This window comes from Enterococcus olivae, from assembly GCF_053760925.1.
Genome location: NZ_JBSMVT010000014.1, coordinates 1 through 57,671, shown reverse-complemented (window position 1 = coordinate 57,671; position 57,671 = coordinate 1). Strand labels below are relative to the sequence as shown.

Here is a 57,671-nt window from a genome sequence, read left to right as displayed (position 1 = left end):
TCTGCTTCATCCTTGCCCTTATACAGACCAGAATGCGTTCGTTTTTACTGAACGACACAAATTATACATGACTAAAGACTATCTTGAGGTTGTCTTAAAACCAGACCAACTGCCACCTTACTCCTCTTTTGAAATATTGGCATAAAAAAACTCTTGGAACCGTAGCTCCAAGAGTTTTAAAAATTTTTAATTAAGCTTTGTCAGCTGAACCGAACCATTCGATATGTTCGATTGCATCTTTGATGATCGCAGCTTTACCAGGTGCCAATAATTTACGAGGGTCAAAACCTTTTCCTTCCAAATCTTTGCCAGCTTCGATGTATTCACGAGTTGCTTTAGCAAATGATACTTGGAATTCAGTGTTTACGTTGATTTTAGAAACACCCATTGAGATTGCTTTTTCGATTTGTTCTTGAGGAATACCTGAACCACCATGTAATACTAATGGCACATCTTCACCAACTGCGTCAGCAATTGCTTGTAAGTGGTCAAATGCTAAGCCAGTCCAGTTTTCTGGGTATGCACCGTGGATGTTACCAATACCACATGCTAAGAAATCAATTCCTGTATTAACGATTTGTACACATTCATCGATGTCTGCTAGTTCACCAGTACCGATGATTCCATCTTCTTCTCCACCGATTGAACCAACTTCACACTCTACAGAAACACCTTTAGCGTGAGCTTTTTCAACAACGTCTTTAGCTAAACGCAAGTTTTCTTCAAATGGTAGATGAGAACCGTCAAACATAACTGAAGTGTAGCCAGCTTCGATACATTCTAAAGCATCTTCGTATTCACCGTGGTCTAAGTGTAAAACAACTGGTACAGTGATGTTCATAGATTCGATCAAATCTTTCACCATGTTAACAACTAGTTTGTAGCCGCCCATGTATTTTGCAGCACCCATAGAAGTTTGGATCAATACTGGCGCATTTTTAGTTTGAGCAGCCTCAAGGATTGCTTGCGTCCATTCTAAATTGTTTGTGTTGTATGCACCTACAGCGTATCCACCTTTGCGCGCTGCTTTAAAGATCTCAGTTCCTGATACTAATGGCATAATAATTTCCTCCTAAGTTTGTTTAAAACTTTATTTGTTAAGTCAAGCTTAACCAACGCCTTCATTTTATCAAATATTTTCAGATTTTTCTACTAAAACTAGAGAATTCTGAGTATTTTTCATTTTTTCCTTTGTTTCAACAACTATAGTCATCGAAAATTTTCTGAAAGGATACGTCCTTTGCTTCAAGTAAAAGAAACACTCTGTTTCTTCCTAGAGCAAGAAGACAGAGTGTTTTTCGAAAATGACTATTTTTGATTGTCTAACGATGCATCAATAAAGGCTTGGAACAAGGATTGTGGACGGTTCGGTCTAGAAACTAATTCCGGATGGAACTGGCAACCCACAAAGAATTTATTCTCAGGGATCTCTACAATCTCTACCAAGCGGTCATCTGGTGATACACCGGAAAAGACGAATCCATTGGCCTCAAACTGTTCACGGTAAGCATTGTTGAACTCATAGCGATGACGATGACGTTCTTCCACCATTTCGGCATTTTGATACGCCGCAGCTGTTTTACTACCTGCTTTTAATTTGCAAGGATACAAACCTAAACGAAGGGTTCCACCCAAGTTCTCAATATTTTCCTGATCTTCCATCAGATCAATAATATTATGAGGTGTTTTTGGTTCTGTCTCAGCCGAATGAGCATCTTTCAGTCCCACGACATTGCGAGCAAATTCTACACAGGCCATTTGCATACCCAAACAGATCCCTAGGAAAGGAACATCCTTCTCGCGAGCATAACGGATCGCTTCGATTTTTCCTTCGATCCCACGGTCTCCGAAGCCACCAGGTACTAAAATACCATCCGCATCCTTCAATCGTTCTGCCACGTTGTCTTCTGTAATATCTGATGCTCTGACCCAATCGATGTCAATATCTGTATCGTCTGTAAAGCCAGCATGTTTCAACGCTTCAACTACTGAAAGGTAGGCATCTGGTAACTCGACGTATTTTCCGACCAATGCGATACGAACCGTTTTCTTCAAGTTCAATACTTTTTCTTCCAGTGCTTTCCATGTTGTCATGTCTGCTTCTGGTGCATCGATTTTTAACTGATCACAAACGATCTGATCCATTTTCTGTTTTTGTAGGTTCAATGGAATAGAGTACAGTGTGTCGACGTCCAAAGATTCGACCACGGCTTCTGGCGCCACATCACAAAATTGAGCCAGTTTGTTTTTGGTGCCCTGAGAAACTGGCTGTTCTGCCCGAACAACTAAAATATTTGGTTGGATCCCTAAACTGCGCAACTCTTTGACACTGTGCTGAGTTGGTTTGGTCTTCATTTCTCCGGCAGCCTTCAAGTAAGGAATCAACGTCGTATGAATATACAGCACATTTTCAGCCCCTACGTCGGCTTTCATTTGACGCAAAGCCTCCAAGAATGGTAGAGACTCAATATCTCCAACAGTTCCGCCAACTTCTGTGATGATGATGTCTGCATCCGTCGTTGTGGCAGCTCGCATAATCTTGTCTTTGATCTCATTGGTGATATGAGGAATCACCTGAACTGTTGCCCCCAAGTATTCACCTTTACGTTCTTTGCGTAAGACTTCTGAATAAACCTTCCCTGTCGTCACGTTGGAATACTGATTTAAGCTGATGTCAATAAAACGTTCATAGTGTCCCAAATCCAAATCTGTTTCTGCGCCATCATCTGTTACAAAAACTTCGCCATGCTGATACGGACTCATGGTTCCTGGATCGACATTGATGTATGGATCAAATTTTTGGATCGTTACTTTCAATCCACGATTTTTTAGTAAACGGCCTAGCGATGCTGCGACAATCCCTTTTCCAATAGAAGAAACAACGCCACCTGTTACGAAAATGTATTTTGTCATTAATAAAAACCCCTTCTCTGTTTTTGGGAAGGAACGACAGCTGTTCAAATACAAAAGCTCCCTATCCAAATCGATCATTGAATAGGGAGCGTATTTTCTGCTTATCGACTCTTTTTAAGAGTGCCCAAAAAAAATAATATACTCTTTCCCTATGCTTGTCAACACATTTGGAAACTTTCTGAAAAACACAAGAGAAGCCTTTGAATTAGGCTTCTCTCACTGTCATGTTATTAATAAAGTTCCAAATATTGTTCTCTTTCCCACTCAGAAACCGACTGGCGATAAGCTGCCCATTCCATTCGTTTTGCTTCAACAAAGTTTCCATAGATATGTTCACCTAAGGCATCAATTACTGTCGGACTTTTGCGTAATTGCTTGATCGCATTGTGGAGAGTTGACGGCAGATCATAAATTTCAGCTAGCTCACGTTCTTCTTCCGTCATGACATAAATATTGCGGTCAACTGCTTCCGGTGGTGTCAGCTTGCGACGGATACCGTCCAAGCCAGCCTCAAGTAAAACAGCCATAGCCAAATAAGGGTTGGCTGTCGGATCAACTGAACGTAATTCCAGACGTGTCGACAAACCGCGAGACTCTGGCACACGAATCAACGGTGAACGATTGTGACCTGACCACGCCACGTAAACCGGCGCTTCAAATCCTGGAATCAAACGTTTGTAAGAATTGATTGTTGGATTGCAGACTGCTGTATAAGCCCGGGCATGTTCGATCAATCCCGCTAAAAATTGATAGGCTGTTTTGCTTAACTGCATATCACCCTTCGGATCAAAGAACACGTTCTCTTCCCCTTGGAATAAAGACATGTTGCAGTGCATCCCTGAACCCGCGATACCAAATAAAGGTTTTGGCATGAAGGTTGCGTGTAGACCATGCTTGCGTGCGATCGTTTTGACCACTAATTTGAAGGTCTGGATGTTGTCACAGGCTTCAATCACTTCTGCATATTTAAAATCGATTTCATGCTGTCCTGGTGCAGTCTCATGGTGAGAAGCTTCGACTTCAAAGCCCATTCTTTCCAATTCAAGCACGATGTCTCGACGGCAGTTTTCTCCCATGTCTGTTGGTGCGAAGTCAAAATAACCGCCTTTATCATTTAAATCGGTGGTGATTTCGCCATCTTCATCTAATTTGAATAAGAAGAATTCCGGTTCTGGTCCTAAGTTAAAGGAAGTAAAGCCTAGATCATGCATTCCTTTTAAGACACGTTTCAAGTTTCCGCGAGGATCTCCTTGAAAAGGAGTGCCATTCGGATTGTATACATCGCAAATCAAACGAGCCACTTTTCCATGATCAGTCTCCCAAGGAAAAATCATCCATGTAGACAAATCTGGGTAGAGGTTCATATCGCTTTCCTCAATACGAACAAATCCTTCAATAGAAGAACCGTCAAACATCATTTTATTTTCTAATACTTTATCTAGTTGGCTGACCGGAACTTCCACGTTTTTGATCGTTCCCATAATGTCGGTGAACATCAATCGTAAAAATCGAACGTTCTCCTCTTCGGCAATTTGTTTAATTTGTTCTGCAGTGTAGTCCACTCTTGGCATATTATCCCGTCCTTTTATTTTTTCATTTACTCTTTACTACAGGCGCGGCCGCCCGTTGTTTGGATGTGGGTTTGGATGACTCAACCCACCTTGAGACAAGATTTCATCATAAAAAATTCGACGAACATCTTTGTCGGTCAATGGTTTCTTTTCTCTAGCTGCCTGTTCCTCGGCTTTTTTCATTTCATACACTCGTTTGATCCCTGCCATATTCAGTCCATCAGAGAGGTAATCTTTGATTTCTAACAAGGTATCAATATCATTCAGTGAATACATTCGACGATTGCCTTCACTTCTTTCTGGGTGAATCAAATTTTGTTCCTCGTAATAACGAATTTGACGAGCAGTCAAATCCGTCAGCTTCATAACTGTACCAATTGGAAATACTGACATCGAACGTCTCAGTTCTTTTTCTCGCATGACTTCATCCCTCTCTTTCATATGGATCAACGAATAAATATAGAGTAAATATAGCAATAATTTTTTTATTCGTCAACCAATTATGTAAGGAAATATAACATCGAAAGTCATTTTACGTTACAATTCACAGTCACTTTTACAAAGAATGCTTCACGGCAATCCTTCGCGAATTTTACTTGATCCGGTCGTTTCAAGACTGCCAAGCTTCACACTAGCTTTAATCGTAAAAAAACCTGCTCTAATTTGACACTTGAAAGTCTTTTCACGTCTATTCTACGGCTAACATTAAAAGCTTCTCGCACTGAAAGTTTGTTAGCCTCATTCAACAACTGCCATTTGTCGCTTCTTTACACGAGATTTTCTGCTTTCTTTTTGGATCCACCTATACCAAAGTAATTCTTTTCTTAGACTATTCTTCCTCCATCCGACGCAGAGCGTACGAATTAGGCTGAGCAAAGCCTTTCAATTGATAGACTTGTCTTTCTTCCTCATAGTCAGCCGACAGTAAAAGCGTTTCCCTTTTCAACCGATTCAACACGGTTCCTTCATCCTGTCCTAACGACAAATGATACGGTTCCAAAACTTCCATTAAAAGTAATTTGATCGCATCACTCAGAGCTTCCTTACCTTTTGAGCTTTTCGCAGAAATCAACACATTTGGAAATAGCGTTGGTACAAACTGTTCCGCATCTATTTTGTCTGCTTTGTTGTAGATGGTCAACATCTGCAAACCTGCTAGGTCTAACTGATTCATTAAATTCAATACCGTTTCTTCCTGCTGGATTCGATTTTCAGCACTAGCATCTACTACATGTAAGAGCAGATCCATGTTTTGGCTTTCCTCCAGGGTCGAATGAAAGGCATCGATCAACTGTGTCGGTAAATCTTGGATAAAGCCTACCGTATCGGTGACAGTCACTTCAAAACCTTCTGGCAGGCGCCATTTTTTCGTTAAGGGATCCAAGGTTGCAAACAACTGGTCCTGCTCGTAGGTCTGTGCACTGGTCAGAATATTCAGAATCGTTGATTTTCCTGCATTCGTATAGCCGATCAGTCCAATCTGGAAGGTTTGATTGTCTTTGCGTTTTTGTCTGGTGCGTTCTCGGTGCTTTTCTACTTCTTTTAATTCCTTTTTGATGACCGTGATCTTGTTACGGATATGACGGCGGTCGGTTTCCAGTTTGGTTTCACCAGGACCTCGTGTACCGATCCCTCCGCCTAAACGAGACATGTTTTTTCCTTGTCCGATCAATCGAGGCAGCAAGTATTCCAGCTGTGCCAGTTCCACTTGTAGCTTGCCTTCTTTCGAACGTGCCCGCATCGCAAAAATATCTAAGATCAGCTGGACTCGATCGATCACTGGTAGACCCACAGCATCGCCAATCAATTGGCTTTGACGAGGGGTTAGTTCATGGTTGAAGATAATTAGATCTGCTTCATGGGCATCTGCCAGCTGCTGCAGCTCCTCCAACTTGCCCTTGCCGATCACCGTTTGTCGATCGACTTGAGGCCTGCGCTGGATCAAAGAGAAAACGACTTCTCCTTCTGCTGTTTTGGTCAAGCTCTTCAATTCCGTCATCGATTCTTCGAAATGCCGGTAGTTTGCTTCTGTTTCAACGCCCACTAAAATAATACGTTCTTGTGCTTCCATTTTTATTCCTCCAGCCATTTTTGGATGTCTGACTCTAATTGAGGCAACGTCTCTGGTTTATCAACGAGATCCACCCAATACGGTGACAGGCGATTACGAAACCATGTCAATTGTCGTTTGGCATAGCGACGTGAGTGTAGCTTGATCTCCTCTGCAGTCTCTGCCAATGTTGCCTGTCCCGCAAAATAAGGGAAAAACTCTTTGTAGCCGATGCCCAACGCAGCCTGTGCCTCTGGAAAGTCTTTGATCTGTGCTGCTTCTTCAAGTAAGCCCGCTGTCATCATCAAGTCAACACGCAAATTGATTCGTTCGTACAAGCGCTCCCGATCAGTGGTCAAACCGATCAAAAAGTAATCATAGAGTCGTTGGGGCTCTTTTTTAGGCGCTGCAATACTTTCACCGGTGGTCTCGATCACTTCCAACGCACGAATTACTTTGCGCTGATTGTTCCAATGGATTTTTTCAGCCGCCAGTGAATCTTTGGCTTTCAACAGTTCCCACAAAGCCTGATTGCCTTTTTGCTGGGCAAACTGCTGGTACTTTTCACGGATACTCGTATCTACTACTTGCTGTTCGCCACCCAACTGGAAATCATAGAGTAGCGCCTGAATGTACAGACCCGTTCCGCCAACGACGATCGGCAGATGTCCCCGCTGCTGAATCTCGCTGATCTGACGACGCGCTTCTTTTTGAAATTCAGATACAGAGTAGGATTCGGTGATTTCCCGAATGTCGATCAAATGATGGGGAATTCCAGCGGCTTCTTCCGCTGTAACTTTCGCTGTTCCGATATCCAAACCACGATAAATTTGCATCGAATCCCCACTGATGATCTCACCCTGGTACTTTTGGGCCAATTGTATACTTAAAGCAGTCTTGCCAACAGCCGTTGGTCCGACGATCACTAACACTTTTTCCATTTTATCCCTCTATCGATCATTTCTTTTTACTTCTAATGCTTTTTCAGGAAAGTCAGTGAAGATTCCAGCGACACCGCAATCGATGCAGCATTTGATTTCCGCTTTTTTATTGACCGTCCAAGGTCTGACAGCCAAAGGAAATTCTCTGATTTCATCTTGGTGCTTCCAAACCCAACGTATATCTGGATGCAAGCCCTGAATAAAGGATCGCTCCAAAGCCATTGGCGGCTTCTTCTCTGATTTGCCCATAATAAAATCAATCTGCGTTTCTGGTTCCAAAAGATGGATTCTTTCCAAAGTGGACATATTAAAACTACTATATCCATAAGTGAAGGGCCACTCTTGACTAGTCAGTAATTGTGACACTTTCTCTTCGATTCCCGGATAAGGTTCTTTGTCTGTTTTCAGTTCGATCGCCAGCATGCCGCGATAATTTCGAGTCACCAACAGGTCTAATACTTCTTTTAAAGTCGGTACTTTTGTAGAAGCATATTTTTCATCAAACCAGCTGCCGGCATTCAATTCCTTGATCTCTGACAATGTTTTTGACAGAATCGCACCTCTGCCATCAGTGGTGCGATTCACCTCTTCATCATGCATCACGATGAGTTCTCCGTCTTTTGTTAATTGAACGTCCAACTCAATACCGTCTGCACCTAAACGAACGGCTTCTGCAAAAGCCGGCAAAGTATTTTCTGGACGTGTCCCACTGCTTCCGCGATGAGCAAAAATCTTCATTCCTGTTCACTCCAATCAGAGTTATTCTAACATGTCTTAACCTGTAAATTCAAAAAAAGAGAAATTGAATAGCCATCTTCAATTTCTCTTTGTCTCATTTGATTCCTATAAAGCCTTTGAAAAGTAAGTCATTGGTTTTTCTGACATTTGTTGCATTTGGACTTTGCGCTCATAGACCATCTCTGTCAGCTGATCTGAGAACTGCTCCATCAACACACGTCCACCTTTGAAGGTATAACCACCGATCGCCACAACCTCTTCTGGCGAAAGAACAACTTTGCGGGTGGCGATTTTTTTAAAGAATTCTTCCAAAAAGTAATTTGGCAGATAAAAGCTGTTTTGAGCAGCAAAGGACTGTAGATAGATATAATCATCTACCGTAATATAGCAATCATCAAAGGCATCGAAGCTCACATACTTGTCCATCATCACGATCCGTTTTTCCAGGACCTCAATGATTTTTTTATTTAAAAGTACCAAAGTCTCGATTTCCTTGACTTTATGCTCCAACAGTCGTCGTTGTGCTTCCTTGCGTTCATCGTAGCGGATGCGTAGATTGAAGGCCACCACAGTAAGTAACGCTCCGATAACGACACCAATCATCCCAATAAAAAATTCAGTCACTTGCTTTCTCCTTTCGTTTTTCTTTCTATCCATCTTATCATATTTTTCTTTTATTTACCCAAGATTTTCTATTTGACCTTTATTGACCTTGTGTGTATACTTACATTTAGATAAAGGTTGCTCTTAGCAACAGTCATTTATCAATCTAGTCAGAATTGAAGGAGGATCCCTTAGATGAATTTAATTCCTACAGTTATTGAACAATCATCTCGTGGAGAAAGAGCGTATGACATTTACTCTCGCCTATTAAAAGATCGTATTATCATGTTGAGTGGTCAAGTAACCGATGATTTAGCCAACTCGATCATCTCACAATTATTATTCTTGGATGCACAAGATTCAGAAAAAGATATCTACTTGTATATCAATTCTCCAGGCGGTAGCGTGACTGCTGGTCTGGCGATCTATGACACGATGAACTTCGTGAAAGCCGATGTTCAAACGATCGTCATGGGTATGGCTGCTTCAATGGGAAGTTTCTTGTTGACAGCGGGTACGAAAGGCAAACGCTTTGCCTTGCCGAATGCCGAGATCATGATTCACCAACCACTTGGCGGTGCCCAAGGACAAGCAACAGAGATCGAGATCGCTGCACGTCATATCTTGAAAACACGCGAACGCTTAAACAAAATCTTAGCCGAGCGTACCGGTCAGCCGATCGAAGTCATCGAAAAAGATACCGACCGCGACAATTTTATGTCTGCGGAAGAAGCAAAAAAATACGGCTTGATCGACGAAGTAATGGTCAACAGATAAGAAAAAAGACTGAAACGTCAACGTTTCAGTCTTTTTTTTTAATCATATTGTGCCAGATTCCAATTTTCGATCAGCTTGTTCAATTTCGTGTGATAGTCTGGATCTGTCGCGTATTTTCCTGTCAATGCACGAGTGGCCTCTTGATAGGTCGCTGCATTGGATCGCCAAGCACCCTGATAGAATTTGGCATTGTAGCTTAAACCGTTGGCCAGTAGTTTGGCATTGTCCTGCAACGAATCAGCCACAGTCTCATACTTTCTAAAGGAAGCGGGCAAGGTCACACGAACACCGTTGATCACTTCGTCCGATGGAATATCATAGGAAGCAAAACGTCCGGCATCTGATTTGCTGTACTTGATTCCGAATAAGTTATTGGCTTCTTTTGACAGCTTACTAGCACCAAAGCCAGATTCCAAGATTGCTTGAGCGATCATGACCGAAGGATACAAGCCATATTCGTCTGCTAATTTTTGCGCTTCTGGAGCAATCGCCTCGACAAAAGAAGCATTGTTGGTCCAAGTGATCTCACCTGTTGTTGATGTAGCTACTGTTTGACGAACAGTCGAAGGTCTAGAAGGGCTATTAGAAACTCTGGAAAGATTCGTTGAGCTAGTGATAAAATGTTTATCGACATTCGCAACGACTTCTTCATGATCCGCCATCGTTCCTCGACTGGTGTCAGCAGGCTCTCTTCGGATCGATTCTTCGGTCTCTTCAGATAGATCAGATGCGGTGGTTTCTGTGGTTTTTGTCTGCCCAGAAGCAAAAGATTGGCGATCACTACTGATCGTCGCATCTTGATCGACATAACCAACCCACTGATTGTCTATATCGTACAAGGACAAATAGACATCTCCATTGAAATGAGAAAATAAACTTTTTACCCGATACGTCTCGCCGATCCGATCCTTCGTGTCTCCAATGACCTTCCATTCAAAATCTTCATAGATTTCTGTTGGATCAACGATTTCTACATAGTCTCTCAGAATTTTTTCGATGCCTTCCGGGCCTTCTGCCTTGGTGACCTGCGACGCATCAATATAACCAATCAATCGTTTGGCATCATGGATCGCCAAATAATTGATAATCCCTTTTGATTGAGTTTCTTTGACTAGAAACGTTTGATTGGGTTCGATTTCTACTTTAGAAGCGATCGTCTTCCCGGCATCTTGATAAACGACAAGGTTCTTCCCTGTCACACTGACATATTCATAGTCATTCTCTTCTGCCATCACCCATAGCGTATTTGCTGGAACCAGTGATCCCCATTGACCGAAACAAATCCCTACTCCTAGTACAGCTAACATACCCGTCTTTAAAAAAAATGCTTTCAACGTCTTGTTCCTTCCTCGTTTCATTCTCTTGTTCACTTTACACGAAACCTGCTTAAAAGGAAACCTTATTTTGAAAAAAACTTGGCCAGCTATTCTTTGCATCCACACTTCACTGCAAAGTGAGTCTCACCCTGCCCCTAAGCAGATGATGTCAGGCAGTGGCACAATTTTATTAACAAGCGATCATCCATTATAACTCTTTGAATTCTCCTTGTTGATGAGCTTGTCCCATTTCACAATAATGTATAATATTTTGCCGATTCGCTTCAATTTCTTCTGGTGTCAGTGGTCGAATAACTCTTGCTGGACGGCCAAATACTAGTACATTCGGTGGAATGACTGTTCCTTCAGTCACCAGAGATCCTGCACCGATCAGGCTGTTCTCACCGATCACCGCATGATTCAAGACAATACTGCTCATCCCAATCAGTGCACCATCTTCAATTTTACAGCCGTGTAGCATACACTGATGCCCGACAGTGATATCTTTGCCAATCTCTGTTGGGGCATCATGATCCACGTGAATGATCGTTCCATCCTGGATATTTGTGCGATCACCGATCTTGATGAAATTTGCATCGCCACGAATCACACTGTTGTACCATACAGTAACGTCTTTCCCTAAAATCACATCTCCGATAACAACTGCATTCTTTGCAATAAAATTTGACATGGTTTGCGCTCCTTTTCTTTTCCGCTTAACGTTGTGAATATTCTCCTATTTTTTCAAGTATATCATGGTCTGGTCCTCGAAAAAAAAGAGTTTGAAATCCTATGACTTCAAACTCCTCTTTCTTATTCTGCTTCTTCAGAAAACTGACTGTTGTACAAATTGGCATAGAAGCCATCTTTTGCCAGTAAAGTTTCGTGATTGCCTTGTTCAATGATCGATCCTTGATCCATGACCAGGATCAAATCAGCATCACGGATCGTCGACAGACGGTGAGCGATCACAAAGCTGGTCCGGCCCTCCATGACTTTATCCATTGCTTTTTGGATCAGTGCTTCTAAACGAGTGTCGACCGAGCTAGTTGCCTCATCTAAAATCAGAATTTTTGGATCAGAGATCACTGCACGAGCAATCGTCATTAATTGTTTTTGTCCTAATGAGACATTGTCACCTTCTGAATTGATGACCATTTCGTATCCCTCAGGCATCGTCCGAATAAAGTGATCGACATTGGCTGTTGTGGCAGCATCGACGACTTCATAATCTGTCGCGCCAAGTTTCCCAAAACGAATGTTGTCTGCGATCGTTCCTTCATATAACCAAGCATCCTGTAAGACCATTCCAAACAATGAACGCACATCGCTTCTTGACATGTGTTTCGTATTCACACCATCGATTTTGATTGCTCCTTCATCGACCTCATAAAAGCGCATCAAGAGATTGATCAAGGTCGTTTTCCCAGCACCAGTTGGACCAACGACTGCCACTGTTTGTCCAGCTTTAACAGAAAAATTCAAGTTCTCGATCAATTTTTTCTCAGGACTGTAGGAGAAGCTGACATTCTCAAAAATCACATCTCCCTCTACTTTGTCTGGCAATGGAACATCGACTTTATTGACGGATTCTTCGGGTTCGTCCAGGATTTCAAAGACACGTCTGGACGCAGCAGAAGCACTTTGAAGTACTGCTGACAACTGTGTGATATTCCCCATCGGCTGACTGACTTGCCAGATATATTGAATAAAGGCTTGCAACTGACCGACAACGATCACACCGCCTATTACATAAAAACTTCCTAAAACAGCAATGACGATATAGGCAAGATACGCTGTCATTTGAACGAGCGGCATCATTAACCCAGAGACAAAAGCTGCTCTAAAGCCATAATATTTCAATTTATGGTTGGCGTTTTTAAAGCCTTCCAATGTCTGTTTTTCACGTCCGTATACTTTCAACACATTGAAACCAGTCATGTTTTCCTGAACATAACCGTTCATATCTCCCAATGCATCTTGCATACTGTTAAAATAATTTTGCGACTTAGACACAATAAAGCGTGAGATCAACAAAGCAGCCGGAATCATGATCACTGCCAACAGTGCCATGAAGGTATTGATGTAAAACATCATGCCAACCGCCATCACAATACTCAAGATGGCATTTACGATACCGATCAAGGCCTGTTGCATCGCCCCACTGACCACGTCTACATCGTTGGTTACTCTAGAAAGTACGTCTCCTTGCTGATTGGTATCAAAATAAGAGACCGGCAGTCGATTGATTTTTTTATCAATGTCCTGACGTAGATCCTTCATCGCAGATTGCACGACATTCGTGATCAAGACCCCTGAAAGCAATTGAGACATCGCATAACCGATCCCAACAATAAAGAGCCACACGAGTGTTTTTCTGATATATGGAAAGTTGATCGCTTCTCCTTGAGAGATGTTGTGAGCGATCTCTGTCATTGGTAGACCCGTAACATAAGGCATTGCCGCATTAAATGCAACTGTTGCAAGGGTAAAGAACATCACTAGGAAGAAGACAATTTTGTAAGGCTTGATATATTGACTCAAACGTTTTAATGAATTCAAAGATTTCATTTAGCTAATTCCTCCTCCGATAGCTGTGATGCAGCAATATCATAATAAATAGAACAGTTTTCCAACAATTCTCTGTGGGTTCCCATGCCCACGACATCACCTTCGTTTAAAACGATGATCTTGTCGGCGTGCATGATCGTTCCCACACGTTGAGCCACGATCAGCGTCGTTGATTCAGTGGTCTCTTCTTTCAAACGCTCACGCAAGCGAGCATCTGTCGCGTAGTCTAATGCAGAGAAGCTGTCGTCAAAAATATAGATTTCCGGTTCGCGAATGACCGCACGAGCGATTGCCAGACGCTGTCTTTGTCCACCTGAGAAGTTTGTCCCTCCCTCAGATACTGGTGTATCGTAGCCCTCTGATAAACGAGAAATAAATTCCTTTGCCTGCGCAATGTCGATCGCACGATCCATATCCTGCAGATTCGCTTCTTCTTTTCCATAGCGCAGGTTATCTGCAATCGTTCCCGTAAACAGCAAGGCTTTCTGAGGAATAAATCCGATTTTGTTCCGCAAAGCGTCCAGTTGATAGTCACGAACATCGACACCGTCAATCAGTACTTGACCTTCACTCACATCAAAGAAACGCGGGATCAGCTGGATCAGCGTAGACTTCCCACTACCGGTACTTCCGATAAAGGCAACCGTTTCTCCTGGTTTGGCAGTAAAGCTGATGTCACGAATGACTGGTGTTTGAGACGGTCCTGGATAAGCGAAGGTCACATTTTTGAATTCGATATAGCCTTTGGTTTGCGTTTCAGTCACGCCATCTTTTTTGTCCTTGATGATTGGGTCGATATCGAAGGCCTCTTGGATACGATTGGCTGAAACGGCCGCTCTTGGGTACATCATAAACACTGTTGAGAACAGCAAAAATGAGAACAAAGCATGGAAGATGTATTCAATAAAAGCAATCAAGTCACCCACACGCAATTCTCCTGCATCGATTTGAACACTACCACTCCAAATGATCATAATCATTACAATATTGAACAAAAAGAAAAAGGCCGGTTGGGCCACAGCCATCAGACGGAACAGACTTTTCGAACTTGCAGTATACGCATCATTCACATTTTCAAAACGTTTTTCTTCAAATTTTTCATTGACGAATGCGCGAATAACCCGCAATCCAGATAAGTTTTCACGTAAAATCCCATTGATCTTGTCTAGATTTTTTTGCTGTTTTTGTGACAGTGGTTCAGAGATACGGGCAATCGCAAGGATACCGATCAGCAAAAACGGCAGTGCTCCTAATACATACCAGCCTAAGCTACGACTCGTGCGAATAACCATGTACAAGCTGACACCAAACATCATCGGTGTCATAAAACCGATTCGCAAAATGTTCTGCATGAACAGCATGATTTGGTAAGCATCATTGGTCACTCGTGTAATCAATGATGAGACGCCGATTTGCTCGTATTCATTATGGGAATACCCTTGGATCTTTTCGAACAAATCGTCACGAATATCCGCGGTCATATTGGTTGTGATCCGTGTGGTAAAATACCCGAGCATAATATTCATAATGATACCGACAACTACGATTCCGACCATCGCTAACCCTATTTTTTTTACGTAGTCTCCGTCGTTATTCGCGATCCCTACATCGATCATGCGAGCTAATAATGTTGGCAGTCCTAGTTCAATTAAAATAAATCCAAATACACAAATGAAATTAAACAAGAGCCATTTCTTGTTTTTCATCGTGTAACGAAACATTAACTTCAACGTAATTCCTCCTTTAAATATGCAATTACTTTTAATATAGCACAGGAAAATTTTTAAGAAAACCTTGACGAATCATCTTTCTGAAATTTACAACGCCTCCTTCATTTAGTTTTAATCTTTCTGTTTCCTTCATAAAAAAGGACTCTCTTTTATCTGTATTTACAGTCTATATTAGCGAAACATCCAGATCATTTATCAGAAAAGAAAGGACTCATTTTGCCTTTAAGTATTTGAATGACTCAAAATTTGAGCACCTATCGTTGAGAAGATTTTCAAACAGACTTGTCTAACAAAAAGTCACTTTCCCACTCAGAAAACTGTTTTCATTTTTTCTAGTTTCTATACTTATTTTACGTTGTATGATAAACTAGGAAGAAAGATTATCGACTCGGTTGAATTTTTTACGTTGAACAATCGGAAAGCACAGACTAGGCTTTCTCTTTTTTTCTCACATAACGTCTGAAAAAAAGCATCTTAGCAAAGTTCCACTTCCCTCAGGTCACTTTTCAAGTTGACCGTGAGTTTGTTGCGCGTAGGAATTCAAGCGCCAAACGATCAACAAACTGCAATTTGCAGATAAAGGAGATAAACACACATGATTTTTAAAGTTTTTTATCAAGAAACAAAAGAACGCAACCCAAAAAGAGAGCATACACATGTTTTGTACATCGAAGCGGAGAACGAAGTCGCTGCTCGAAAATTAGTAGAAGACAATACCCCATATAATATCGAGCTTGTCTATCCATTAGAAGGAAATCATCTTGAGTATGAAAAAGAACATACTGATTTCCAATTGACGGAGTTTTAAGATGAAAGTATCTCTTAAAAACAACGAGACCGGTGTATTCGGGATTGGCGGCTTAGGAGAAATCGGAAAAAACTGTTATGGGGTTCAATTCCAAGACGAGATCATCTTGATTGATGCAGGGATCAAATTTCCTGAAGATGAACTGCTTGGTATTGACTATGTCATTTCCGACTACAGCTATATCGTCCAAAACCTTCAAAAAGTCAAAGCTCTAGTCGTTACCCACGGTCATGAAGACCATATCGGTGGGATTCCTTATTTGTTGCGACAAGTAAATATCCCGATTTATGCAGGACCACTAGCATTGGCTTTGATCACAAACAAGTTAGATGAACATGGACTGTTGCGCGATGCAGAATTACATGAGATCCATGAAGACACAGTGATTCGTTTCCGTAAAATATCCGTCAGCTTCTTCCGTACAACCCACAGTATTCCAGATGCACTGGGAGTCGTTGTGAAGACCCCTTGTGGAAATATCGTAGCAACAGGAGATTTCAAATTTGATTTCACACCTGTTGGAGAACCAGCCAATCTGCACAAAATGGCTAAGATTGGTGAAGAAGGTGTCTTGTGCTTGCTTTCGGACAGTACCAACGCTGAAATTCCTACATTTACCAAATCAGAAAAGACGATCGGTTCGTCGATCATTAAAATTTTCGAGAAAGTCGAAGGTCGAATTATTTTTGCCAGCTTCGCTTCCAATATTTTCCGTTTGCAGCAAGCAGCAGATGCGGCAGTAGAAACGGGTCGGAAAATCGCTGTCTTTGGACGAAGCATGGAAAATGCCATCGTGAACGGTCAAAAACTTGGCTATATCAAAGTGCCTCCTGGTACCTTTGTCGATGCCAGCGAAATCAATCGTTTACCAGCGAATGAGACAATGATCTTATGTACAGGTTCACAAGGAGAACCGATGGCTGCCTTGAGTCGAATTGCCAATGGCACGCATCGGCAGATTCATGTCCATCCTGATGATACCGTGATCTTCTCTAGCTCTCCGATTCCTGGAAACACAACAAGTGTCAATCATTTGATCAACTTGCTACTGGAATCCGGTGCCAAAGTGATCCACGGAAAACTAAACAACATCCATACTTCTGGACACGGTGGTCAGGAAGAACAAAAACTGATGCTCCGTTTGATGAAACCGAAATACTTTATGCCCGTCCACGGCGAGTTTCGTATGCTAAAAATCCATACGCAGCTAGCACAGGACACAGGCGTTCCAAAAGAAAACTGTTTTATCATGGAAAACGGCGATATGCTGGCACTAACACCAGATACTGCACGTGTTGCTGGTCATTTCAATGCTAGCGATGTTTATGTAGATGGTAGTGGTATTGGTGATATCGGCAATGTCGTCCTGCGTGACCGTCGCATTCTTTCCGAAGAAGGCTTGGTTCTGGCTGTAGCGACTGTTGACATTGAGAAAAAAGAAATTCTGGCAGGTCCAGATATTCTTTCTCGCGGTTTTGTCTATATGCGGGAATCTGGAGAAATGATCAGTGAGGGCCAAAGCATTCTTTTCCACGCTTTGCGCGATGCTTTATATCAATCAGGCTGCAGTGAATACAAGCTGCGGGAGGCAATGTCTGCCGCACTTCAACCTTTCTTATATGAAAAGACCGAACGTCATCCCATGATCTTATCCATGATCATGACACCAGATGAAGAATAACAAAAAGATTGGAAACTCCTTTGCGTATTTATTTATGAATATACGTAAAGGAGTTTTTTTATGCAAAAAGAAACCGTTGTTCCTCAAAGCTCTCTTCCTAGAGAACGTTTGCTTCATTTTGGAGAAAAAGCCTTATCCAATCAGGAATTACTGGCGATCCTGTTGCGAACAGGTTCCAAACCCTACAATGTAGTGGAGCTTTCTGGATTGATCCTCGAAGAATTTCCAACGCTTTATGAATTGAAAAGTGCCAGTCTGAACGAATTGCAGAAAATCCGAGGGGTCGGACAGATCCGTGCAATCGAGTTGAAAGCCATGATGGAGCTTGGTAGTCGTCTGCATCAGTCTGTCCAAGAAAAATATGGCAAAGTCCAATCCAGCTTTGGCTTGGCACAACAGCTGATCGAAGAATTGAAAGATTTTCATCAAGAACATTTGATTTGTCTGTACTTGAACACAAAGAATGAGATCATTTATCGCAAGACCTTATTTATCGGCTCGTTGAACCAATCGATCGCGCATCCACGCGAGATTTATCGAGAAGCGGTACGGTGTAGCGCTGCCCGTATCATCTGCTGTCACAACCATCCAAGCGGTGCCCCTGGCCCTTCGGAAAACGACCGCTTGTTCACACAACGATTGAAACAGTGCGGGGAGATGATGGGGATTGAGCTTTTGGATCATTTGATCATCGGAAATGACAGCTATGTTAGTTTGCGAGAAGAAGGTTTTTGGGAATAATAATTCATAAGAATCCTTGCAAAACAATAACTGCAAGTGTAAAATAATTCTGTATGCTAGTTTGTGAATAGATAGTGAAACAATTGATTCCTTCTCTATACATAATCAGTCTACAATCATTTACGTGCATGGTGCACGAGGAGGTTACGAAAAATGGAACAAGGAACAGTAAAATGGTTTAACGCAGAAAAAGGGTTTGGTTTTATCTCTCGTGAAGACGGAAGTGACGTATTTGTACACTTCTCAGCAATCCAAAGTGACGGCTTTAAGACTTTAGAAGAAGGTCAAGCTGTAACATTTGATGTTGAAGAATCAGATCGTGGTCCACAAGCGACTAACGTTGTTAAAGCATAAAAACAAACAAAGAGTCGAGCGTTTTTACGCTCGACTTTTTATTTGTGATAAAATTTCCAGTCAGTTTGACCTAAGTATTCAGTAAACAGAAAAAAACGATTGCTGGCTAAGTGCGTAGCAATCGTTTCGATCATTCTTTTATTTTTCTAAAAATGCTGGTACATCATGCAAAGAATCCAACACTGCCAATGCTTTGGCCTTCAACTCAGCGGTTGCTTCCAATAAATCTGGGATCATGATTACCTCGATCCCCGCACGATGCGCTGCAATCACGCCATGCTCAGAATCCTCTAGGACGAGTAGCTGTTCTTTAGGTGCTTCAAAAAAGCGAGAGGCTTTGACAAAAATCTCTGGGTCTGGCTTGGCCAATTTCACGTCTTCACGAGAAACGATTTCTTTGAACTCATGCTTCAGATCATTTTTTTCTAACAACGAATCAATGATTTGACGATTGTTGCTGGATGCTAGTACGCGAGAAATATTCTTACTGTCTAAATAAGCCAATAATTCTCTGATCCCTGGTTTTAAATCAACCACTCCTGCTTCAAATAACTCCACCGCGTAGGCATAGGATCGTTTAATAAACTCATCGACTACCTCCACTCCATGAAGGGCATCATACATTTCGTGATAGGTCGCCCAGGTCACTTCATCACCGACACCGATGAAGTCTCTATATACATCCATGTCGTAAGCGATCGAGAGCTCGTCGGCAATTTCTTTTGTTGACCGATAATACAAAGGCTCGGTGTCAAAGATCAAGCCGTCCATATCAAATATCACACCTTGTAAATTATTCATTGTGTCCTCCTTTTTTCTACTTACATTTTTTTGATCAGTTTCCGTACTTCAGAAACAAAATACAAAGAACCTGTAACTAAAATCAGATCGTCGCTGTCAGCTTGCTCCAACAGCTCAACCAAACCAAAAGGCCAAAGCGACACGACTGTGATCCTCTGCTCATTCAATTGCTGGTAATTGTTTTCCAGCTGAAGTGCTTTTGGATAATCAAAGCTCGTCAAATAGATCTCCGCATTTGGAAGTGCCAAAAGCTGTGACAGCATACTTGAGATATCTTTCGTCTCCAGCGCCGAAAACAAAATACGGATCCGATAGTCACTAAATTCTTTTTTCAAATTTTCAGTTAGTCGTTGAATGGCATGTTCATTGTGGGCCCCATCCAATACCACCAAAGGCTCTTGACTGACCCTTTCCATCCGAGCAGGCCAAAGCGTTTTTTTCAAGCCTTCACGTACACTTTTTTCTTTAAAAGGAAGTTTGACTAACTGACAGTACTCATAGAAAAGCTGAATCGCTACACCGGCATTCTCTATTTGATGCTTGCCTAAAAGTGGTGTCACTAACTCTGGAATTTTTCCTACTTCATTATAGAAATCAAAAACTTCTCCCCACTGACTGTCTGGATGCCGATAATGTACTTCATATTCCTGATCGAAATGCGCAGCTTTGACCTGCTGCTGGTTGGCAATCTGATCGATCACTGCTAAGGCATCGTCTGAGATATTACCAAGGACGGCAGGAATCCCTTTTTTCAAGATCCCGGCTTTTTGAGCAGCGATCTCTTCGATCGTTTCGCCTAAAATATCCGTATGATCCATGCCAATCGTCGTGATCGCTGTCAGCCTGGGCGATACCACATTGGTACTATCCAGCAAACCACCCAAACCAACTTCGACCACAGCAACATCCACAGATACTTCTAAAAAGTAAAGCAAGCCCAAGGCTGTCAGCAGTTCAAACTCAGTAATTCCTGCAATGGCTTCCTCCTGATCCATTTGAGCAACGAGGGGTTGGACTCTTTCAACTAAATTGATCAAAGCCTCGTCAGCGATTGGTCGTCCGTTGACAGCGATCCGCTCATTAAAGCTTTCAATGTAAGGGGAAGTGAAGGTCCCTACTGTCACTCCAGCTTCCTGGAGCATTGCCTGCAAATAACTGACCGTGGAGCCTTTCCCGTTTGTTCCAGCAATATGAATGACAGGAACCTTGTTTTCCGGATGATCTAGACGTGCTAAAAGAGCCTCTACTCGGTCCAGACCAGGTCTTGAACCAAAATGCAAACGACTGTGTATCCAATCGATTGCTTCTTCAATCGTTAATGCCACAATTTTCCACCTCAATTATTAGTATACCAAATTTTGGTAACGCTCTCTCTATTTTTATTCAGCAAGTTTGGTCAATGCTTCCTCTGTTAAGCGGTAAACCATCCACTCATCCATCGGCTGTGCTTCTAAAGACAAATAAAAATCAATGCTTGGTTGATTCCAGTTCAAACAGCTCCACTCCATACGTCCACAATTGCGTGTAACAGCCAGCTGGGCCAGCTTTTTGAACATTGCTTTTCCAATACCTTGACCACGAAATTTCGGTTGGATGTAAAGATCTTCTAAATACAAGCCAGGTTTTCCTAAAAAAGTTGAAAAATTATGGAAAAACAGCGCAAAACCGACTTCTTGCCCATCTACAAGTGCAAAAAAGACTTCTGCATGTTTCTCATCAAACAAGGTCCGTTCCAACAAAGCTTCTGTTGCTGTGACATCCTTCGTCATTTTTTCATATGCCGCCAATTCTTTGATAAAAGCTAAAATCAAAGGGACATCTTCTCTCACTGCATTTCTAAATTCCATAGGCTCTCCTTTGAAAAAAGAGTGGAATATCAAGCATCCCACTCTTTATTTTTTATATTAAATCGTACGCAGTTGAGCAATTCGCTCTTCCACTGCTTTGTGTTTCTCAAGGTAATCGGCTTCTTTTTCACGTTCTTGTGCCACGACTTCTTCCGGAGCATTTGACACAAAACGTTCGTTAGACAATTTGCCTTGAACACGTTTGACTTCTTTGTTCCATTTATCCAACTCTTTTTCTAAACGAGCGATCTCTTCTTCGATATTGATCAGACCAGCTAATGGCAGATAGATCGTTGCACCTGTTAAAACGGCTGACATCGCCAATTCAGGCGCTTCCAAGCTACTATCAATCACTAATTCCTCTGGATTACAGAAGCGGTCAATATAGTTTTTGTTGGCTTTCAAGAAGGTATCAATCGCTTCATCACTTGTTTGGATCAACAGAGTGATCGGTTTGGACAACGGTGTATTCACCTCTGAACGGATATTACGAACCGAACGAATCAATTCTTTCAGTACTTCCATTCCTTTAGCCGCCGTTTCATCGGTCAATTCTGGTTGGACCGTTGGATAAGCCGCGGTCACCAATGAGTCTCCTTCATGCGGTATCTTGTTCCAGATTTCTTCTGTCACAAATGGCATGATTGGATGTAACAAACGTAAAATTTGATCCAGCGTATAAACCAGCACACTCTTATTGACTTGTTTGGCTGCTTCATTTTCACCATAAAGCGTTTCTTTACTCATTTCAATATACCAGTCACAGAAATCATCCCAGATGAAATTGTACAATTGACGGCCAGCTTCACCAAATTCAAAGCGATCAAATAAATCAGTCACTTTTTCAATCGTTTCGTTCAAACGAGTCAAGATCCAACGGTCGGCAACTGATTTTTCACCAGAAAAATCAATGTCTGCTACGGTCATGCCTTCTACGTTCATCAATACAAAACGTGAGGCATTCCAAATTTTATTGATAAAGTTCCAAGCTGCATCCATTTTTTCATAGCTGAAACGCATGTCTTGTCCTGGTGCAGAACCATTGGACAAGAACCAACGTAAGGCATCAGCACCGTACTGATCGATCACTTCCATTGGATCAATTCCGTTACCCAAAGATTTACTCATCTTACGGCCGTCTTCCGCACGTATCAAACCGTGAATCAACACATTGTTAAATGGACGTTGATCAGTAAATTCCAAACTTTGGAAAATCATCCGACTTACCCAGAAAAAGATAATGTCGTAACCAGTCACTAAGGTATTGGTTGGGAAATAACGTTGGAAGTCAGCAGCCTCTTCATCTGGCCAACCCATAGTTGAAAACGGCCATAAAGCTGAACTGAACCAAGTGTCCAAAACATCTTCATCTTGTTGCCAGTTTTCACTATCTGCAGGTGCATCCATTCCGACATACATTTCACCTGTTTCTTTGTGGTACCAAGCAGGGATTTGATGTCCCCACCATAATTGACGAGAAATCACCCAATCATGAACGTTTTCCATCCAACGTAGGAAGGTTTGATTGAAACGTGGCGGATAAAATTCCACTGCGTCATCCGTTTCTTGATTTTGAATCGCTTCTTCTGCCAAAGGTTGCATTTTTACAAACCATTGAGTCGACAAACGTGGTTCAACAACCACACCGGTTCTTTCTGAATGTCCGACACTGTGGACCATTTTTTCGATCTTAACTAAACGGCCTAATTCTTCTAAATCTTTGACGATTTGTTTGCGAGCTGCAAACCGATCCATTCCAGCATATTTACCAGCAAGATCATTCATTGTTCCATCCTCGTTCATCACGTTGACGCGAGGGAGCTCATGACGGTTACCGACTTCAAAGTCATTCGGATCATGCGCCGGCGTAATTTTTACAACCCCTGTTCCAAAATCCATTTCAACATAGTCATCCGCGATTACAGGAATCTCTTTGTCCATTAACGGCAGAATCACTGTTTTGCCAATCAAGTGTTGATAACGTTCATCATCAGGATGCACTGCTACCGCCGTATCTCCCAGCATCGTTTCAGGACGAGTCGTTGCGATTTCAACTGCACCTGATCCATCAGCTAGCGGATAGGTCATATGATAAAAAGCACCTTCTACGTCCTTGTGGATTACTTCGATATCGGATAAAGCTGTCCGTGCTTGTGGATCCCAGTTGATGATATATTCACCTCGATAAATCAAGCCTTTTTCATACAAAGTCACAAAGACTTTGCGTACGGCATCTGACAAACCATCATCTAAGGTGAAGCGTTCTCGACTATAATCCAGAGACAAGCCTAGCTTGGCCCATTGCTCGCGGATATGTCCAGCATATTCTTCTTTCCAATCCCACACTTGATCAATAAATTTTTCGCGTCCTAAATCATAGCGGGAAATTCCTTGCTCACGCAATTTTTCTTCTACCTTTGCCTGGGTCGCGATCCCAGCATGGTCCATTCCTGGCAACCACAAGGTATCAAAGCCCTGCATACGTTTTTGACGAATGATCATGTCTTGTAGTGTCGTGTCCCAAGCATGTCCTAAGTGCAGTTTGCCTGTTACATTAGGTGGTGGAATCACGATCGAATAAGGTTTTGCCTCTTTGTCACCACTTGGTTTGAAAAGGTCTTGATCTAGCCAGCTTTGATAGCGACCGGCTTCCACTTCCTGCGGCTGATATTTTGTCGATAAATTGTTGTCTGACATTTCTTTGCCTCCTAGTTTTGTATATGTTTCACTAATACTTGTCCTAATTTCTCAATACCGGTCTCGATTCTATCTTCCGGCATACTAGAGAAATTCAATCGGAAGGTATTGCGTTTTTTACTCGTTGCATAAAAGGTCTCGCCACTAACAAAAGCTACTTTTTCTTGTAAACATTCTTGTAAAATCTGCGTTGCATCGATTGCTTCCGGCAAAGTGACCCAAATGAACAGACCACCCTCTGGATGTGTGTAGCTGACTTCTTTCGGAAAGGTTTCCTTCATTTTTTGTAGCATAGTATCTCGGCGTTTCCGGTAAAGAGCTAGAATTTTTGTGATATGAGCATCGATGTCGTACTGCTGTAAATACACGGCGATCTCTCTTTGCGCTTTGGTATTGCTGTGCAGATCCGTTCCCTGCTTCATGATCGTGTATTTTTGAAGCAGCTCCTTTTCACCCGCCAACCAACCAATGCGGTAGCCAGGACAAAAAATCTTCGAGAAGGTTCCTGTACAAAGAATCGTTCCTGCTTGATCAAAATGGCGGATTGAAGGTAAAGCTTCTCCTTCAAAACGCAACTCTCCATAAGGATTGTCCTCCAAGACTGGAATCTGATACTTACCTGAAAGCTCTGCTAATTTCTGACGTCGTGAAAGATTCCAACTCAAGCCTGTTGGATTTTGAAACTCAGGGATCACATAGATCAGCTTGACTTGTGGATACTCCTGGATTTTAGCCTCCAAGTCCTCCATGATCATCCCGTCTTCATCAGTAGCGATCTCTACGAATTGACAGCCATATGCTTTGAAAGCATTCAAGGCTGCTAAATAGGTCGGACTCTCACAAAAGACAATGTCTCCTTCATCAAGAAAAATCTTTCCTGTCAGATCGATCGCCTGCTGTGAACCACTAGTGATTAGAATATTATCTTTGTCAAAATTCGTTTGTAATCGCTGATTCATCCGCTCTGCGATCCATTCCCGTAATGGTTCATGACCTTCTGTCGTACTATATTGTAGCGCCGCTTCACCGTCTTCTTTTAAAAGAAGCTCATTGACCTTCAAAATCTCATCCACGGGGAAAAGCTCCGGTGCAGGAAGTCCACCTGCAAATGAAATAAAATCTGGTTGTTCAGTTAGTTTTAGTAATTCTCGCACTTCAGATGACTGAATATCTGAGACGCGTTTCGCAAATTTCATTGACATATTTTTCACCCTCCTGTGGACAAAGGTACCCAATAACAAAAAAAAGTCCTAAGATGCAGGATGCATCTTAGGACGTAATCTACGCGGTACCACCTAAATTGTAGAGATTTGTCTCTACCTCTCAAAAGTGAATTAACGGTCACCACTCGTTTGATTCTACTGTGCTTTCAAATCAAAAACTCCCAAGCTACCTTCACTAATGACTGCTGAAAATCTTTCACCAAATGATTTTCTCTCTAGATAAGCAGACGATCAGCTACTCTTCTTGTTCTTCGTCTGGAATCATTCTACAATGAAGCTTTTTGAAAGTCAACTTACACTAACGCTTTTGCTGCTTCGATTGCTTTTTCGTAGTTTGGTTCATGAGCCATCTCTGGAACGATCTCTTCGTAACGGATCACGCCTGCCTCATCTAAAACATAAATCGAACGCGCATAACGGTTCACTTCAGGAATTACCAGGCTATAGCTTTCGCCAAATGTATTTTCTGGATCATGTAACATGATCATATCTACACCTTCCTGGCCACACCAAGCTGCTTGTTCTGCTTTGGTGTTGTTTGAGATTGTTGCAAAATTAACTTCTTCGATTTTACTTGCTTCAATGTTGAAACGCTTCGTCTGAATCGCACATACACGTGTATCAATGTCTGGAACAATACTTAAAATCGTTGGTTTTCCAGCAAAATCTGCCAAAGTATGTGTGTGATCGTTTAAATCTTTTAAGGCAAACGCGGCTGCTTTGTCGCCAACCTTTAATTGTGTTCCAGGTACTTCCATTTCCTCACCTTTACGTGTAATGTTCATATTTTCCACTCCACTCTACTAATATTGATTACCCTTTTAGTATAAAGGAGTCTGAATCTTTTACAAAAATATCTGCTTAGGAGGAAATTACTAGTGGACGTTTTTGGTAATGATGATCAAAGAAAATTAGGGTCAGCAATTCTGTCGTTAAGTCGATATAGCGCATGTTCACATGTCTTGGAACGATCACTCGATCAGGGGCAAAGTTCAAAATCGCTGTGATTCCTGCCTCGACGATATTATTGATTGCCTCCTGTGCATTTTGGCTAGGTACCGTAGAAATCGCTACAGTCACACCATTTTTTCCAATGATTTCTTTGAATTGGTCCATCCCATAAATATGATAGCCGTCAATTTTTTTCCCGATTAATTCCGGATTGTTATCAAATACACATGTAATGATAAGATTCTCGTTACGACGGAAGTTATTGTTCGCCAAAGCTTTTCCTAAATTACCGAATCCAACGAGTGCGATCCGCTTTTCATCATCCGTAGCCAAAATTTCACTAAACACATCGATCAAAAAAGGTACATCATAGCCGTATCCGCTTCGTCCCAGTTCACCAAGATAGGAGAAATCACGGCGAATCGTTGCAGCCGGTACTTGCGTGATCACAGAAAAATCTTTGGACTTGATACGCGTCGTGCCAGTAGATTCTAATATTCTTAAATTTCTTAAGTATAGAGGAAGTCTTTTGGCGGTAGCGCGAGGCAATTTTTTCTCTTTATATTCTTTCACGTTCTCAGCTCCTTTTTGTTAAGATATTCACATAAAATTTTACCACGCATCTTAGAGTTTAGCAAGCGTTTGTGAAAAAAATACAAAAAAGCAAGAGTCATTGTACGTAAAAGGACTCTTACTCTCTTATTTTTATAAGAAATCAGCAAATTCGTCTGTCTGCTGTTCTGTTTCTGAAACGATTTCTTCCATTTTTAACTCGGCCATTGCTCGCTCAATCATGCCTTCGATGTCCAAACGTTCTTCATAATGATGAACCTTATCCAATCGCGGACGAGTCTTAGGCTGTGGCGGTGCAAAAATCGTACAGCAGTCTTCGAATGGCTGGATCGCTAATTCAAAGGTGTCGATTTTTTGTGCTACATCGATGATTTCCAATTTATCCATCGTGGCCACTGGACGAATGATTGGCGTATTCGTGACCTCATTGATTGCCACCATGCTTTGCAATGTTTGTGAAGCAACCTGACCTAACGATTCACCATTCAAAATGATCAATCCTTTGCGTTGTTCACGGATCGCATCAGTCAAGCGTAACATCATGCGACGAGTGATCGTCATCCAATATCCTTGAGGAATGTTCTTTTTGATCTCTTCTTGTACTTCTGTAAAAGGTACTTCAATAAATTGAATGCTACCTACATAAGGAGCTAACTTTGCAGTTAGGTCTTTCGCTTTTTGCAACGCTTGCTCACTTGTATAAGGTGGGCTTGCAAAATGGACAGCTTCGATTTCCACCCCACGTTTCATCGCAAAATAACCGGCTACTGGTGAATCGATCCCACCAGAAAGCATCAGCATTCCTTTGCCTCCGGTTCCTACCGGCAATCCACCTGCTCCTTGAATTGTTGTATGAGACAGAAAAGCACCATCTTTACGAATCTCCACACGCAGATTGATATCGGGATTTTTCATTTTGGCTTTGATATCAGGGAAAAGGTCAATAACGGCATTGCCTAAGGTCAGATTCAGTTCCCCACTGGTTTGGATAAAGTCATGGTCACTGCGTTTGGCAGTGATCTTGAAGGTTTCCTTGCCTGTATACACTTCACGCATCATTTCCTGTGCGGTTTTCTTAATGACATCTATCTCTTTTTCTACGCGAATACTGGGAGAAAAATTTTGAATACCAAAAACTTTTTGTAATTTAGGAATGATCACATCGCTGTCTTCCCCATTCAGTAGTAAATGCATACGATCTCGGTCTGCATGAACCCGGACATGAGGGAAATCAGTCAAAGTCTTCTTCACATTGGATGCTAAACGTGTAATAAAAGTATTGCGGTTTTTTCCCTTTGTTGAAAGCTCGCCGTAACGAACCATAATTTCTGTATATTTCACAGTAGTTACTGCCTCCTATTTCTTTTGATCACTTATTTAAATAGTAATGATTGCTTTTTTGACACAGTGGGTATTATAGCATAAAAATAAGCTTGTGAAAATTGCCGAGAGTCCTCAAAAATAAACTCCCTAACTCACCGATTTTTCCAAGCGAGCTAGGGAGTAATTATTGTCTCAATTGATTTTTTCAAATTTTTGATACAACTGGTGGAACACAATTAAAAACTGTTCGATCTCTGCCATTGTATTGCTTTCATCTAAACTGATGCGAATCGCAGAGGTAGCCAGTTGACTCGGCACATTCATTGCATGAAGTGTCCCTGACTCCACCTGTTTTTTACTGGAACAAGCACTGGTAGTTGACGTATAGATTTGTTTTTCTTCTAAAGCATGAACCAAGACCTCTCCACGAATACCTTTCAATGAAAAACAAAGAATATGAGGAGCAAACTCTTCCATTTTCGAAAACAGGGTTACTTTATCATAGGATTCTAAAGCGTCTAGTAAATAGTTTTTTAAAAGACGGACATGCTCAGGCTTTTCTGCCTTGCGTTCAAAAGACAAGCGCAGTGCTCGGGCCATTGAAACGATTGCTGGTACATTCTCGGTTCCGCTGCGATGATTTTTTTCCTGTCCTCCACCATTCATTAACGGTGCCAATTTACGCCCGTCTCGCCAAAAGACAAAACCTGCACCTCTAGGACCATGAAATTTATGGGCAGAAAAACTAGCAAAATCTACTCGGGAGGTCAGCCACTGATTCGTCTCTACTTTGGTGATCGCTTGGACAGCATCGACATGAAAGTGGATCTTTGGATAGTTTTCCAATAGGTCACTGATCTCCTTGATTGGCTGAATCGAACCGATCTCATTGTTGACAGCCATGACTGACACAAGGATCGTTTCTTTACGAATCAAGCCAGCAAGCGCCTCAACATCGACAAATCCCTCTGCGGTGACTGGAGCAACGCTAACATCAAAACCTAATGACCGTAATTGTTCAGCAGTTTCAGTCACTGCAGGATGTTCAATACTAGAAATAATGAGATGGTTGCCAAACTCTTTCTTTTCCAATGCGGTTCCCTTTAAGATCCAGTTATCACCTTCCGTTCCACCACTGGTAAAATAAATCTCTTTGGACTGAACCCCTAGCTGATCCGCGATTTGTTTTCTTGCTTGCTCCAGCAAACGGTTTGCCTGATTTCCCAAATCGTGCAAACTGGATGGATTACCAATGATCCGCTGACTGGTCTTTACATATGTATCAAGTGCTTGTGGAAAAATAGGTGTCGTCGCACTGTTGTCAAAATAAATCATTCTAAATCTGCCTCACTTTTTAAAATTCTTATCAAGATTCGCAATTTTTCTTAGAAACGCTGCACTACGAGAAGATCTTGCTTCAGGTCAGCCGTGGAACCGTCGTGAGCCTGTAGTCTCACGACTTTCAAGCTTCAAAGTCTCAGTAACCAATCAAATCGGTAACTGAGACTAATTCACATTGAATTCTAGACACGGCGACAGCGCAAGTCCTTCTCTCCGTTACGCTAAAAGATACCTTTTCATCATGAATCATGAATAATTTTTTTTGATGAAGACAGTAGGTGTTCATGCGTAGCGAAGCGAAACAACAAGGCTGCGGCGTCACCGTGTCCAAGAGTCAATGTGAATTACTGGGGCTGGTCGCTTCAGCGATTAGTCCCAGTTTGAAGCTTGGCAGGCTTGAGACTTTAGGCTCAAGCTGGTCTCACGGTCGACAAAAGCAGACTTTGTTGTGTAGTGCAGCGGTTCTACTCAAAAGTATCTATCAATCGTAACAAATTCTTTCCTATTATAACGATTCGTTTTTCTACTTTCAAGTAACAGTTGCTGAAAGGAAAAAACAGTATTTGCCTTTTGAGCAAATACTGTTTCAAAATCAAACTAAATCACGGTTATTGAAATAAAAATCTTCAATTCGTTTGAAAGCACCTGGTTCTACTCGTTCCAGAGCGGTTCCGATCTCATCCAAAGCATCTTGGTAACGATATTCCTTCGTAAATAACTCCAGAGCGCGGTCGATTGATGCTCTCACATCTGGATGTGAATGACGATAGCGATTCGCATATTGCATCATTTGTTCAGTCAATGCTGCAGCATCTACCAAGTCTGTTGTGCGTTCATCCAGCATTTCCAGATCTTCTTCACAGATGGCTACCAGTTTGTTGACTTCTTCCATATTAATACGAATCTTATTCAAGGCTTTAGCCAGTTCTTCAATACGGTCAGTTGCCATGAAGAAGAATTCTAAATACTCACCTGACAAACCAGGTAAGCGTTGTTTCTCAACGTAACGTTTCAAATTGCGTAATTTGAATTCAAAACTCTCAATTTTTTCCTGTGCGACCTTCTCACCTTTACGCAACTCGCGTAAAGAATTGTCAATCTCAATTTGTTGGTTTTCAACATCATCAAGAATCTTGTAAGCATCTTTATAAAAACCTTGTACTTCTGAATACGCAATCTCATGTTTTTCCATTTGTGGCACGAAATTATCGTGACGACGAGAAATTTCCTCGATCTCTGTTTGGAAGCCACGTACACGTCCCAATTCATTGTGATTCAATGTGTAACTCTGAGAAGTATGATCCAGTTCGATCAACAACTGACGATTATTTCTTGTTGCATGCTCGATATAGTCTGCGATCGTTTGACGGTTTTTATTTACATATCTTCTAGCATCGATCTCACGTTCCATGACACTGTAAAGCGCATCAATGTCGCTGGCTGTATCACGATTGGCTACTTCTACAGTTGCCACTTCCGCTTTTGCAAGATCCTCCAATGAATTTTCCACGCGTCTAGAAACACGTTTGATTTCTCCTTGGAAATTCTCTTCCGGGAAGACATACTCTTCTTTGACTAATTTTTTATAGCCTTCTTCGATTTCTTTCAACTGTGCAGGGAAGGTTTTGTTCAACTCTTCAAACACAGTTGGTACTCGTTTCATTAAATCATCTACTTCATAGGTATGCTTTTCAGCAGTTTCCAGAACTTCTCTAGCTTCCACCGGATCTCCTGAAGTATTTAATGTAACGAATTGCGTAAACTCAATCTCGATATTTCTGATTTGTTTTTGAATCTCAGGATAGGCCGGTCCGAATTCATCGCCACTGTCTCGAAGATTTTGTTTTAGTTCTTCATAGACATCCAAAGCTTGTTGAACTTCAAGTGAATTTCTTTCTTCACTTTCACGTAGTTCTTTTAGTCCATCTCGAATCTCCTGAACCTGCTGTTCCATTTCATCCATCGTTGCTTCTGCTTCTGCAACAGCCGCTTTGGCTTTAAAGAATCGGAAGGTTTCATTCAAATTTTCTACTTCAAAAATCTGACTTTCTAATTCTGCGAACGAACTGGTTGAAATGTCGGTCCATTTTTGATTCCATTCTCTGAAAGTATTTTGGCTTTGACCTACAAGATGCATTTTTTTGACTTCATCTACTTCTTCAATGACAGGAAGATCGAACAAGTCTTCTTTCCTCTTCTCTACCAAAGTAAGTCTTTCTTGATTCTTTCTTCGCATCAAAAAGCCAACTCCATAGATAACTGCCGCAACAATGATAATGGCAATAACTATTCCAATGTATACATTACTTCCCATTTAAGGTTCCTCCAATTTTCCAAGTTCCACTTTTGCCAATTCGTCGATCGTTCGTTAAATCAGCGTATATATATAATGATAAGAAACACCTGTTTCCTTTTTGTCAAAAGACATCTACGTTAAATTATAGCATAAAGACGAAAATCAATCACTAAGAACCCTTAAAAATTTTATACTTTTTTTCTTCCTTGGATGAATCCTTTGAAATCACCGTCTACAAAGATATATTATTTGCCCAAACACTTGTGTTTTGACGGAAAAAACTTGATTTCTTTTCATTGAAAATGTATTCTATAAAAAACATGAACTTAGGAGTAATTAGAATGAAAGTAGCTAAATTTGGAGGGAGTTCACTTGCATCATCAGGTCAAGTGAGGAAAGTACTGAACATCGTCAAAGCAGATCCTGCTCGTCGATTTGTAGTTGTTTCAGCCCCTGGTAAAAGAAATCCTGAAGATATCAAAGTCACAGATCTACTGATTGAACTGTACCATGCGTGCTTGGAAAACAAAGAAACGGACAGTATCATCCAAACCATTTACAACCGTTATCAAGCGATCGGCGCTCCTTTTAAGGTAGACGAATCGATCTTAAAACAAATCTACAAAGATCTACAAAGTTTGACAGATATGCCTATTGAAAACAATCGTCATTTTTATGACACGGTTTTAGCAAGCGGTGAAGACAATAATGCCAAGCTCATTGCGGGAGTTTTTCAAGCTGAAGGACTAAAAGCGCGTTATATCAACCCTAAAGAATTGGGTCTGATCGTAACAGATGAACCCCAAAATGCACGTATCTTACCAAAATCATACACAGCAATCTATCAATGGCGCAATAGCGAAGAAATTTTAGTGATTCCAGGATTTTTTGGCTACACAGAAGAAGGCGAAGTCTGCACCTTTTCTCGTGGCGGTTCAGATATCTCTGGTGCGATCGTCGCAGCGGGTGTCAAAGCTTCCCTGTACGAGAATTTTACCGATGTTGATGGTATTTTCGCGGCACACCCTGGATATATCCATTGTCCTGAATCTATGACTGAAGTGACTTATCGTGAAATGCGCGAGTTGGCTTATGCAGGATTTTCTGTTTTTCACGAAGAAGCTCTCATGCCTTCTTTTAGAGCGAAGATCCCAGTTGTAATCAAAAATACCAATAATCCACAGCATCCAGGAACTCGTATCACTACCGAACGTCAAAATCATGATAGTCCCGTGGTTGGGATTGCCAGTGATGGCGGCTTCAGCATGATCTATATCAGCAAATATTTAATGAATCGTGAAGTCGGCTTTACCTTGCGCGTTCTGGAAATCTTGAAAGCTTTTGGTCTAAATTACGAACATATGCCTTCTGGGATCGATGATATCTCGATCATCTTGCGTGCCAACCAACTCAATCCAGAATTGGAAGAAGAACTAATGCGCAAGATCGCTTACGAGATTGATCCAGATGAACTTCGTATCACCCATGACTTGACAATGGTGGTCGTTGTTGGCGAAGGGATGAAAAAACGTGTCGGAAGTATGGCAGAAAGTACTGCTGCTTTGGCACGAAAGAAAATCAATATTGAGATGATCAACCAAGGCTCTTCCGAAGTAAGCATCATGTTCGTGATCCACAAAGATCGAGAGCAGGATGCGATCCGTACTCTGTACTACACCTTCTTTGAATAAACAAACAGCATCCCGTCTCTTTTACTGAGAACGTGATGCTGTTTTTTGTTGCTCGATTTCTTGCTTTATTTTTCCTTCTGGTGCAAAATCTGCTGCCCAGTTCGCCGGCTTTAAGACTTTGTTGGTTACTGGATCATAATGCGGCTTTCCATCTGGAAACAGCTTGCCCATATTGGCCTGGTGAACGATCTCCATGATCGGTTCTGGATCAACACCTAGTAAAGAAAAGGACCCATAGGTAAAATATAAGAGATCAATCAGTGCATCTACTTGGTCAACTAAAGGATCATTGGTTTCCACTTGTGCTTTTTTCAATGTTTTTTCTTTGGCTTTGTCTACCGCTATATGCAGATTCGTTACCAGTTCCTCAAAGACTTCGGCGTTCCCTTCGCTGACTGCATATAAAAATTCTACTAGCTCTTCTACTTTGAAATTCGCTCGATTCGATCCATCTTCTTTAGAAAATGCCGTTGGTTCCTGAGGACGTCGCGGATCAAACGTCCGATGAAATTCTTCCGTCATCTCGTAGGGCTTCATTCAGTTTCCTCTTCAATCAGCTGAAAGTGCAACAGCGCTTTTGCAATGCCATCATCATTATTGCTTGCTGTCACATAGTCGGCTGCCTTTCTTGTTTCTTTCATTCCATTGCCCATCGCTACACCGATTCCTACGCCTTGGATCATTTCGATATCATTCAAATGATCGCCAAAGACCATCGTTTCAGAGAGCGTAATCCCTTGGTGAGCAAGGAAAAAGCGAATACCTCTTAATTTCGATCCGCCTTTCGGTACAATATCGATCGTGTAGGGATTGGAACGTTGAAAATCACAGTTTGGTAAGGCCTGGCTCAATTTTTCTGCCTCATAATCCCCACTGAGCATGACACATTGATAAATAGGCTCTTTCAAGATAGCCAAATTGGAATATCGTTCTGTTCGTCGATTGGGACTGTAGCGTTGTAGCGTCAGCTTCATCCACCGGATCGGAAACCATTTGGGAACGAATCGAATCATTTTTCGAACAAAGCCTGATTGTCCAAAACGCATCGTCAAGCTCCCTTCCATATGAGAACGTCCGCCAAGCATCATTTGACGTGAGTGCTCATTGGCATATTGAATGATTTCTTCTAATACTTCATTTTCAAATGGACGGGCATAGATCGTTTCTTTTTTCGTATAGACCAGCTGTCCATTGTAAGTCACGAACATATCCAGATCAAGCTCACGTACAATTCGTTCAACACTTTCCGGGCCTCTACCTGTTGAGACCCCACACAGAATCCCTTTCTTTTGTGCTTGTCTGATCGCTCGTTTACTGCTTGCCAGCGGTCGACCGCCAGAGCTAATCAGAGTACCATCAATATCAAAAAAGATTGCCTTTATCATCTATTCACCTACCTAATTAAAACAACTCTATTTGACTTGGATTCAAGTCTTCAAAATCGAGCTGTAAGTTCTTTTTAAATTGCATCGCATTTTCTGCGGCGTCTCCGCCAGCGTTGTTATTGAAAATCACAGCGATTTCCTTTGTTTTCGAGCGAGCAGCTTCTACTGCCACCTGCAGTTCTTGTAATTCTTTCTCATCGTAACGATAGTTGGTCCGCACTTTTTGGGCATCCGGACCTGTCGCCGTCCAGCCGACATCGTTCCTTCCATGAAAACGAAAGAAAGTAAACTCCTCATTCGTCACATATGGATCTAGAGGGACAGTCGTTGACAGTTTTTTGGGTTCATCCACAATCACTAGTGAAAATTGATGATCCTTCATAAATGTTCTAGTTCCTTCAAGGAATTTTGATTCATACCAGCTACGGTCACGAAATTCAATTGCTACTGGTAGACCCTTGAATAATTTGCTCAACATTCGCAAATGATCAACATTTTCTCGCGTGCATTTAAAAGTTGCCGGAAATTGTGCCAACAAACAAAACAAGCGCTTTTGCTGAATCATCGGTGCCATATTGTTTCTTAGCTGTTCAGCAAGTTCTACTAATGATTCTCCTTCTTCCAACTCTTGATGCTTGGTAAATACTTTTTGAACTTTCACAATGAATTGGAAGTTTTCCGGCACCTGCTTCAGCCATCCTTCAATATTGGCTCGTGAAGGAATAAAATAAAAACCAGTATCCATTTCCACTAAAGGAAAATAACCGGCGTATTCATACAAAGATGTCTCTTTTTTACCAGTCAAATAGGTATGTTCTTTAAAACTTGTACAACCGATCCGAATCATTTTTATCACCCGCTTTTTTATACACAAAGTAATTATAATGAGAAAAAAGAGATTGCGCAATCCCCCTCTTCTCGACAGAGGAATTTTTGTTCCTTTTTTCGAGAAAGTAAGATACACTTGAGTGGCAGTTCTTACGAAATGAGGTTTTGCTATGAAAAAAATACTTGTCTTGCACACCGGCGGGACCATTGCTATGAAAGAGGATGCACTGACAGGCGGAGTCAGTCCTGATGTCGCTAATCCACTGATGGATGCAACGATCACACTCCCGGAGAATGTCGAGCTCCTAGTGGAAGACATCTTCAATTTGCCAAGTCCTCATGTGACACCTAGACATATGCTTCAAATCAAAACGCGTATCCAGTTGGCAAAGCTGGCTGGAGTTGACAGTGTGGTGATTACACATGGAACCGATACCTTGGAAGAAACAGCCTTCTTTTTGGATACGACGATCGGTAATCAACTGCCGATCATTCTGACAGGCGCGATGCGTTCAAGTAATGAATTAGGTAGCGACGGTCTCTATAACTTTGAAAGTGCCATCCGTGTGGCGGCGGCTTCTAAATCACAGGGAAAAGGTGTCATGGTCGTCATGAATGACGAGATACATTCTGCCCGTTATGTAACAAAAACACATACAACCAATGTAGCAACTTTCCGTACACCCACACTGGGGCCGATCGGCTTGATCAGCAAGCATCGCATTCTTTTCATGCAGGAATTGCTAGAAACGCAACATTGGGATGTCGATACGGTCGAAGGATTGATCCCGATCGTCAAAGCCTATGCCGGTATGCATGGAGAATTGTTTGAAGGATTGGTTCAAACAGAGATCGACGGACTGGTTATTGAAGCACTAGGTGCCGGTAATCTTCCACCAGAAACGCTGCCACCTTTACAAAAAATGCTCGACAAAAAGATTCCTGTCGTTCTAGTTTCTCGTTGCTTCAACGGGATCGCGGAACCTGTCTACGACTATCAGGGCGGCGGCTCAGAACTACAAAAAATGGGAGTCATTTTTTGTAACAGCATCAACAGTCAGAAAGCCAGAATCAAGTTGTTGATCGCACAAAATCGACACCTTTCTCGAGAAGAATTGATTCATTTTATGGAAAATTAAAGAACAAAAAAACTCTTTGTATAACTTACAAGGAGTTTTTTCTTGCCTTGACACGCTATATACCTCGTTATACAATGTACTTAACGAAACGTAAGTAAAGAACGGAGAAACTCCTATGGAAAAAGAAATGCTTCGCGGTAGCTTGGAACTGTTGATTTTATCTCGAATTCAATCTAATGACACTTATGGCGGTAAAATTTTGAAAGATATTTTGCACGACAGTCACCAGACACTTTCTGTCAGTGAAGGAACACTCTACTCTCTTTTGAAAAGATTGGAAAAACGAAACTGGATCCAGTCCTATTGGGGAGAAGAGCAAGTCGGTGCCCGTCGTAAATACTATCAGATCACACCTAAAGGGAAAGAAATCTATCAAAGAAAACTACAGGACTGGCGTTTACTCAATCAACTGATCGAACAAGGAGTGTGAGCAAAAATGACAATACCAACATATATCCAACAGATTTTATCTGCTATCGAAGGGACACCCGATGAATTGAAGGAACTTCATTTGGAGTTAACAGACTATTTGCAAGACAAACAATCAACTTACCTCAAAAAAGGGCTATCTGAAGAACAAGCAACACAACAAACGATGGCCACTTTTGGTGATCCAAAGAAAATCGGGTCTGATTTGGCACAAACACTGTTTCCACAACGAAAATGGTTCTTAAACCTTATGCTTTGGTTGTCTATTCTCAGTTTTATGATCGCTCTACTCTTTTCTATTTTTCAAAAACATCCAACCCCTGTAATATGGTTTGTTCTTTACAGTAGTACGATCTTTCTAACCTACAAATTCAATCGTCAAAAATTATGGATCACTCGTCATCGGCTGCTCTTCATTTTTCATTGTATTTTTTGTGCCCTTCTTACTTGGCATCCAGTCTCGATAGTTCAGTATTCTTTCGAGAGATTCGGATATTTCTATACAACAGGATGTTTGCTGATTTTTATGGCTAATATTCTTTTAGGAGCTTTGTACAAACCTGTTCAAAAGAATTTTGCTGCTCTGCCCTCCTCGTCACGACTGACCATTATTTTAGCCAATACACTTAGTGCCTTTGTTGTTTTTAGTTATGCTACTTTAATCCTTTTGGGACTGTTGCTTTTTGGTCCTGCCCAAAACAACTGGCTTTTCTTCGCTCGACCAATCGTCTGTATAGTCTTGTGGATCATTGGACTTAAATTGAACAATGCCCTCAGCAAAACTTATGCGATGGGAATCCTATTTCAAATCCTTGCTAGTTTGATTGCTATTCATTTCTATATAATGATTTCGCCTTAACCTTTAAGATCGTAGGATGTCGTTGTATAGAGTAACAATTCTACTACCTAAGGTGACCATAATAGTCACAAAAACGCCAAAAAACTTATGAAATCAATGTTCGCAACACAAATTTCATAAGTTTTTTGCTTTTTATTTAGTCTTTTTCTTGCCATTCAATATTCGCTTCGCAATAGGTTTGATCTCCGATTTTGATTTCGTGACGAGTCTTAAAAGTCTCTGAAATCACTTCAAAATGACTCTCTATCTCGTTGCCATATTCGACCTCTTTATCAAAACGAATATGCATATATTTAGGAACATGATGCGTCAAAAAGTCGTAGCCTAGTACATCAAGTACCCAATTGAAATAGACAGCATTGTTCACATGCTGGTTTCCATCAATATCGTAGAAACGTACTCTGAAAGGCAATTGTTGACCATTTTCGATTTTCTCGATCTTAGGGAATCGTTTGATTTTTTTGGTTTTTTCACTTTCGTAAGGGGTGGTGATCTCTTCTGGTACACTACTCATTTTTCGCGTCTCCATGTTCATCAAGACAAAGATCGTCTCAATTCGAACCAGCTCTTCTCCTTTTTCCGTCAATATCCAAAAAGTTCGATAACAAAAATACTTGTTGTATTCCTTTGCCTGCGTCATGATTTGAATTTTTTCTCCCACCTTTGGCAATCGTTCAATAAACAACTGGTAGTTGGTAATGATCCAGGTCAAACCAAACTGATGCACAAATTCCGTTCCTCGTCCCAGCTGTTCACTTTGTTCCTCTGACACGCGAATCGCAACAGCGACCATTGAAGATAGGGTCATCGTTCCATTTACATCACATTCATAATAAGCCACTTCATGTGGGATCGTATATTTTGCTGCCACTAAAAAACCTCCTAAATCTATTCTTTATTCATTATACCAAAAGAAAAAAGAAGAGCACACGCACTCTTCTTTTTATTTATTCTATTCGTTTTCACTAATCAAAGCATTTGGATCTTCCAGAATGCTTCGATCGAGTTCCTTGATTCGAGCACTCGTGACAACACCAGCAACCATACTGTCGCTTACGTTGACCAAGGTTCTCGCCATGTCGATCAATGGTTCAACAGAGATAACCAAACCAACGATCGCCACCGGAAGATTCATTGCACCAAGAACGATCAATGAAGCAAACGTTGCACCACCACCAACACCAGCTACACCAAAAGAGCTGATGGTTACGACTGCAACTAGCATCAAAATAAATTGCCAGTCGAACACATTGATTCCAACTGTTGGTGCGACCATCGTAGCCAACATCGCAGGATAAACACCGGCACAACCATTTTGTCCGATCGAGATACCGAAGCTACCAGCAAAGTTAGCCGTTGCTTCATCGACACCAAGTGCACGGCGCTGTGTCTCGATATTCATTGGCAATGTCCCTGCACTAGAACGAGAAGTAAAAGCAAAGCTCAGAGCAGGAAAGCCTTTTTTGAAATAAGTGATCGGATTGACTTTGACTCCTGCGAGTACAAGTGAATGAACCACCAACACTAGGAAAAGTGCCGCATAAGAAGCTAGAATGAAGACTCCTAGATTAATGATCGCCTGAAAATCGCTGGTTGCCAAGACATTGGTCATCAATGCAAATACCCCGTAAGGAGTCAAACGCAAAACAAGTGTCACGATTCGCATCACAACTTTATACAGACTTTCAATTAAATTAGAAAAGAATTCTGCTTCTTTCGGTGATTTTCTTTTTACACCTAGATAAGCAACACCCATGAAGGCGGAGAAGATCACGACACCAATCGTACTTGTTGCACGAGTTCCTGCAAGATCAGCAAAAACATTTCGTGGAATAAACGAAAGGATTTGTTGCGGAATCGACAGATTTTCTACCTGTGCCTGTCTCTCAACGATTTCGGCAATCCGTGCAGTTTCAGCAGCCCCTTCGGTAAAAGTAGCGCCATCAAGATTGAAGACCAAGACCATCGCAATACCGATCAGTGCAGAAACTGCGGTTGTTGCCAACAAAGTGGCCAACACTGTAAAACTGATCTTACCGATCTTGCCACTTTCCTTCATACGTGTAAACGCACTAACGATTGAGACAAAAACCAGTGGCATGATCAACATTTGAAGTAAAGCCACATAGCCGTTCCCTACAAGCTTGATCCAGTCCAAAGCAGTAACGACAATTGGATCTTCTGTTCCAAAAATCAATTGCAAGGCGCCACCAAAAATAATACCGGCAAATAAACCTGTAAATACACGCGTTGAAAATTTTAAATGTTTGTGCTGTATATGATAAAAACCATACAAGCCAGCAGCAAAAATAGTAATAATAACTACTGTGAGCAGAGTTGTCATTTCATTTCCTCCTTTATCTTTCAAAAAAATGACAAGTCCGTCAATGGAAGTAAAGGTTCCTAGTGACCATTCTTCAACAGTTCACTCTAATGAAAATGCGTGTGAAAATCCATTAGTGACATTTTCATTATAGCGAAGCTAAAAAAAATTGTCTATTATATGAGCCTTAAATCATATGAATTATCACTGATTTCTTAGATAGCCCGTTTCCGCCACTTTTGAGCAAAAAGAAACAGTCTTTTAGGTTCTTCCTAAAAAACTGCTTCTTGCTTTTTATGCCAAAGCGCCCATTGGGTCCCACGGTTGAAGAACAACTGGCTCTGCTTCAAAAGCAGTCCGTTGTTCATCGGTCAATAAGTCCTTGCGTACAACGATTTGATAGGTATATTCGTCCATCCATTCATCACTAGCTACAAAAAAGCCTTTGTCCCCGACTTTTTCTCCCCAACTGTTTTCGACCTTCCATTTTGTCGAATGACCATCCACAATGTCTACACCAGTCAAGACCATCGCATGCGTCATCAAGCTTTCGCCATGATCCAAACGTTCAGCCTTAGTCATTGTAAAATCAATGTCAAACAAATCATTCACATCATAGGCATCCAGTGACATGATCCCAGTATCTCTTGTCGAAGATTGTCCAACATCACAGCCGAACCAGACAGTTTCACCTTGTTCCAATTGAGCAACGGCTAGTTTTTTGAATGTTTCCATGTCAACATTCAAATACTTGACCTCTTTACCACCAACCACATTACCCAGCATCTCTACTGTGTAAGATTGATTGTAAGGCTTGTCCGCAGTTGGTGCATTGATAATGCTAACATAGTTGTCTAGATCCACACCCACGTATTTATCGTAAAAACGTTGAGGCGTTAACTCACGATCGATATGATACTCTTGCTTTTCATCTCGATACTCAAAATCAAAAGTTTTAGGTGGTGTCCCCAAAGAGATCGCAAGGAAATTATAAACTTCTTGCAGCATCTTTGTTTTGGCTTCTTGAATCTCTTCTGAAGTTTTTCCAGTTTCTACTAGATGGCGCAATCTCACTGCATCTTTGCGCAATTTTTTATTCAGATAATTATTCAATTCCCGAGAACTAGATGAGTTTTTGCTTTCGGGCATCGCTGTTTTTGGAACCACTCCGTATTTTTGGAAAATAGACACGATCATATCCCATTGCCCACCATCTTGCTGTGGTACTTGCAATAAGAAAGCCACTTTGCGACTTGAAAGTTCCTGATCCGCCGTCGCCAAAATATTTTCATAGAAATAGTTGGCTTTCTCGTATTTGTCCCAGAAAAAAACATAATTTTGAGACAACTCAAATTCTTTCAAATCGAATTGATTCAACATCTTATGGCGAAACGTATTCAATGCAGCGAACATCCAGCAGCGACCAGACTGTTTCTGATTAGACACTTTTCCTGTTTTGACATCTATAGAAAAAACGGGGACATTCGTCGTTTTCGCGTGCATATTCTCCGCTGAAGCGAGAATCCCATTTTTTACAACTGCTCGTTGCAAGGCAGTTTGTTTGTTATTGTCTTGAAAATCCGACTCGAATGTTTGAGTCATCATATTGGTAATTTCAGACATTTTGTCATCTCCTTTGTTTTCACTTCTTTCATTTTACGCTTCCTTTTTTTGAAAAACAAGCATTCACTATAACTTGTAGGTCGTCTCTTTTTTGACTGGACGATTGGTTTCAAGCAAGCGTTGATCCAGTCCAGCATAAAGCTGTCCCACAAGATCACTCGAAAGAACATAAGTAAGTGCAACACTGCTGATAAACAAGAGGACAAGTGTCAGAAAATTCAAAGGAATCACCTCTTGGACGTTCAGCCCTCTTAGCCCTTGAACAACAAATCCATGAAGAAGATAAGCAACCAACGTATACTTCCCTCTGGATGTATACTTTTTTTCTTTGGTAGGCACAAGAGCAAAGAAAGCTAAAATACCGATACAAGCAAGGAGTAGTGAAACGACTCGCACCAACGCCCCCCATTCTGGAAAATTCAAAAAGTCTTCATAAGGCTTAGAACCGAAGAAAATATACTTGTTAACTCCGCCGACAATATAGATCACCGCATAAATAATCAAAAAACCTAAAAGAAAGAATTTCTTCTTTGCAGAATCTACAAATCTTTCAACTGTTTCGGCTTGTAAATAGTAACCGATCACAAAAAATGGTAAAAAGACCATGGTTCGTTGTAGGGTCAATTCTCTTCCGATAAAAGGAACGTAGCCTACTAAAAGACTCAGCAAAATACTGACACTGATCCCTACTTTAGGTGGAACCTTTTGGAAAAAGTAGAGGGAAATCTGCCAGAAAAATGCACTGATCAAAAACCACAGGGACCAGTTTGGAATATGGAGCTGAAAAGAAAAGCTCTCCTTCGTACCGAGTAACCAATAAAAGAACGAATAGATCCACTGGAAAAAAATGTAGGGCAAAATAAATTTTTGGAAGCTGATTCGTACCTGCAGACTTTTCTTGTAATCAAAGGATTTCGCGAAATATCCCGAAATTAAAATAAATGCCGGCATATGAAAGGAGTAAATTGTAAAATATAAATCATGTCCCCAGGTGGTTTCCCCCATAAAGGGTTGTAGCAGATGACCAAAAACAACTAAGATCATCAATAAAAACTTTGCGTTATCAAAAAAAGGGACTCTTTTTTTGGATGACATCATACACGCCTGCCTTTCCTAATTATAATCTATACACTAGTATACTAAAGAATTATTACAGTGTAATTTCATTTGGTCAAAAGAAAACAACATTTCTTTTACTTGCTTTTATATCATTTGTATTATAACATTTAATACAAAGAGGTGGAACACATGTTATTTGAAATCAATCCCTTTGGTTCAGAGCCTATTTACAAACAGCTCTGTGATCAAATTATTCTAGGAATCGCTAAAAATCAATTGCCAGCAGGTACGCTACTTCCTTCTGTTCGATCGTTAGCGGATGAATTAGGCGTCAACCCTATGACCGTTTCCAAAGCCTATCATTTATTGAAAGAAGATGGCTATCTTATGACCGATCGCCGTAATGGTACAGTGATCACACAACAAAAATCCTTTACTCCGGATAAAGAAGCTGCCTATTCACATCAGCTTTCACTGTTACTGGCTGAAGGTTACCTTCACCAGCGGTCGAAAGAAAACATTTTAAAAGAGGTGGAATACTATCTCAATTCTTACGAAAAAGGAGCGAACGAGTAATGAATTACTTTTTTATTGTTTTACTGATTGCCGTCTATTTCATCCAGGCATTTACTTTAGGTCTAGCTGGAAAGCCGCACAATCAAGTTATTTTAGAGAATACTCTGGACACTGAACACTTGTTTCATCCGGAGGTCACAGCATTGGCAACAGTATATAAGAAGCAATTATTTGCTATCGCTATTTTGTTCAGTTTTTTGACATTGCCTTTGTTCTTTTTTACTTACGAATCACTTATCATGACCTTTTTTTGGTTTTTACTGTTGGGCTCGATAGGTTCGATGTTCTTTTGTAGAATCTACTATATTCGCCAAATGCATCGATTGATTGTTGAAAAGGAATGGCTCCTACCGGTAAAACCACTTTTGGTCGATACTCAATTGATTCTTCAAAAAAACAAAAAAATGGTTTCTGGACTTTGGTTCTTACCACCATTTCTCGTCTGGATCGCTGGAAGCATCTATACCTTGGCTTTGACTACTTTTGATGGCGCCTGGTTGTTAGTGCTTCTGGCTGCCTTACTATTGCTTTTGTCCTTTGGTAGTTGGATCATCGTAGGCAAACTGCCGGTTCGTCCTTTGACAGAAGACCGTCAGATCAATCAGCAGTACAATGATTTGACCAAGCATCATTGGTCTTTCTTGATGCTTTCGACCAGCTGGATCTTACCTCTTCTCTTGTTCTTTCCTGCGATCGGAATCCTACTTTCTAGCACAATGGAAAACCTACTGTTCATCCTGCTGCTAGTGATCGTTTTTCTTTGGACCGGGTTTACCTTTTGGTATTTGCTCTCTCTAAGAAAAAAACAGGATCAACTACTGGCACAGGTTCCTAGCTATCGTTATCTGGGTGATGATCAATACTGGCGTTTTGGTATTTATAATAATCCTCACGATTCGCGACTCTTTTTACCAGACCGAATCGGCATGAACATGGGGATCAATTTTGGACGACCTATTGGAAAACTCTTACTGGGACTTACAGGTCTTCTGATCACAGCAGCGATGCTCTTTACGATTATTCCTGCCTATCTGTATGATTTCACCTCAGATCCCTTTCAATTGGAGGTTAGTCAACAGCAGGTAGAGATCACGGCTCCCTTTGCACCTACAGCGGATTTTTCTCTTGAAGACATCAGCAAGCTCGAATTAGTCGACGATGTGACAGGGAGTATCATTCGGACAAACGGTTCCTCCTCCACCAACTATTCAACAGGCAGGTATCGTGTCGATGGCAAAGCTGCCTTCTTCTATATCAATCATCGTTCTTCACCTATTTTGCACATCGAAACGGATGAGCGTGATTATTACTACACCAATAAAGTACCCGAAAAGACTAAGGAAATTTACGAGCAGCTCCAGAGTCAAGAGAGTCAGGAAAAATAGAAAAAAAAAGGAACAAAAGTCTAGATGACTTTTGTTCCTTTTGGGACTCCGGCAGTAGGACTCGAACCTACGACATCATGATTAACAGTCATGCGCTACTACCAACTGAGCTATGCCGGATTAACTATAGAAGTATCATAGCAATTTTTTATCTTTCAGGCAAGCCAATTTTTTACTTTTTTGATTTTAAAATCCTTCAAGAAAGCCTACTTGTTCTGTATTGTCTTTTGATGCTACACTACATACAAAAGAACTGATTCAAAAGAATCTTCAGGAGGAATACCATGTCTATTTTTATCAGAGAATATCAAGAAAATGATTTAGAACAAATGAGAAAAATCTGGAATCAAGTAGTTGATGAAGGAGTCGCCTTCCCTCAGGAAAATCAGCTAACTCTGCCAGATGCCGAAGAATTTTTTGCTGAGCAGACCTTTACTGGTGTGGCAGATGAAGAAGGTGTAATCGTCGGTCTTTATATCCTACATCCCAATAATGTCGGTCGTTGTGGGCACATTGGAAACTCCTCTTATGCTGTTGATAATCAACAACGTGGCAAAAAAATCGGTCAAAAATTGGTAGAGGCTTCCATCGAACAAGCTGCGAAAGAAGGCTTCCGAATCTTGCAATTCAATGCAGTTGTTGCTACGAATACCGGAGCTATCCACCTCTATCAAAAACTCGGTTTTACCCAGCTAGGCCCGATTCCTGAAGGCTTTCGTCTTAAAGATGGACACTATGCAGATATTTACCCTTTTTATTTAACACTTGATCAAGCTGGTCATTGATTCGATGATCTACCCTTTTTTTCAACGACTCAAGACAAACAGCTAAACCAATAGAAGCTCTTTGTCTTGTTCAGTCATAATGATCGGACCACTGCTGGTCAACGCAATAGAGTGTTCGTATTGAGCACAGTAGCTTTTGTCGATCGTCCGAGCGGTCCAACCGTTTGAATCCATTTTCATTCTCCATGAACCAGTAGTAATCATTGGTTCGATCGTAATAGTCATTCCCTCTTTTAATCGTGCTCCCTTACCTGCGAGTCCTACATGAGGAAAGAAGGGTTCTTCGTGAATCGAGGGACCAATACCATGGGCAATAAAATCTCTAACTACTCCGTACCCTTTTGATTCAGCATATGTCTGAATAGCGTGTCCAATATCTCCTACACGATTACCAACGATCGCTTGTTCAATTCCTACATATAAAGCTTCCTTTGTCACTTTCATAAGATCAGCATGAGCCTGGCTAATCTCACCTACAGCATAAGTCCAACAACTATCAGAAATCGCGCCGTGATAATCCACGCAGAAATCTACACTGACAATATCTCCCGATTTCAATTGATAATTAGACGGGAATCCATGACAAATTTCGTCGTTCACACTGATACACGTAGCATATTTATAGCCTTCAAAACCAATCTGTGCGGGTATAGCACCAGCACCTTCAATTTTTTGATGAACGAATTTATTAATCTCATTCGTAGAAATACCTGGAAGAATAAGGCTCCGTAATTGTTGGTGAATCCCTGCCAAGATAGCTCCAGATTTCTTCATTTCGTTAATTTCTCTGTTCGATTTTAAGGTGATCATTAATTCTCTCCTTCAGTTGAATGGTCGTATAATTAATCAAGTCTTCGTAATAATTTAAAGGTAACTATTTTTATCAAACTTCTTAACGTAGTATAGATAAACATCTGATAAATGTCAAAAATCAGCGTCTATCAAGAGTAGCTATACGAAAAGAAAGCCCCCCTTAGAATTTGGAGGATCTTTCTCATCCTGTCACTATTTAGTAGCTTTCTTTATAAAAAATGATAGACTAATTTTTTGGAACTAATGAACCATGAAAAGAAAAATAATCCAATACTAATTATCACAATCCCCATATAAAAATGGGAAATTTTTATCGATAATTCTAATAGGTTGAATACTAAATAGTTTAAACCCGCAAATATTCCCGAAGTTAGTAGATATGAAATCACCATGACTACAATAGATTTTTCTGCATCAAAAACATAGGACAAAGGAATACTAAAAGCACCCGGCAACATACTCATGACCACTGCTAAAGTTAGATACAGTGGCAGATCCTCCAATAACAAATTATTGAATATTCTTCCAAAAAGGATACTCAGACCCAACCCTAGTAATAAACCAGTTATACTCAATAACAGATATACTATATATTTGTTAGAAATAATTTGTCCTTTTGAAACCGGAAGTACTACAGAAAAATCCTCCCATTTCGAAGTTTTATCCATTGATATTGTCGTGATAACATTTAAGCTCAATGCTGTAGTTACTATAACTGTAAATAACCATGGCGTTAAGTTATATGAAAATACAGCTCCCATAATCACTGTTGATAATGCCGGAATCATTATCAATTTTTTCATTAGATATAAATCTTTAATTATTAATCCTTTCATAGTTGCTCCCCCTTGATGTATAAGGTTAAAATGTCGTCTATTGATGCATTTTGTAGGTTTTCTGATGGATACTTTTCAGTAAACTGCTCTTTGTTGTTAATCAGCACTTCCCATGAGTCTTTGTTTTTTCGAAATGAGAAGATATCTGTTTGATCGATTTCATCAAATGGATTTTTATTTGTCCTAAGTACACCATAGTTCTGAACTAATTTTTCTTTAGACTCTGTAAAAACCATGTTTCCTTTGTGGATGAATACTAAATAATCTGCAATTTTTTCTAAATCACTAGAAATATGTGAAGACAACAAAATGGAATTTTCTTTGTTTTTCACGAAAGAATGAAAAATATCCAATACCTCTTCCCGAACAATTGGATCTAATCCACTCGTCGCTTCATCAAGAATAAGTAACTTTGGATGGTGAGAAAGTGCAATAGCAATCGAAGTCTTCATTTTCATTCCTTTAGAAAATTCAGAGATTGGCTTCTTTTTAGAAAGTGAAAACTGACCAACACATTTAAAAAATACTTTTCATCCCAACCATCATAAATATTTTTAAAAATAGTATTCAATTGATTGACTGTTAAAGTATCCGGCAAATTTCCTCCGTCAAATACAACTCCAATCTGATTCTTTGCTAAATTGGTTAGATTCTCTAAAATTTCCCCAAAAACAATGACATTCCCTGAATCTTTTTTAACAAGATTATGAATAATATTTAACGTCGTACTCTTTCCAGCACCGTTTTGTCCAATTAATCCTACGATAGTTCCTCGGGGAATAGACAAAGAGATATTATCTAGTTCAAAATCAAGATAGCTCTTTTTCAGATTATTTACTTCTAGTAAGTTTACACTCATAAACGATAAGCTCCTTAAATTTCATTTTTTGATAAGTTTTATTGTCAATCGAATTATATACTCGATAAGTAAACTTGTCAATATTTTCCATTATTGTCACTTTTCTATTTAAATGGCAACTTTTTAATCGCTAAATGGCAAAAACAAGTAATAAAAAATCACTTGTTTAGGAAGGTATTTCGTTATTGTTATTTAAAATTTGGATATTTCGTCTGAAACGATAGATTAAAAAAAGTGAACGTATATATAAATCAATCCCAATTGCTAACCACACTCCAGCAATCCCTAAATCCAATATATTTCCTAAAAGTATTACGCCTAATATGCGTGTGACCCACATTCCAAATGCAGTACTGTATAATGGGGTTTTAGTATCTCCCATTCCTTGGAGTACTCCAGCTAATATTAGACTGATAGCTAGTCCTGGTTGATTAAATGCGTCAATTCTAAGCGCAATAACAATTTGCTTTATTGCCTCAGCATCTGAGGTAAACCAAGGTGCAATATATGGCGTACAAAAAAACAATCCCACACCAAGCATACTTAAAACAATCACGCCGTATTTAACCGCATAAAATGCAACACGTTTTGTTTCCACATAGTCTTTTTTTCCAATACTATTCCCTGCCAAAGTTGCTGCGGCGGTAGCTAATCCATAAGCTGGCATGTAAACAAAACTTTCAATGCTGCCGGCAATCGAGTGAGCTGAATAAGTTTTTGCCCCAATAGCAACAATCAATCCAAAATACAATACTTGTCCTAAACGCATAACCAAGCGTTCTAAAGCAGCAGGAAAAGAAAGATTAAGTAATTCTTGATAACTACTTCGTTGAAAGATTGAGCGAAAAGAAAAAGAAAGAACCGTCGATTGTACTTTTCGATACAATAAAATAGTGCCTAGTAATCTTGCCACTAATGTACCTATCGCTGTTCCTGCTACACCCAAAGCCGGTATAGGACCTAATCCAAATATCAATATATAGTCTAGAACAATATTGAGGATATTGGTAATAAGCCCGATTTTCATAGGAGACTTCGTGTCTCCTAGTGCTCTTAATATACTTCCCAATAAAATCATTATGGCAATAGTGACTGATCCACCACCTACTATACTAAAAAACTGTAAGGAATAGTTGAACGTCTGCTTTGTTGCACCCATCATTTTTAAAAGCTGTGGACCTATAAGAAGACTAGCTAACCCTAGACATAAGCCGGAGACGATTGCTAATAGTAAAGATTGCTTAGCAATCAATTTTGCTTTTTCACTATTATCCGCGCCTATATATCTTGAAATCAAAGAAGAAGTTCCTATTCCTAAAGCAATAAAGACAGCAATATATACATTTAATATAGCATTTGCTATTCCTACCCCTGCCACAGCAAATAACCCAATTTGGGAAATCATTAAAGAATCAATGAAACCTACAGAGGTTTCTAAAATATTTTCAACTGTAGCAGGAAGTGCTAGTTTGATCAGCTTCTTTTTTATGTTCAAATCAGAGTTAGATTCAATTTCTGTTGAATTCATCTATATCACTCAATTCATTTTATTATATTGATTGATTACACGTTTTAATGTTTCCATCTCTTTCGTCAAATCAGAACCTTCACTAACATGCATTAACGAATGATCTGCTTGAGCTTCCAAAAGAATCTGACTAATTTTTTGAATAGCCGATCGTGCAGAGTTTAACTGGATCAAAATATCTGCATAGTCTTTATCCGAATTTACCATTTTCTTGATACCGGCTACTTGTCCTTCAATTTTATTCAGTCGTTTGATTAGCTCTTCGTTATGGTGCTCAATTAAATGTGACATATGATAACTCCTAAAAATATATTTATGGGGGTGCCCCCCACCCCTAATAATATATATCCTAAAAAGTGAATTGTCAAAGATTGTCAAAGAGTGAATAGTGTACAGAAAATCTCGATTTACTGCACACTTTTTCATTCAAATTAATACTTGACTATCAATTTGAATCGCGTTACTATATAATCAAATATATATTTGAATGAGGTGTTTACCATGAGTAAAGGAACTTGTGATGTTGATTTAATCCATGTTGAAGATGTAAATGATTGTAAGCAAGAATTAGAGACTAACGATTTTAATATTCTGTTAACTCAATTAAAACTAATTGCTGATGAAAAAAGATTTAAAATATTAAAAAGTTTAACGATTAAAGAGGAACTTTGTGTTTGCGATTTGGCTAACATTTTAAATGCAACTATCGCTAATACATCCCATCATTTACAACAATTAAAAAAAGTTGGTGCAGTTGATTCTAGAAAAGAAGGTAAATTATTGTATTATCGACTGAAGAATAGGGAACTTGTAGATATTATTGAGTTTGGAATGACCTTAAATAAAGGAGCTGATATTCATGTCTAGTAAAGAATATAGAGTAGAGGGACTTAGTTGTCCTGACTGTTCAGCTAAATTTGAAAAGAATGTTAAGGAACTACCTGAAGTAACAGATGCTAAAGTAAGTTTTAGCGTGGGTAAAATATCTGTCACAGGTGATGTTTCGATTGAAGAAATTGAAAAAGCAGGAGCATTTGAAAAGCTAAAAATAATTGATGAATCAGCTGTTAAAACAGATACTGAAGATGCCAAAAAGAATAAAATTAAAGAAAACTGGACATTAATTGTTTCAATCATTTTAATTATAAGTGCTTTTATTTACCAGAGTTTTTATGGTGAAACAGCACCTGTAACAATTGGTCTATATGTTACAGCTATCTTGATTGGTGGTTTTAGTTTATTCAAAGAAGGCATAACCGACTTGTTGAAACTTAATTTTTCAATGCAAGCTTTGATGACAATAGCTATTATCGGAGCATCTATAATAGGTCAATGGTCTGAAGGGTCTATTGTGGTTATTCTATTCGCCGTTAGTGAAGCCTTAGAAAAATTTTCAATGGACAAAGCTAGACAATCAATTCGCTCATTAATGGATATCGCTCCTAAAGAAGCTTTGGTTATCCGTGATGGTGTTGAGGAATTAATCCATGTTAATGAGATAAAAGTAAATGATATTATGATTATTAAACCTGGACAAAAGATTGCAATGGATGGTGTGATTGTAACTGGTCGTTCATCAGTTAACCAAGCAGCAATCACTGGTGAATCAGTTCCAATAGAAAAAAAAGTTGATGATGAAGTTTTTGCAGGAACTTTAAATGAGGAAGGACTATTAGAAGTTAAAGTAACCAAGCTAGTCACGGACTCAACGATTGCTAAGATTATTCATTTAGTGGAAGAAGCACAAGACGAACGTGCACCAGCACAGGCTTTTGTTGATAAATTTGCTAAGTACTACACACCTGCTATTATGCTGATTGCCCTATTAGTAGTTGTTGTCCCACCTTTATTCTTTGGTGGAGATTGGAATACTTGGCTATACCAAGGATTATCTTTACTTGTTGTTGGCTGCCCATGTTCCTTAGTTATCTCAACACCTGTTTCTATCGTTTCAGCAATTAGTAATGCTGCTAAAAATGGCGTTCTGATTAAAGGCGGTATTTACTTAGAAGAAGTTGGTGGACTTAAAGCAATTGCCTTTGACAAAACTGGTACATTAACTGAAGGTGAGCCTGCTGTAACTGATTATATGTCAGTAGATACTTCTAAAGAATCAGATAATTTTATGAAAATAGCTGCTTTGGAATCATATTCACAACACCCCTTAGCTTCAGCTATTATGAAAGAGTTAAGTCATAGAAAATTATCAATAGATCATATAACTATTGATAATTTCACTTCTATTACTGGAAAAGGCGTTCAAGCAGATATTGATGGAGTTACCTATTTTATCGGAAGTTCAAAATTGTTTGATACAGAACTTAATCAAAATCAGAGTCTCAAAGCTCAATATGAGTTACTTCAAAAAGAAGGAAAAACGGCTATGATTTTTGGAACAGCAACAGAAATACTTGCTATTATTGCTGTTGCTGATAAATTGAGAGAAACAAGTCAATCTGTTATCAATCAGTTGCATCAAGCAGGAATCAAACATACAATTATGTTGACTGGTGATAATCAACATACAGCTCAAGCAATCGGACAAGAGGTTGGTGTAACTGATATAAAAGGTGATTTAATGCCACAAGATAAGTTAGACTACATCAAATCACTTAAAAATGACTATTTAAAAGTAGCTATGATTGGTGATGGTGTTAATGACGCTCCTGCACTCGCGGCAGCAAGTGTTGGTATTGCAATGGGTGGCACTGGAACAGATACAGCTTTAGAGACTGCAGATATCGCTTTAATGGGTGATGATTTAGAAAAATTACCATTCTTGATTCGCCTTAGTCGAAAAACATTGAGTATTATTAAACAGAACATTACGTTATCTTTAGTATTAAAATTATTAGCTTTGCTACTTATTATTCCAGGTTGGTTAACATTATGGCTAGCTATTGTAGCAGATATGGGAGCTACTATATTCGTTACTTTAAATGGATTACGGTTAATGAAAATTAAATAGCAAAAAATAAATGGTTCTTTCTATGTAAAATAGAAAGTGCCATTTATTTATTTATACATTGCCAAATAAAACTAAAATTGACACATTATCAATAAAAAGACAAAGTAATTGACAAGAAAACTTATCACTATTATACTAACAATTGATAAGTTTTATTGTCAACAAAAGAGAAAGGAGACTCATTATGGCAAAGAAAAGCAGATTTGATGTGGATCCTGTTGCTATGGAAGGATCAGGTATGACTTCGGTCATCACCGATAAAGAAACAGGTGTTCAGTATTTACTAGTTATCTATCCAAATCTTGGATCAGGTATGTCGGTTCTTGTTGATGCAGATGGTCAACCACTTTTAAAAAAATAAATTTTTTTAGTATGAGCTGTTCTTATAAATTCAAAATTTAGAACAGCTTATACGTTTTTACATAGAACTTGTTTATTTATATGATAAAATAACTCTTAGAAAATATGATTAAAAGGATGGGTATTTATGAACAAAGATGAAATATTATCAAAAAGTAGAAAAGAACATACTAAAAACGATCCGTACACACTTGAAATTCAAGGTATAGCAAATCGAATAGGCGGATTGGTAGCAATAATTTTAGCTACTCTATTTTTTATTCTTCAATCAATAGCGGATCAAGGATTTAATTTTGGACTATATGCTATTTTACTTGGTTATGGAAGTGCCGATTTCTTTACAAAATACTACTATTTAAAAAAGAAAGGCTATCTATTTTTTGCTATCATCTATCTAATACTAGCGATTGTCTTATCTGTCTTTCATATTAAGCAATTATTAGTTTAGAAATAACTAGGATCGTTAGGAGTGTAATTAATGGATGAGAAACTTATTCTAAAAAACAAATTAAAAGAGGTACGAACTGAAAAAAATTTATCACAAGCAAAATTAGCCGAGCTTGTTGGTGTCTCCCGAACAACCATTAGTTCGATCGAAACCGGACAATTTAGTCCCACTGCAAAGTTAGCTCTAATCTTATGTATTGCATTAGATAAAAAATTTGAAGAGATATTTTATTTTTAAGTACTTGAGTTCTTTTTACCTATTCTCATATTTTAAGCACTGATTCTGTTAAACCTGATGTCAAAGACAGTTTAAAATTTGTAAGAAAACCATCTATTCTACATTTTATTGCTGTCCTTGACATTCCAATACCTACATTTCAACTACATTTTCATTTAGCTGATTGAATTGCTTTATATGTTCTGTGCTTCCACTCTCTTCTTTTTCTTTATATTTCTTGAAAAGCTTCCTCACTAGATTCAAAGATGATTCCTGCACCAGCCATATGTCCTTGGCTTGCAGAAACAATCAATTGAGAAGGACCAGTTATTTCTCCGGCGGCATAAATTCCTTTTATGTTTGTGTGTCCCATGACATCCGTCATAATAAATCCCGCTTCGTTGACTGCTATCCCTAATTGTTCAATAAATGGCAGATTATTATTGAATTCTGTCGTACAGAACCCACCCTCTCTTTTGATTTCTTCTCCATTTTCGAAGACAACGCTTTGAAGTTCTCCATCTACCCCTTTTAGTTCAATAATCCTTTCTTCTATTAGACGAATATTATTTATTCCTAAAATTCTTTTTTGCTCCTCATCAAAAACTGTTTTTTTATTCGTTGCAATAATAAGATCATCCGTCCAGTTTTTTAATAATTTAGTAATATGCATAGCTTGAACTGATTCCGTTAGAAGGATCAAAGGTTTGTCTTTCATTTCCCATCCGTCACAGAAAGGACAAGAGAAAATACTACTTCCATAATAGTTTTCAATTCCTTTAATATCTGGTAGTGTTTCTTTCACACCTGTGGCTAAAACAATATTTTTAGTACTGATTTTTTCCTCTGACTCGGTAGTCAATTTAAAAGAACCTTCCAAAGATTTTTCAATGGATATGATTTTTCCCTTTTTGATAGAAATGGTCGGATATCTCAGTAAATCTCTTCTACCTTTTTCCCTAAAATCCTCTGGCTTAATACCATCTCTCGTTAAAAATGCATGACTTTCATTAGTTACAGCATTTCTTGGCTTCTCTTCATCGATAAGAAGTACCTGTTTCTTCCCTCGTGCAGTAACTAAAGCCGCACCCATTCCTGCAGGTCCTCCACCAATTATTACAACATCAATCATTTTTTATCCTCCTATAAAATCCATTAAAGATCTTTAATATCTATAATTAAAACAAAAATTAGTAATACACTAATTTTTTTCTTGCCCTTGTTTCAAAATATCTGCAATTGTTTTACATGCTAGTTCATTTTTCAGTTTATCTTCAGCTTCTGCTACTGCACGTTGGATCAAGCATTCTCTATTCCACTTACCTTCATGAGACATTGTACAGTTCAGTAAAGATTCATATCCTTCTATCGCCTGAATGATATCAAGAAATGTACATTCATTTGGTGAACGCAATAAACGATATCCTCCCTTTACTCCAGGAGTCGACATAATCAATCCAGCTTTTGATAATTTTGTCAGTATTTTTGATAAATACGTGGGTGATAGTTTTTGACGTTGGGCTAAATCCTCTACCTTTACTGCTTCAGTAGTAGATTCCATCGCTAAATGGACCATAGAATGTAAAGCATAATTTGTCGCTTTTGAATATTTCATATTATCCTTCCTTCTAATTAGAGATTCATTTTGTCTTTAATTGAATATAAAGTATATTTAGTTTGAAGTCAACAGATTCTTCTTATTAAGCTTTTATACTAATAATTACTAATAATTTGATTATTTTCCTCACTTTAATAAGGAGATGAATAAGAAAAACTATCAGTGTTCTATTTGATCATCCTCACACCAAAAAAAGACAACGTCCAATTAACGTTGTCTTTTTTAAGCCACCTGTCGGACTCGAACCGACGACCCCCACCTTACCATGGTGGTGCTCTACCAACTGAGCTAAGGCGGCATAGCTATTTAACACAAGTACTAGAATACCTAATATAATAACAAATGTCAACAGGCTGTTTTGCTTTTCTTCAAACAAAAACAACCTGCTTAATTTTCATGCGAGTGACTCTAAAAAATTAGCGATCAGCTTGGGTTCTTTTTTTATCGTTTGCGCAAAAGAGAGTCCCCATTGATCCAATAATTCCTGATTTCCAATAAAATAGCCTTGCTTGGCATAAGTTAACAATTCCAGATCATTCCAGTCATTACCGAATGCTATATACTCTGCAGGCTCAAAATATTCTCTTAAAGTCGAGTATTTATTGATGCCATTAGCAGTGATATCTATATTGCCCTCTTCTCTGTGAATAATTAAAGAAAGTTGAGCTATTTTTTTCAGTTCACCATAGACTTGCTCATATGACTCCAGATTCAATAAAATAATCTTTATCGGCCACTGGACTTGCTCAAGTGGTATATTTTCTGCCAGTTTGTCAGGATCCAGTTGCCTAAAAATAGCATTCGTTTGAGTCACATTTGCTGAATAATTCCAGTCATCATCCACAATGTATTCCAGTTGGTATTTTTGAATGAGCTGTAGAATTTTCTGGTAACTTTTTTCAGGAATCGGTCGAGTCACCTGAATGTTTTCTTTAGCTATAATTGAACCATTACCACCAATCAATGCATTCTTTTTAAATTGACCAACAACTGGAAGTAAATCTCTAATCGGACGTGCTGAAGCAAAGATCAGCTCATGACCTTTCTTTTCCAAGTCCTTAAGTGCCTCTAGAATCAACGGATCGATAGAGACTCCATTGAAACAAATCGTTCCATCTATATCAAATACATATCTCATCTCTCTACTCCATTTTACTGAATGATTTCCAACAGTTCCATAGGTTGTTTGATCAAATGCTTTGCACCGGCTTCACTCAGCTCTTTTTGATCACCAAATCCATACAAAACCCCGATGCTATCCATTTTATTGACCGTTGCACCATGAATATCGTGCTCGCGATCTCCGACCATTACTGCCAGAGAAGGCTCCTTTATTTCTTCTGAAATCAACGCATACTGGATGATGTCTGCTTTTTTAGAGCGCTCACCCTCTAAATCAGCCCCATAAATGGCTTGAAAGTATTGTGAAAAGTTCAAATGATCTAAAATTCGTGTCGCAAAAACTTCTGGCTTCGAAGTCGCAATCAGAAGTGTCTTTTTTTCGGATAAAGCTACCAACGTCTCTGCTATTGCTTGATAAGGCTCCACTAAATACATGGCTTCCTTCTTATACAATTCACGATACCAAAAGACAGCATCTTCTGCTTGTTTTTGAGTAAGACCAATCCTCATAAAGGAATCGTATAACGGTGGACCGACAAACGTTCGTAATATTTCTGAAGAAAGTTTTTCTTGGCCTAGTTTTTCCATTGCATAATTAATAGAAGCAAAGATTCCTTGACTTGAATTAATGATAGTTCCATCTAAATCAAATAAAATCGTTTCTTTTTTCATAACTGCCTCCTCGTTTTATCCATTATACAATATTTTTAAGCATTAAAGACTTTGAGAAATAAAAAAAGAGATAGCAATTTGCTATCTCTAACTCCGGCAGTAGGACTCGAACCTACGACATCATGATTAACAGTCATGCGCTACTACCAACTGAGCTATGCCGGAATAATTAAATCTGCGTGGCGACGTCCTACTCTCACAAGGGGCAACCCCTCACTACAATCGGCGCTAAGAAGCTTAACTTCTGTGTTCGGCATGGGAACAGGTGTATCCTTCTCGCTATCGCCACCACACACATTCGGT

Annotated in this window: 57 protein-coding genes, 3 tRNA genes, 1 rRNA gene and 1 other annotated feature (1 of these 62 running past the window's edge); of the genes, 18 read left to right on the top strand and 43 right to left on the bottom strand. The window is 39.8% G+C overall.

The genetic code is table 11. The features are described from left to right. Positions 1-145: the end of a hypothetical protein gene (locus ACWODM_RS10060; RefSeq protein ID WP_455321252.1), read on the top strand. Its footprint begins 230 nt before the window's first position; 145 of the gene's 375 nt are visible here — the last part of the coding sequence; the start codon falls outside the window, past its left edge; the stop codon is at positions 143-145. A 45-nt stretch (positions 146-190) separates the two neighbouring features. Here the strand turns inward: ACWODM_RS10060 and ACWODM_RS10055 are convergent, their stop codons facing one another. The 8 genes from ACWODM_RS10055 to ACWODM_RS10020 form a co-directional block, all read right to left on the bottom strand. Next, positions 191-1,060 (bottom strand): class II fructose-bisphosphate aldolase, encoded by an 870-nt coding sequence (locus ACWODM_RS10055; RefSeq protein WP_455321251.1) that lies wholly within the window; start codon positions 1,058-1,060, stop codon positions 191-193. A gap of 248 nt (positions 1,061-1,308) precedes the next feature. Further along, on the bottom strand, positions 1,309-2,913 hold the full coding sequence (locus tag ACWODM_RS10050; RefSeq protein ID WP_455321250.1) for a CTP synthase: 1,605 nt from the start codon (positions 2,911-2,913) through the stop codon (positions 1,309-1,311). Positions 2,914-3,143: 230 nt separating this feature from the next. Further along, the gene (glnA, locus tag ACWODM_RS10045; RefSeq protein WP_455321249.1) at positions 3,144-4,484 is read right to left on the bottom strand and encodes a type I glutamate--ammonia ligase; all 1,341 of its coding nucleotides are present in this window, start codon (positions 4,482-4,484) and stop codon (positions 3,144-3,146) included. A 36-nt stretch (positions 4,485-4,520) separates the two neighbouring features. Beyond that, positions 4,521-4,904: a MerR family transcriptional regulator gene (locus ACWODM_RS10040; protein WP_455321248.1), complete on the bottom strand. Its 384-nt coding sequence runs from the start codon at positions 4,902-4,904 to the stop codon at positions 4,521-4,523. A 409-nt stretch (positions 4,905-5,313) separates the two neighbouring features. Beyond that, positions 5,314-6,555: a GTPase HflX gene (hflX, locus tag ACWODM_RS10035; RefSeq protein WP_455321247.1), complete on the bottom strand. Its 1,242-nt coding sequence runs from the start codon at positions 6,553-6,555 to the stop codon at positions 5,314-5,316. 2 nt (positions 6,556-6,557) lie between these two features. After that, on the bottom strand, positions 6,558-7,475 hold the full coding sequence (gene miaA / locus ACWODM_RS10030) for a tRNA (adenosine(37)-N6)-dimethylallyltransferase MiaA (protein ID WP_455321246.1): 918 nt from the start codon (positions 7,473-7,475) through the stop codon (positions 6,558-6,560). Between the two features lie 9 nt (positions 7,476-7,484). Continuing rightward, positions 7,485-8,213 (bottom strand): glycerophosphodiester phosphodiesterase, encoded by a 729-nt coding sequence (locus ACWODM_RS10025; RefSeq protein WP_455321245.1) that lies wholly within the window; start codon positions 8,211-8,213, stop codon positions 7,485-7,487. Positions 8,214-8,318: 105 nt separating this feature from the next. Beyond that, complete coding sequence (locus ACWODM_RS10020) at positions 8,319-8,870, bottom strand: hypothetical protein (protein ID WP_455321244.1); 552 nt, start codon at positions 8,868-8,870, stop codon at positions 8,319-8,321. 141 nt (positions 8,871-9,011) lie between these two features. Between ACWODM_RS10020 and clpP the strand changes: the two genes are divergently transcribed. Next, positions 9,012-9,593, top strand: a complete 582-nt coding sequence (gene clpP / locus ACWODM_RS10015; RefSeq protein ID WP_455321243.1) for an ATP-dependent Clp endopeptidase proteolytic subunit ClpP — start codon at positions 9,012-9,014, stop codon at positions 9,591-9,593. 38 nt (positions 9,594-9,631) lie between these two features. Here clpP and ACWODM_RS10010 read toward each other — a convergent pair whose 3' ends face one another. The 4 genes from ACWODM_RS10010 to ACWODM_RS09995 form a co-directional block, all read right to left on the bottom strand. Then, complete coding sequence (locus ACWODM_RS10010) at positions 9,632-10,927, bottom strand: glycoside hydrolase family 73 protein (RefSeq protein WP_455321242.1); 1,296 nt, start codon at positions 10,925-10,927, stop codon at positions 9,632-9,634. 190 nt (positions 10,928-11,117) lie between these two features. After that, positions 11,118-11,600: a gamma carbonic anhydrase family protein gene (locus ACWODM_RS10005; protein WP_455321241.1), complete on the bottom strand. Its 483-nt coding sequence runs from the start codon at positions 11,598-11,600 to the stop codon at positions 11,118-11,120. A 122-nt stretch (positions 11,601-11,722) separates the two neighbouring features. Beyond that, a complete protein-coding gene (locus ACWODM_RS10000) occupies positions 11,723-13,480 on the bottom strand; it encodes an ABC transporter ATP-binding protein (protein WP_455321240.1) in 1,758 nt (585 codons plus the stop codon). Beyond that, positions 13,477-15,210 (bottom strand): ABC transporter ATP-binding protein, encoded by a 1,734-nt coding sequence (locus ACWODM_RS09995; RefSeq protein WP_455321239.1) that lies wholly within the window; start codon positions 15,208-15,210, stop codon positions 13,477-13,479. Before ACWODM_RS09995 ends, ACWODM_RS10000 begins: the two co-directional genes overlap by 4 nt. 595 nt (positions 15,211-15,805) lie before the next feature. Between ACWODM_RS09995 and ACWODM_RS09990 the strand changes: the two genes are divergently transcribed. The 4 genes from ACWODM_RS09990 (at position 15,806) to ACWODM_RS09975 (ending at position 18,794) form a co-directional block, all read left to right on the top strand. Then, positions 15,806-16,018 (top strand): DNA-directed RNA polymerase subunit epsilon, encoded by a 213-nt coding sequence (locus ACWODM_RS09990; RefSeq protein ID WP_455321238.1) that lies wholly within the window; start codon positions 15,806-15,808, stop codon positions 16,016-16,018. A gap of 1 nt (position 16,019) precedes the next feature. After that, positions 16,020-17,699, top strand: coding sequence for a ribonuclease J1 (gene rnjA / locus ACWODM_RS09985; RefSeq protein WP_455321237.1), 1,680 nt, complete (start codon positions 16,020-16,022; stop codon positions 17,697-17,699). 60 nt (positions 17,700-17,759) lie between these two features. Next, a complete protein-coding gene (gene radC / locus ACWODM_RS09980) occupies positions 17,760-18,440 on the top strand; it encodes a RadC family protein (RefSeq protein ID WP_455321236.1) in 681 nt (226 codons plus the stop codon). Positions 18,441-18,593: 153 nt separating this feature from the next. Next, the gene (locus tag ACWODM_RS09975) at positions 18,594-18,794 is read left to right on the top strand and encodes a cold-shock protein (protein WP_455321235.1); all 201 of its coding nucleotides are present in this window, start codon (positions 18,594-18,596) and stop codon (positions 18,792-18,794) included. Positions 18,795-18,932: 138 nt separating this feature from the next. Here ACWODM_RS09975 and ACWODM_RS09970 read toward each other — a convergent pair whose 3' ends face one another. From ACWODM_RS09970 to ezrA, 10 genes are all read right to left on the bottom strand, one after another. After that, a complete protein-coding gene (locus ACWODM_RS09970) occupies positions 18,933-19,595 on the bottom strand; it encodes an HAD family hydrolase (protein ID WP_455321234.1) in 663 nt (220 codons plus the stop codon). Between the two features lie 20 nt (positions 19,596-19,615). Next, the gene (locus tag ACWODM_RS09965; protein ID WP_455321233.1) at positions 19,616-20,920 is read right to left on the bottom strand and encodes a bifunctional folylpolyglutamate synthase/dihydrofolate synthase; all 1,305 of its coding nucleotides are present in this window, start codon (positions 20,918-20,920) and stop codon (positions 19,616-19,618) included. 54 nt (positions 20,921-20,974) lie between these two features. Further along, complete coding sequence (locus tag ACWODM_RS09960; protein WP_455321232.1) at positions 20,975-21,442, bottom strand: N-acetyltransferase family protein; 468 nt, start codon at positions 21,440-21,442, stop codon at positions 20,975-20,977. 57 nt (positions 21,443-21,499) lie between these two features. Then, positions 21,500-24,139, bottom strand: a complete 2,640-nt coding sequence (locus tag ACWODM_RS09955) for a valine--tRNA ligase (RefSeq protein ID WP_455321231.1) — start codon at positions 24,137-24,139, stop codon at positions 21,500-21,502. 11 nt (positions 24,140-24,150) lie between these two features. Next, positions 24,151-25,341: an aminotransferase-like domain-containing protein gene (locus ACWODM_RS09950; RefSeq protein ID WP_455321230.1), complete on the bottom strand. Its 1,191-nt coding sequence runs from the start codon at positions 25,339-25,341 to the stop codon at positions 24,151-24,153. 65 nt (positions 25,342-25,406) lie between these two features. Beyond that, positions 25,407-25,623 (bottom strand) — a binding site (T-box leader). 32 nt (positions 25,624-25,655) lie between these two features. Further along, the gene (gene tpx, locus ACWODM_RS09945) at positions 25,656-26,147 is read right to left on the bottom strand and encodes a thiol peroxidase (protein WP_455321229.1); all 492 of its coding nucleotides are present in this window, start codon (positions 26,145-26,147) and stop codon (positions 25,656-25,658) included. Positions 26,148-26,223: 76 nt separating this feature from the next. After that, positions 26,224-26,886 (bottom strand): redox-sensing transcriptional repressor Rex, encoded by a 663-nt coding sequence (locus ACWODM_RS09940; protein WP_455321228.1) that lies wholly within the window; start codon positions 26,884-26,886, stop codon positions 26,224-26,226. Positions 26,887-27,018: 132 nt separating this feature from the next. Then, positions 27,019-28,227: a tRNA uracil 4-sulfurtransferase ThiI gene (gene thiI, locus ACWODM_RS09935; RefSeq protein WP_455321227.1), complete on the bottom strand. Its 1,209-nt coding sequence runs from the start codon at positions 28,225-28,227 to the stop codon at positions 27,019-27,021. 174 nt (positions 28,228-28,401) lie between these two features. Continuing rightward, positions 28,402-29,544, bottom strand: coding sequence for a cysteine desulfurase family protein (locus tag ACWODM_RS09930; RefSeq protein ID WP_455321226.1), 1,143 nt, complete (start codon positions 29,542-29,544; stop codon positions 28,402-28,404). 598 nt (positions 29,545-30,142) lie between these two features. After that, positions 30,143-31,864, bottom strand: coding sequence for a septation ring formation regulator EzrA (gene ezrA / locus ACWODM_RS09925; protein ID WP_455321225.1), 1,722 nt, complete (start codon positions 31,862-31,864; stop codon positions 30,143-30,145). A gap of 323 nt (positions 31,865-32,187) precedes the next feature. Between ezrA and ACWODM_RS09920 the strand changes: the two genes are divergently transcribed. After that, the gene (locus ACWODM_RS09920) at positions 32,188-33,537 is read left to right on the top strand and encodes an aspartate kinase (RefSeq protein ID WP_455321224.1); all 1,350 of its coding nucleotides are present in this window, start codon (positions 32,188-32,190) and stop codon (positions 33,535-33,537) included. A gap of 21 nt (positions 33,538-33,558) precedes the next feature. Here the strand turns inward: ACWODM_RS09920 and ACWODM_RS09915 are convergent, their stop codons facing one another. The 3 genes from ACWODM_RS09915 to ACWODM_RS09905 are packed head-to-tail and all read right to left on the bottom strand — an operon-like array spanning position 33,559 to position 35,769. Then, entirely contained in the window at positions 33,559-34,074 is a 516-nt protein-coding gene (locus ACWODM_RS09915) for a pyrophosphohydrolase domain-containing protein (RefSeq protein ID WP_455321223.1), read from the bottom strand. Beyond that, positions 34,071-34,922, bottom strand: coding sequence for a Cof-type HAD-IIB family hydrolase (locus ACWODM_RS09910; RefSeq protein WP_455321222.1), 852 nt, complete (start codon positions 34,920-34,922; stop codon positions 34,071-34,073). The genes ACWODM_RS09915 and ACWODM_RS09910 overlap by 4 nt, the downstream gene beginning before the upstream one ends. Positions 34,923-34,938: 16 nt before the next feature. Beyond that, on the bottom strand, positions 34,939-35,769 hold the full coding sequence (locus ACWODM_RS09905) for a DUF72 domain-containing protein (protein ID WP_455321221.1): 831 nt from the start codon (positions 35,767-35,769) through the stop codon (positions 34,939-34,941). A gap of 151 nt (positions 35,770-35,920) precedes the next feature. Here ACWODM_RS09905 and ACWODM_RS09900 point away from each other — a divergent pair, with 151 nt between their 5' ends. The 3 genes from ACWODM_RS09900 to ACWODM_RS09890 all read left to right on the top strand — a co-directional run bounded on the left by ACWODM_RS09900 (position 35,921) and on the right by ACWODM_RS09890 (position 38,177). Further along, positions 35,921-36,889, top strand: a complete 969-nt coding sequence (locus tag ACWODM_RS09900; protein WP_455321220.1) for an asparaginase — start codon at positions 35,921-35,923, stop codon at positions 36,887-36,889. 115 nt (positions 36,890-37,004) lie between these two features. Further along, complete coding sequence (locus tag ACWODM_RS09895) at positions 37,005-37,319, top strand: PadR family transcriptional regulator (RefSeq protein WP_455321219.1); 315 nt, start codon at positions 37,005-37,007, stop codon at positions 37,317-37,319. A gap of 6 nt (positions 37,320-37,325) precedes the next feature. Next, positions 37,326-38,177, top strand: coding sequence for a permease prefix domain 1-containing protein (locus ACWODM_RS09890; RefSeq protein ID WP_455321218.1), 852 nt, complete (start codon positions 37,326-37,328; stop codon positions 38,175-38,177). Between the two features lie 136 nt (positions 38,178-38,313). Here ACWODM_RS09890 and ACWODM_RS09885 read toward each other — a convergent pair whose 3' ends face one another. The 4 genes from ACWODM_RS09885 to ACWODM_RS09870 all read right to left on the bottom strand — a co-directional run bounded on the left by ACWODM_RS09885 (position 38,314) and on the right by ACWODM_RS09870 (position 43,221). Beyond that, positions 38,314-39,048 carry an acyl-ACP thioesterase domain-containing protein gene (locus ACWODM_RS09885; RefSeq protein ID WP_455321217.1) on the bottom strand — a complete coding sequence of 245 codons (735 nt, stop codon included), beginning with the start codon at positions 39,046-39,048 and terminating at the stop codon, positions 38,314-38,316. A gap of 81 nt (positions 39,049-39,129) precedes the next feature. Further along, positions 39,130-40,521, bottom strand: a complete 1,392-nt coding sequence (locus ACWODM_RS09880) for an L-cystine transporter (protein ID WP_455321216.1) — start codon at positions 40,519-40,521, stop codon at positions 39,130-39,132. Between the two features lie 273 nt (positions 40,522-40,794). Continuing rightward, entirely contained in the window at positions 40,795-42,123 is a 1,329-nt protein-coding gene (locus ACWODM_RS09875; RefSeq protein ID WP_455321215.1) for an aminopeptidase C, read from the bottom strand. A gap of 66 nt (positions 42,124-42,189) precedes the next feature. Continuing rightward, positions 42,190-43,221 carry an acyltransferase family protein gene (locus tag ACWODM_RS09870; RefSeq protein WP_455321214.1) on the bottom strand — a complete coding sequence of 344 codons (1,032 nt, stop codon included), beginning with the start codon at positions 43,219-43,221 and terminating at the stop codon, positions 42,190-42,192. Between the two features lie 150 nt (positions 43,222-43,371). Between ACWODM_RS09870 and ACWODM_RS09865 the strand changes: the two genes are divergently transcribed. Next, the gene (locus ACWODM_RS09865) at positions 43,372-43,758 is read left to right on the top strand and encodes a GntR family transcriptional regulator (RefSeq protein ID WP_455321213.1); all 387 of its coding nucleotides are present in this window, start codon (positions 43,372-43,374) and stop codon (positions 43,756-43,758) included. Next, entirely contained in the window at positions 43,758-45,143 is a 1,386-nt protein-coding gene (locus tag ACWODM_RS09860) for a PH domain-containing protein (RefSeq protein ID WP_455321212.1), read from the top strand. The genes ACWODM_RS09865 and ACWODM_RS09860 overlap by 1 nt, the downstream gene beginning before the upstream one ends. 46 nt (positions 45,144-45,189) lie before the next feature. Here ACWODM_RS09860 and ACWODM_RS09855 read toward each other — a convergent pair. Further along, positions 45,190-45,263: transfer RNA gene (locus tag ACWODM_RS09855), tRNA-Asn, on the bottom strand. 164 nt (positions 45,264-45,427) lie between these two features. On the opposite strand from ACWODM_RS09855, the gene ACWODM_RS09850 reads away from it, so the two are divergent. Continuing rightward, positions 45,428-45,928, top strand: a complete 501-nt coding sequence (locus ACWODM_RS09850; RefSeq protein ID WP_455321211.1) for an N-acetyltransferase family protein — start codon at positions 45,428-45,430, stop codon at positions 45,926-45,928. A gap of 42 nt (positions 45,929-45,970) precedes the next feature. Here the strand turns inward: ACWODM_RS09850 and map are convergent, their stop codons facing one another. The 6 genes from map to ACWODM_RS09820 form a co-directional block, all read right to left on the bottom strand. After that, entirely contained in the window at positions 45,971-46,738 is a 768-nt protein-coding gene (gene map / locus ACWODM_RS09845; RefSeq protein WP_455321210.1) for a type I methionyl aminopeptidase, read from the bottom strand. A gap of 212 nt (positions 46,739-46,950) precedes the next feature. After that, entirely contained in the window at positions 46,951-47,577 is a 627-nt protein-coding gene (locus tag ACWODM_RS09840; protein ID WP_455321209.1) for an ABC-2 transporter permease, read from the bottom strand. After that, positions 47,574-48,029 (bottom strand): hypothetical protein, encoded by a 456-nt coding sequence (locus tag ACWODM_RS09835; protein ID WP_455321208.1) that lies wholly within the window; start codon positions 48,027-48,029, stop codon positions 47,574-47,576. Before ACWODM_RS09835 ends, ACWODM_RS09840 begins: the two co-directional genes overlap by 4 nt. A gap of 2 nt (positions 48,030-48,031) precedes the next feature. Next, positions 48,032-48,436: an ATP-binding cassette domain-containing protein gene (locus tag ACWODM_RS09830; protein ID WP_455321207.1), complete on the bottom strand. Its 405-nt coding sequence runs from the start codon at positions 48,434-48,436 to the stop codon at positions 48,032-48,034. A gap of 166 nt (positions 48,437-48,602) precedes the next feature. Continuing rightward, positions 48,603-49,964 carry an MATE family efflux transporter gene (locus ACWODM_RS09825; protein WP_455321206.1) on the bottom strand — a complete coding sequence of 454 codons (1,362 nt, stop codon included), beginning with the start codon at positions 49,962-49,964 and terminating at the stop codon, positions 48,603-48,605. Positions 49,965-49,973: 9 nt separating this feature from the next. Continuing rightward, the gene (locus ACWODM_RS09820) at positions 49,974-50,255 is read right to left on the bottom strand and encodes a metal-sensitive transcriptional regulator (protein ID WP_270288493.1); all 282 of its coding nucleotides are present in this window, start codon (positions 50,253-50,255) and stop codon (positions 49,974-49,976) included. 210 nt (positions 50,256-50,465) lie between these two features. On the opposite strand from ACWODM_RS09820, the gene ACWODM_RS09815 reads away from it, so the two are divergent. From ACWODM_RS09815 to ACWODM_RS09795, 5 genes are all read left to right on the top strand, one after another. Beyond that, positions 50,466-50,831 (top strand): ArsR/SmtB family transcription factor, encoded by a 366-nt coding sequence (locus ACWODM_RS09815; protein ID WP_455321205.1) that lies wholly within the window; start codon positions 50,466-50,468, stop codon positions 50,829-50,831. Beyond that, a complete protein-coding gene (locus ACWODM_RS09810; RefSeq protein WP_455321204.1) occupies positions 50,824-52,932 on the top strand; it encodes a heavy metal translocating P-type ATPase in 2,109 nt (702 codons plus the stop codon). Before ACWODM_RS09815 ends, ACWODM_RS09810 begins: the two co-directional genes overlap by 8 nt. Before the next feature lie 184 nt (positions 52,933-53,116). Further along, positions 53,117-53,293 carry a DUF6440 family protein gene (locus ACWODM_RS09805; protein ID WP_455321203.1) on the top strand — a complete coding sequence of 59 codons (177 nt, stop codon included), beginning with the start codon at positions 53,117-53,119 and terminating at the stop codon, positions 53,291-53,293. A gap of 126 nt (positions 53,294-53,419) precedes the next feature. Next, positions 53,420-53,740, top strand: coding sequence for a DUF6442 family protein (locus ACWODM_RS09800; protein WP_455321202.1), 321 nt, complete (start codon positions 53,420-53,422; stop codon positions 53,738-53,740). Positions 53,741-53,770: 30 nt separating this feature from the next. Continuing rightward, positions 53,771-53,977 carry a helix-turn-helix transcriptional regulator gene (locus ACWODM_RS09795; protein ID WP_455321201.1) on the top strand — a complete coding sequence of 69 codons (207 nt, stop codon included), beginning with the start codon at positions 53,771-53,773 and terminating at the stop codon, positions 53,975-53,977. A 208-nt stretch (positions 53,978-54,185) separates the two neighbouring features. Here ACWODM_RS09795 and ACWODM_RS09790 read toward each other — a convergent pair whose 3' ends face one another. From ACWODM_RS09790 to rrf, 7 genes are all read right to left on the bottom strand, one after another. Beyond that, positions 54,186-55,088, bottom strand: a complete 903-nt coding sequence (locus ACWODM_RS09790; RefSeq protein ID WP_455321200.1) for an NAD(P)/FAD-dependent oxidoreductase — start codon at positions 55,086-55,088, stop codon at positions 54,186-54,188. A gap of 69 nt (positions 55,089-55,157) precedes the next feature. Then, positions 55,158-55,571 carry an RrF2 family transcriptional regulator gene (locus ACWODM_RS09785; RefSeq protein ID WP_455321199.1) on the bottom strand — a complete coding sequence of 138 codons (414 nt, stop codon included), beginning with the start codon at positions 55,569-55,571 and terminating at the stop codon, positions 55,158-55,160. A gap of 228 nt (positions 55,572-55,799) precedes the next feature. Then, a tRNA-Thr gene (locus tag ACWODM_RS09780) sits at positions 55,800-55,872 on the bottom strand. A gap of 96 nt (positions 55,873-55,968) precedes the next feature. After that, entirely contained in the window at positions 55,969-56,712 is a 744-nt protein-coding gene (locus ACWODM_RS09775; protein WP_455321198.1) for an HAD-IIB family hydrolase, read from the bottom strand. A gap of 14 nt (positions 56,713-56,726) precedes the next feature. Beyond that, the gene (locus tag ACWODM_RS09770) at positions 56,727-57,368 is read right to left on the bottom strand and encodes an HAD hydrolase-like protein (RefSeq protein WP_455321197.1); all 642 of its coding nucleotides are present in this window, start codon (positions 57,366-57,368) and stop codon (positions 56,727-56,729) included. 91 nt (positions 57,369-57,459) lie between these two features. Next, positions 57,460-57,533 (bottom strand) — tRNA-Asn (locus tag ACWODM_RS09765). Between the two features lie 12 nt (positions 57,534-57,545). Continuing rightward, positions 57,546-57,661: ribosomal RNA gene (gene rrf, locus ACWODM_RS09760) — 5S ribosomal RNA — on the bottom strand. Positions 57,662-57,671 lie beyond the last annotated feature (10 nt).

Bases quoted from the DNA above. Each gene is read 5' to 3' on its own strand.
- ACWODM_RS10055 (WP_455321251.1), bottom strand. From the start codon at position 1,060: ATGCCATTAGTATCAGGAACTGAGATCTTTAAAGCAGCGCGCAAAGGT.
- ACWODM_RS10050 (WP_455321250.1), bottom strand. From the start codon at position 2,913: ATGACAAAATACATTTTCGTAACAGGTGGCGTTGTTTCTTCTATTGGA.
- glnA (WP_455321249.1), bottom strand. From the start codon at position 4,484: ATGCCAAGAGTGGACTACACTGCAGAACAAATTAAACAAATTGCCGAA.
- ACWODM_RS10040 (WP_455321248.1), bottom strand. From the start codon at position 4,904: ATGCGAGAAAAAGAACTGAGACGTTCGATGTCAGTATTTCCAATTGGT.
- hflX (WP_455321247.1), bottom strand. From the start codon at position 6,555: ATGGAAGCACAAGAACGTATTATTTTAGTGGGCGTTGAAACAGAAGCA.
- miaA (WP_455321246.1), bottom strand. From the start codon at position 7,475: ATGGAAAAAGTGTTAGTGATCGTCGGACCAACGGCTGTTGGCAAGACT.
- ACWODM_RS10025 (WP_455321245.1), bottom strand. From the start codon at position 8,213: ATGAAGATTTTTGCTCATCGCGGAAGCAGTGGGACACGTCCAGAAAAT.
- ACWODM_RS10020 (WP_455321244.1), bottom strand. From the start codon at position 8,870: ATGGATAGAAAGAAAAACGAAAGGAGAAAGCAAGTGACTGAATTTTTT.
- clpP (WP_455321243.1), top strand. From the start codon at position 9,012: ATGAATTTAATTCCTACAGTTATTGAACAATCATCTCGTGGAGAAAGA.
- ACWODM_RS10005 (WP_455321241.1), bottom strand. From the start codon at position 11,600: ATGTCAAATTTTATTGCAAAGAATGCAGTTGTTATCGGAGATGTGATT.
- ACWODM_RS10000 (WP_455321240.1), bottom strand. From the start codon at position 13,480: ATGAAATCTTTGAATTCATTAAAACGTTTGAGTCAATATATCAAGCCT.
- ACWODM_RS09990 (WP_455321238.1), top strand. From the start codon at position 15,806: ATGATTTTTAAAGTTTTTTATCAAGAAACAAAAGAACGCAACCCAAAA.
- rnjA (WP_455321237.1), top strand. From the start codon at position 16,020: ATGAAAGTATCTCTTAAAAACAACGAGACCGGTGTATTCGGGATTGGC.
- radC (WP_455321236.1), top strand. From the start codon at position 17,760: ATGCAAAAAGAAACCGTTGTTCCTCAAAGCTCTCTTCCTAGAGAACGT.
- ACWODM_RS09975 (WP_455321235.1), top strand. From the start codon at position 18,594: ATGGAACAAGGAACAGTAAAATGGTTTAACGCAGAAAAAGGGTTTGGT.
- ACWODM_RS09970 (WP_455321234.1), bottom strand. From the start codon at position 19,595: ATGAATAATTTACAAGGTGTGATATTTGATATGGACGGCTTGATCTTT.
- ACWODM_RS09960 (WP_455321232.1), bottom strand. From the start codon at position 21,442: ATGGAATTTAGAAATGCAGTGAGAGAAGATGTCCCTTTGATTTTAGCT.
- ACWODM_RS09955 (WP_455321231.1), bottom strand. From the start codon at position 24,139: ATGTCAGACAACAATTTATCGACAAAATATCAGCCGCAGGAAGTGGAA.
- ACWODM_RS09950 (WP_455321230.1), bottom strand. From the start codon at position 25,341: ATGTCAATGAAATTTGCGAAACGCGTCTCAGATATTCAGTCATCTGAA.
- tpx (WP_455321229.1), bottom strand. From the start codon at position 26,147: ATGAACATTACACGTAAAGGTGAGGAAATGGAAGTACCTGGAACACAA.
- ACWODM_RS09930 (WP_455321226.1), bottom strand. From the start codon at position 29,544: ATGATTTATTTTGACAACAGTGCGACGACACCTATTTTTCCACAAGCA.
- ezrA (WP_455321225.1), bottom strand. From the start codon at position 31,864: ATGGGAAGTAATGTATACATTGGAATAGTTATTGCCATTATCATTGTT.
- ACWODM_RS09920 (WP_455321224.1), top strand. From the start codon at position 32,188: ATGAAAGTAGCTAAATTTGGAGGGAGTTCACTTGCATCATCAGGTCAA.
- ACWODM_RS09915 (WP_455321223.1), bottom strand. From the start codon at position 34,074: ATGAAGCCCTACGAGATGACGGAAGAATTTCATCGGACGTTTGATCCG.
- ACWODM_RS09910 (WP_455321222.1), bottom strand. From the start codon at position 34,922: ATGATAAAGGCAATCTTTTTTGATATTGATGGTACTCTGATTAGCTCT.
- ACWODM_RS09905 (WP_455321221.1), bottom strand. From the start codon at position 35,769: ATGATTCGGATCGGTTGTACAAGTTTTAAAGAACATACCTATTTGACT.
- ACWODM_RS09900 (WP_455321220.1), top strand. From the start codon at position 35,921: ATGAAAAAAATACTTGTCTTGCACACCGGCGGGACCATTGCTATGAAA.
- ACWODM_RS09895 (WP_455321219.1), top strand. From the start codon at position 37,005: ATGGAAAAAGAAATGCTTCGCGGTAGCTTGGAACTGTTGATTTTATCT.
- ACWODM_RS09890 (WP_455321218.1), top strand. From the start codon at position 37,326: ATGACAATACCAACATATATCCAACAGATTTTATCTGCTATCGAAGGG.
- ACWODM_RS09880 (WP_455321216.1), bottom strand. From the start codon at position 40,521: ATGACAACTCTGCTCACAGTAGTTATTATTACTATTTTTGCTGCTGGC.
- ACWODM_RS09875 (WP_455321215.1), bottom strand. From the start codon at position 42,123: ATGTCTGAAATTACCAATATGATGACTCAAACATTCGAGTCGGATTTT.
- ACWODM_RS09870 (WP_455321214.1), bottom strand. From the start codon at position 43,221: ATGATGTCATCCAAAAAAAGAGTCCCTTTTTTTGATAACGCAAAGTTT.
- ACWODM_RS09865 (WP_455321213.1), top strand. From the start codon at position 43,372: ATGTTATTTGAAATCAATCCCTTTGGTTCAGAGCCTATTTACAAACAG.
- ACWODM_RS09860 (WP_455321212.1), top strand. From the start codon at position 43,758: ATGAATTACTTTTTTATTGTTTTACTGATTGCCGTCTATTTCATCCAG.
- ACWODM_RS09850 (WP_455321211.1), top strand. From the start codon at position 45,428: ATGTCTATTTTTATCAGAGAATATCAAGAAAATGATTTAGAACAAATG.
- map (WP_455321210.1), bottom strand. From the start codon at position 46,738: ATGATCACCTTAAAATCGAACAGAGAAATTAACGAAATGAAGAAATCT.
- ACWODM_RS09840 (WP_455321209.1), bottom strand. From the start codon at position 47,577: ATGAAAGGATTAATAATTAAAGATTTATATCTAATGAAAAAATTGATA.
- ACWODM_RS09835 (WP_455321208.1), bottom strand. From the start codon at position 48,029: ATGAAGACTTCGATTGCTATTGCACTTTCTCACCATCCAAAGTTACTT.
- ACWODM_RS09830 (WP_455321207.1), bottom strand. From the start codon at position 48,436: ATGAGTGTAAACTTACTAGAAGTAAATAATCTGAAAAAGAGCTATCTT.
- ACWODM_RS09825 (WP_455321206.1), bottom strand. From the start codon at position 49,964: ATGAATTCAACAGAAATTGAATCTAACTCTGATTTGAACATAAAAAAG.
- ACWODM_RS09820 (WP_270288493.1), bottom strand. From the start codon at position 50,255: ATGTCACATTTAATTGAGCACCATAACGAAGAGCTAATCAAACGACTG.
- ACWODM_RS09815 (WP_455321205.1), top strand. From the start codon at position 50,466: ATGAGTAAAGGAACTTGTGATGTTGATTTAATCCATGTTGAAGATGTA.
- ACWODM_RS09810 (WP_455321204.1), top strand. From the start codon at position 50,824: ATGTCTAGTAAAGAATATAGAGTAGAGGGACTTAGTTGTCCTGACTGT.
- ACWODM_RS09805 (WP_455321203.1), top strand. From the start codon at position 53,117: ATGGCAAAGAAAAGCAGATTTGATGTGGATCCTGTTGCTATGGAAGGA.
- ACWODM_RS09800 (WP_455321202.1), top strand. From the start codon at position 53,420: ATGAACAAAGATGAAATATTATCAAAAAGTAGAAAAGAACATACTAAA.
- ACWODM_RS09795 (WP_455321201.1), top strand. From the start codon at position 53,771: ATGGATGAGAAACTTATTCTAAAAAACAAATTAAAAGAGGTACGAACT.
- ACWODM_RS09790 (WP_455321200.1), bottom strand. From the start codon at position 55,088: ATGATTGATGTTGTAATAATTGGTGGAGGACCTGCAGGAATGGGTGCG.
- ACWODM_RS09785 (WP_455321199.1), bottom strand. From the start codon at position 55,571: ATGAAATATTCAAAAGCGACAAATTATGCTTTACATTCTATGGTCCAT.
- ACWODM_RS09775 (WP_455321198.1), bottom strand. From the start codon at position 56,712: ATGAGATATGTATTTGATATAGATGGAACGATTTGTTTCAATGGAGTC.
- ACWODM_RS09770 (WP_455321197.1), bottom strand. From the start codon at position 57,368: ATGAAAAAAGAAACGATTTTATTTGATTTAGATGGAACTATCATTAAT.